The 57,671-nt window shown below is 39.0% G+C and carries 56 protein-coding genes and 3 tRNA genes (1 of these 59 cut by a window edge); 31 read left to right on the top strand and 28 right to left on the bottom strand.

Going from position 1 to position 57,671, the window contains the following annotated elements; all coding sequences use genetic code 11:
- Window positions 1-104 carry the 3' portion of a phosphoenolpyruvate synthase gene (ppsA, locus tag ACU696_RS14420; RefSeq protein WP_109911260.1) on the top strand. The gene continues 2,275 nt to the left of window position 1, outside the view, so 104 of the gene's 2,379 nt are visible here — the last part of the coding sequence; its start codon lies beyond the left edge, outside the window; its stop codon occupies window positions 102-104.
- A 710-nt stretch (window positions 105-814) separates the two neighbouring features.
- On the opposite strand, the gene ydiK is transcribed toward ppsA, so the two are convergent.
- Complete coding sequence (gene ydiK, locus ACU696_RS14415) at window positions 815-1,930, bottom strand: AI-2E family transporter YdiK (RefSeq protein WP_109911261.1); 1,116 nt, start codon at window positions 1,928-1,930, stop codon at window positions 815-817.
- Between the two features lie 256 nt (window positions 1,931-2,186).
- On the opposite strand from ydiK, the gene ydiJ reads away from it, so the two are divergent.
- From ydiJ to ACU696_RS14370, 9 genes are all read left to right on the top strand, one after another.
- On the top strand, window positions 2,187-5,240 hold the full coding sequence (ydiJ, locus tag ACU696_RS14410) for a D-2-hydroxyglutarate dehydrogenase YdiJ (protein WP_196723492.1): 3,054 nt from the start codon (window positions 2,187-2,189) through the stop codon (window positions 5,238-5,240).
- Complete coding sequence (locus ACU696_RS14405; RefSeq protein WP_109911263.1) at window positions 5,240-5,656, top strand: hotdog fold thioesterase; 417 nt, start codon at window positions 5,240-5,242, stop codon at window positions 5,654-5,656. The genes ydiJ and ACU696_RS14405 overlap by 1 nt, the downstream gene beginning before the upstream one ends.
- 409 nt (window positions 5,657-6,065) lie before the next feature.
- A complete protein-coding gene (gene sufA / locus ACU696_RS14400) occupies window positions 6,066-6,434 on the top strand; it encodes a Fe-S cluster assembly scaffold SufA (protein WP_004910405.1) in 369 nt (122 codons plus the stop codon).
- Window positions 6,435-6,450: 16 nt separating this feature from the next.
- Window positions 6,451-7,950, top strand: coding sequence for a Fe-S cluster assembly protein SufB (sufB, locus tag ACU696_RS14395; protein ID WP_109911264.1), 1,500 nt, complete (start codon window positions 6,451-6,453; stop codon window positions 7,948-7,950).
- A 45-nt stretch (window positions 7,951-7,995) separates the two neighbouring features.
- A complete protein-coding gene (sufC, locus tag ACU696_RS14390; RefSeq protein WP_109911265.1) occupies window positions 7,996-8,742 on the top strand; it encodes a Fe-S cluster assembly ATPase SufC in 747 nt (248 codons plus the stop codon).
- Window positions 8,717-10,024, top strand: coding sequence for a Fe-S cluster assembly protein SufD (gene sufD / locus ACU696_RS14385; protein ID WP_123382028.1), 1,308 nt, complete (start codon window positions 8,717-8,719; stop codon window positions 10,022-10,024). Before sufC ends, sufD begins: the two co-directional genes overlap by 26 nt.
- A 5-nt stretch (window positions 10,025-10,029) precedes the next feature.
- Entirely contained in the window at window positions 10,030-11,268 is a 1,239-nt protein-coding gene (gene sufS, locus ACU696_RS14380) for a cysteine desulfurase SufS (RefSeq protein WP_209101399.1), read from the top strand.
- Window positions 11,269-11,301: 33 nt separating this feature from the next.
- On the top strand, window positions 11,302-11,718 hold the full coding sequence (gene sufE / locus ACU696_RS14375; RefSeq protein WP_004910417.1) for a cysteine desulfuration protein SufE: 417 nt from the start codon (window positions 11,302-11,304) through the stop codon (window positions 11,716-11,718).
- Window positions 11,719-11,943: 225 nt separating this feature from the next.
- Window positions 11,944-13,008, top strand: a complete 1,065-nt coding sequence (locus ACU696_RS14370; protein ID WP_004910418.1) for a L,D-transpeptidase family protein — start codon at window positions 11,944-11,946, stop codon at window positions 13,006-13,008.
- Between the two features lie 97 nt (window positions 13,009-13,105).
- On the opposite strand, the gene ACU696_RS14365 is transcribed toward ACU696_RS14370, so the two are convergent.
- The 6 genes from ACU696_RS14365 to ACU696_RS14340 form a co-directional block, all read right to left on the bottom strand.
- Window positions 13,106-13,342 (bottom strand): major outer membrane lipoprotein, encoded by a 237-nt coding sequence (locus ACU696_RS14365; protein WP_004263789.1) that lies wholly within the window; start codon window positions 13,340-13,342, stop codon window positions 13,106-13,108.
- 416 nt (window positions 13,343-13,758) lie between these two features.
- Complete coding sequence (pykF, locus tag ACU696_RS14360) at window positions 13,759-15,171, bottom strand: pyruvate kinase PykF (protein ID WP_004910422.1); 1,413 nt, start codon at window positions 15,169-15,171, stop codon at window positions 13,759-13,761.
- Between the two features lie 418 nt (window positions 15,172-15,589).
- A tRNA-Val gene (locus ACU696_RS14355) sits at window positions 15,590-15,666 on the bottom strand.
- 31 nt (window positions 15,667-15,697) lie between these two features.
- Window positions 15,698-15,774: transfer RNA gene (locus ACU696_RS14350), tRNA-Val, on the bottom strand.
- A gap of 30 nt (window positions 15,775-15,804) precedes the next feature.
- Window positions 15,805-15,881, bottom strand: a tRNA-Val gene (locus ACU696_RS14345).
- A 158-nt stretch (window positions 15,882-16,039) separates the two neighbouring features.
- Complete coding sequence (locus ACU696_RS14340; protein ID WP_004910423.1) at window positions 16,040-17,413, bottom strand: MATE family efflux transporter; 1,374 nt, start codon at window positions 17,411-17,413, stop codon at window positions 16,040-16,042.
- 276 nt (window positions 17,414-17,689) lie between these two features.
- On the opposite strand from ACU696_RS14340, the gene ACU696_RS14335 reads away from it, so the two are divergent.
- Complete coding sequence (locus ACU696_RS14335; RefSeq protein ID WP_004910425.1) at window positions 17,690-18,355, top strand: riboflavin synthase; 666 nt, start codon at window positions 17,690-17,692, stop codon at window positions 18,353-18,355.
- Window positions 18,356-18,568: 213 nt separating this feature from the next.
- Here the strand turns inward: ACU696_RS14335 and ACU696_RS14330 are convergent, their stop codons facing one another.
- The 3 genes from ACU696_RS14330 to punC all read right to left on the bottom strand — a co-directional run bounded on the left by ACU696_RS14330 (window position 18,569) and on the right by punC (window position 21,162).
- Entirely contained in the window at window positions 18,569-18,841 is a 273-nt protein-coding gene (locus ACU696_RS14330) for a putative quinol monooxygenase (protein ID WP_004910428.1), read from the bottom strand.
- A gap of 24 nt (window positions 18,842-18,865) precedes the next feature.
- Window positions 18,866-19,624 (bottom strand): helix-turn-helix transcriptional regulator, encoded by a 759-nt coding sequence (locus ACU696_RS14325; RefSeq protein WP_226537834.1) that lies wholly within the window; start codon window positions 19,622-19,624, stop codon window positions 18,866-18,868.
- A gap of 311 nt (window positions 19,625-19,935) precedes the next feature.
- The gene (gene punC, locus ACU696_RS14320) at window positions 19,936-21,162 is read right to left on the bottom strand and encodes a purine nucleoside transporter PunC (protein WP_164528914.1); all 1,227 of its coding nucleotides are present in this window, start codon (window positions 21,160-21,162) and stop codon (window positions 19,936-19,938) included.
- Between the two features lie 122 nt (window positions 21,163-21,284).
- On the opposite strand from punC, the gene punR reads away from it, so the two are divergent.
- The gene (gene punR / locus ACU696_RS14315; protein ID WP_004910433.1) at window positions 21,285-22,190 is read left to right on the top strand and encodes a DNA-binding transcriptional activator PunR; all 906 of its coding nucleotides are present in this window, start codon (window positions 21,285-21,287) and stop codon (window positions 22,188-22,190) included.
- A 9-nt stretch (window positions 22,191-22,199) separates the two neighbouring features.
- Here punR and purR read toward each other — a convergent pair whose 3' ends face one another.
- Window positions 22,200-23,225 (bottom strand): HTH-type transcriptional repressor PurR, encoded by a 1,026-nt coding sequence (gene purR / locus ACU696_RS14310; RefSeq protein WP_004910435.1) that lies wholly within the window; start codon window positions 23,223-23,225, stop codon window positions 22,200-22,202.
- Window positions 23,226-23,665: 440 nt separating this feature from the next.
- On the bottom strand, window positions 23,666-24,244 hold the full coding sequence (gene sodB, locus ACU696_RS14305) for a superoxide dismutase [Fe] (RefSeq protein WP_110731882.1): 579 nt from the start codon (window positions 24,242-24,244) through the stop codon (window positions 23,666-23,668).
- 479 nt (window positions 24,245-24,723) lie between these two features.
- Between sodB and ACU696_RS14300 the strand changes: the two genes are divergently transcribed.
- Window positions 24,724-25,071, top strand: a complete 348-nt coding sequence (locus ACU696_RS14300; protein WP_004910439.1) for a Grx4 family monothiol glutaredoxin — start codon at window positions 24,724-24,726, stop codon at window positions 25,069-25,071.
- A 99-nt stretch (window positions 25,072-25,170) separates the two neighbouring features.
- On the opposite strand, the gene rnt is transcribed toward ACU696_RS14300, so the two are convergent.
- Complete coding sequence (gene rnt / locus ACU696_RS14295) at window positions 25,171-25,815, bottom strand: ribonuclease T (protein ID WP_004910441.1); 645 nt, start codon at window positions 25,813-25,815, stop codon at window positions 25,171-25,173.
- Window positions 25,816-25,942: 127 nt separating this feature from the next.
- On the bottom strand, window positions 25,943-26,350 hold the full coding sequence (gloA, locus tag ACU696_RS14290; RefSeq protein ID WP_004910442.1) for a lactoylglutathione lyase: 408 nt from the start codon (window positions 26,348-26,350) through the stop codon (window positions 25,943-25,945).
- Window positions 26,351-26,516: 166 nt separating this feature from the next.
- Between gloA and ACU696_RS14285 the strand changes: the two genes are divergently transcribed.
- Both ACU696_RS14285 and slyA read left to right on the top strand, forming a co-directional pair.
- Complete coding sequence (locus ACU696_RS14285) at window positions 26,517-26,756, top strand: DUF1289 domain-containing protein (RefSeq protein WP_004910445.1); 240 nt, start codon at window positions 26,517-26,519, stop codon at window positions 26,754-26,756.
- Between the two features lie 535 nt (window positions 26,757-27,291).
- The gene (gene slyA, locus ACU696_RS14280; RefSeq protein ID WP_209101402.1) at window positions 27,292-27,726 is read left to right on the top strand and encodes a transcriptional regulator SlyA; all 435 of its coding nucleotides are present in this window, start codon (window positions 27,292-27,294) and stop codon (window positions 27,724-27,726) included.
- Window positions 27,727-28,172: 446 nt separating this feature from the next.
- Here the strand turns inward: slyA and ACU696_RS14275 are convergent, their stop codons facing one another.
- The gene (locus tag ACU696_RS14275; protein ID WP_004910448.1) at window positions 28,173-28,640 is read right to left on the bottom strand and encodes an outer membrane lipoprotein; all 468 of its coding nucleotides are present in this window, start codon (window positions 28,638-28,640) and stop codon (window positions 28,173-28,175) included.
- A gap of 533 nt (window positions 28,641-29,173) precedes the next feature.
- Here ACU696_RS14275 and anmK point away from each other — a divergent pair.
- The 4 genes from anmK to pdxY all read left to right on the top strand — a co-directional run bounded on the left by anmK (window position 29,174) and on the right by pdxY (window position 33,502).
- The gene (gene anmK, locus ACU696_RS14270; RefSeq protein WP_109911270.1) at window positions 29,174-30,295 is read left to right on the top strand and encodes an anhydro-N-acetylmuramic acid kinase; all 1,122 of its coding nucleotides are present in this window, start codon (window positions 29,174-29,176) and stop codon (window positions 30,293-30,295) included.
- Window positions 30,296-30,315: 20 nt separating this feature from the next.
- The gene (gene pdxH / locus ACU696_RS14265) at window positions 30,316-30,969 is read left to right on the top strand and encodes a pyridoxamine 5'-phosphate oxidase (RefSeq protein WP_004910451.1); all 654 of its coding nucleotides are present in this window, start codon (window positions 30,316-30,318) and stop codon (window positions 30,967-30,969) included.
- A gap of 161 nt (window positions 30,970-31,130) precedes the next feature.
- On the top strand, window positions 31,131-32,405 hold the full coding sequence (gene tyrS / locus ACU696_RS14260; RefSeq protein ID WP_109911271.1) for a tyrosine--tRNA ligase: 1,275 nt from the start codon (window positions 31,131-31,133) through the stop codon (window positions 32,403-32,405).
- 233 nt (window positions 32,406-32,638) lie between these two features.
- Window positions 32,639-33,502, top strand: coding sequence for a pyridoxal kinase PdxY (gene pdxY, locus ACU696_RS14255; RefSeq protein ID WP_109911272.1), 864 nt, complete (start codon window positions 32,639-32,641; stop codon window positions 33,500-33,502).
- 54 nt (window positions 33,503-33,556) lie between these two features.
- On the opposite strand, the gene gstA is transcribed toward pdxY, so the two are convergent.
- Entirely contained in the window at window positions 33,557-34,162 is a 606-nt protein-coding gene (gene gstA, locus ACU696_RS14250; protein ID WP_004910457.1) for a glutathione transferase GstA, read from the bottom strand.
- 306 nt (window positions 34,163-34,468) lie between these two features.
- Between gstA and ACU696_RS14245 the strand changes: the two genes are divergently transcribed.
- On the top strand, window positions 34,469-35,335 hold the full coding sequence (locus tag ACU696_RS14245) for a DUF817 domain-containing protein (RefSeq protein ID WP_042851575.1): 867 nt from the start codon (window positions 34,469-34,471) through the stop codon (window positions 35,333-35,335).
- Window positions 35,336-35,393: 58 nt separating this feature from the next.
- Here the strand turns inward: ACU696_RS14245 and sapF are convergent, their stop codons facing one another.
- The 7 genes from sapF to pspF form a co-directional block, all read right to left on the bottom strand.
- Window positions 35,394-36,197 (bottom strand): putrescine export ABC transporter ATP-binding protein SapF, encoded by an 804-nt coding sequence (gene sapF, locus ACU696_RS14240; protein WP_004910462.1) that lies wholly within the window; start codon window positions 36,195-36,197, stop codon window positions 35,394-35,396.
- Complete coding sequence (sapD, locus tag ACU696_RS14235) at window positions 36,198-37,193, bottom strand: putrescine export ABC transporter ATP-binding protein SapD (RefSeq protein ID WP_004910464.1); 996 nt, start codon at window positions 37,191-37,193, stop codon at window positions 36,198-36,200.
- A complete protein-coding gene (gene sapC, locus ACU696_RS14230; protein ID WP_004910466.1) occupies window positions 37,193-38,083 on the bottom strand; it encodes a putrescine export ABC transporter permease SapC in 891 nt (296 codons plus the stop codon). The genes sapD and sapC overlap by 1 nt, the downstream gene beginning before the upstream one ends.
- A complete protein-coding gene (gene sapB / locus ACU696_RS14225; protein WP_004910469.1) occupies window positions 38,070-39,035 on the bottom strand; it encodes a putrescine export ABC transporter permease SapB in 966 nt (321 codons plus the stop codon). The genes sapC and sapB overlap by 14 nt, the downstream gene beginning before the upstream one ends.
- The gene (gene sapA / locus ACU696_RS14220) at window positions 39,032-40,717 is read right to left on the bottom strand and encodes an ABC transporter substrate-binding protein SapA (protein ID WP_042851809.1); all 1,686 of its coding nucleotides are present in this window, start codon (window positions 40,715-40,717) and stop codon (window positions 39,032-39,034) included. Before sapA ends, sapB begins: the two co-directional genes overlap by 4 nt.
- A 360-nt stretch (window positions 40,718-41,077) precedes the next feature.
- Complete coding sequence (locus ACU696_RS14215; protein ID WP_004910472.1) at window positions 41,078-41,683, bottom strand: hypothetical protein; 606 nt, start codon at window positions 41,681-41,683, stop codon at window positions 41,078-41,080.
- A 494-nt stretch (window positions 41,684-42,177) separates the two neighbouring features.
- Window positions 42,178-43,194 (bottom strand): phage shock protein operon transcriptional activator, encoded by a 1,017-nt coding sequence (pspF, locus tag ACU696_RS14210; RefSeq protein WP_109911273.1) that lies wholly within the window; start codon window positions 43,192-43,194, stop codon window positions 42,178-42,180.
- Between the two features lie 270 nt (window positions 43,195-43,464).
- On the opposite strand from pspF, the gene pspA reads away from it, so the two are divergent.
- The 8 genes from pspA to ACU696_RS14170 all read left to right on the top strand — a co-directional run bounded on the left by pspA (window position 43,465) and on the right by ACU696_RS14170 (window position 50,087).
- A complete protein-coding gene (gene pspA, locus ACU696_RS14205) occupies window positions 43,465-44,130 on the top strand; it encodes a phage shock protein PspA (protein WP_004263893.1) in 666 nt (221 codons plus the stop codon).
- An 80-nt stretch (window positions 44,131-44,210) separates the two neighbouring features.
- Window positions 44,211-44,441 carry an envelope stress response membrane protein PspB gene (gene pspB / locus ACU696_RS14200; RefSeq protein ID WP_004910474.1) on the top strand — a complete coding sequence of 77 codons (231 nt, stop codon included), beginning with the start codon at window positions 44,211-44,213 and terminating at the stop codon, window positions 44,439-44,441.
- On the top strand, window positions 44,441-44,797 hold the full coding sequence (gene pspC / locus ACU696_RS14195; protein WP_164528910.1) for an envelope stress response membrane protein PspC: 357 nt from the start codon (window positions 44,441-44,443) through the stop codon (window positions 44,795-44,797). Before pspB ends, pspC begins: the two co-directional genes overlap by 1 nt.
- Window positions 44,798-44,879: 82 nt before the next feature.
- On the top strand, window positions 44,880-45,059 hold the full coding sequence (locus ACU696_RS14190; RefSeq protein ID WP_109911275.1) for a hypothetical protein: 180 nt from the start codon (window positions 44,880-44,882) through the stop codon (window positions 45,057-45,059).
- Between the two features lie 82 nt (window positions 45,060-45,141).
- On the top strand, window positions 45,142-46,539 hold the full coding sequence (locus tag ACU696_RS14185) for a YcjX family GTP-binding protein (RefSeq protein WP_004910478.1): 1,398 nt from the start codon (window positions 45,142-45,144) through the stop codon (window positions 46,537-46,539).
- Window positions 46,536-47,591 (top strand): YcjF family protein, encoded by a 1,056-nt coding sequence (locus ACU696_RS14180; protein ID WP_109911277.1) that lies wholly within the window; start codon window positions 46,536-46,538, stop codon window positions 47,589-47,591. Before ACU696_RS14185 ends, ACU696_RS14180 begins: the two co-directional genes overlap by 4 nt.
- A 239-nt stretch (window positions 47,592-47,830) precedes the next feature.
- Window positions 47,831-49,390: a transcriptional regulator TyrR gene (gene tyrR, locus ACU696_RS14175; protein WP_004910482.1), complete on the top strand. Its 1,560-nt coding sequence runs from the start codon at window positions 47,831-47,833 to the stop codon at window positions 49,388-49,390.
- Window positions 49,391-49,712: 322 nt separating this feature from the next.
- Window positions 49,713-50,087 (top strand): hypothetical protein, encoded by a 375-nt coding sequence (locus ACU696_RS14170; protein ID WP_042851578.1) that lies wholly within the window; start codon window positions 49,713-49,715, stop codon window positions 50,085-50,087.
- Between the two features lie 78 nt (window positions 50,088-50,165).
- On the opposite strand, the gene tpx is transcribed toward ACU696_RS14170, so the two are convergent.
- Window positions 50,166-50,669: a thiol peroxidase gene (gene tpx, locus ACU696_RS14165; RefSeq protein WP_004910486.1), complete on the bottom strand. Its 504-nt coding sequence runs from the start codon at window positions 50,667-50,669 to the stop codon at window positions 50,166-50,168.
- Between the two features lie 703 nt (window positions 50,670-51,372).
- Between tpx and ACU696_RS14160 the strand changes: the two genes are divergently transcribed.
- Together ACU696_RS14160 and zntB are read left to right on the top strand one after the other, a co-directional pair.
- Window positions 51,373-52,995 (top strand): peptide ABC transporter substrate-binding protein, encoded by a 1,623-nt coding sequence (locus ACU696_RS14160; protein WP_004910487.1) that lies wholly within the window; start codon window positions 51,373-51,375, stop codon window positions 52,993-52,995.
- Window positions 52,996-53,346: 351 nt separating this feature from the next.
- Window positions 53,347-54,330: a zinc transporter ZntB gene (gene zntB, locus ACU696_RS14155; RefSeq protein ID WP_004910490.1), complete on the top strand. Its 984-nt coding sequence runs from the start codon at window positions 53,347-53,349 to the stop codon at window positions 54,328-54,330.
- A 259-nt stretch (window positions 54,331-54,589) separates the two neighbouring features.
- On the opposite strand, the gene ttcA is transcribed toward zntB, so the two are convergent.
- Window positions 54,590-55,504, bottom strand: coding sequence for a tRNA 2-thiocytidine(32) synthetase TtcA (gene ttcA, locus ACU696_RS14150; protein ID WP_004910491.1), 915 nt, complete (start codon window positions 55,502-55,504; stop codon window positions 54,590-54,592).
- Between the two features lie 240 nt (window positions 55,505-55,744).
- On the opposite strand from ttcA, the gene ACU696_RS14145 reads away from it, so the two are divergent.
- Entirely contained in the window at window positions 55,745-55,906 is a 162-nt protein-coding gene (locus ACU696_RS14145; RefSeq protein WP_155242205.1) for a hypothetical protein, read from the top strand.
- Window positions 55,907-56,041: 135 nt separating this feature from the next.
- Here ACU696_RS14145 and ACU696_RS14140 read toward each other — a convergent pair whose 3' ends face one another.
- The 3 genes from ACU696_RS14140 to ACU696_RS14130 all read right to left on the bottom strand — a co-directional run bounded on the left by ACU696_RS14140 (window position 56,042) and on the right by ACU696_RS14130 (window position 57,636).
- On the bottom strand, window positions 56,042-56,257 hold the full coding sequence (locus tag ACU696_RS14140) for a CatA-like O-acetyltransferase (RefSeq protein WP_350025291.1): 216 nt from the start codon (window positions 56,255-56,257) through the stop codon (window positions 56,042-56,044).
- Window positions 56,258-56,370: 113 nt separating this feature from the next.
- On the bottom strand, window positions 56,371-56,607 hold the full coding sequence (locus ACU696_RS14135) for a helix-turn-helix domain-containing protein (protein WP_117161971.1): 237 nt from the start codon (window positions 56,605-56,607) through the stop codon (window positions 56,371-56,373).
- 333 nt (window positions 56,608-56,940) lie between these two features.
- Window positions 56,941-57,636, bottom strand: a complete 696-nt coding sequence (locus ACU696_RS14130; RefSeq protein ID WP_110731887.1) for an aspartate/glutamate racemase family protein — start codon at window positions 57,634-57,636, stop codon at window positions 56,941-56,943.
- Window positions 57,637-57,671 lie beyond the last annotated feature (35 nt).

The raw sequence follows: 57,671 nt of genomic DNA, 5'->3' as shown, positions 1-57,671 counted from the left end.
ATCAAGATTTCGCTCAATGGTTGGTTGATGAAGGTATTGATAGTTTATCTTTAAACCCTGACACCGTTGTGCAAACATGGCTAACGATAGCTGAAAATCAATAACTATTTAGTTTTTTAATTATCAAGGCTGAATGTGAATAGCATTCAGCCTTTGTGTTTACTTAATCAAAGCTACCTATTATAGAAATTGATAACTTCTATAATAGGTAGTTTGATATTAAATAGTTTTGAATAAGTGGTTGTGTAATGCTTTTTAGGCATAAACAAACAATAAGCTAAATATAATTACCCTTATTATGCGTATTAAATTTAACAGGCAAGTTATGCTAAATAAGAGTAACGTAAGTTAATTAATTATATAACGCCAAAGGAGTATTATAACGGATAATAATGACAAAAATTGATGTTAATCAATAATTATAAAGTGATGTTCTGATTATGACATGAATAGTATTCATATTAAATAAAGATAAAAAAAAAGCCTATCATGGGCTGACAGGCAAAGACTACACACAGCAATTCAGTTAATAAAGCAACGCCTAAAGGGGGAAGGGCGCGGCTTCTTAGATCCATATGATTCAATAATTGAATATTAAACTATTCATATTATACAATCATTAAGAACACTCTCAATATTAATATTACTCATTGTTACTTAAAGAGAATTAATTCAATAGATTTATGTTAACATAAATTAGACTAAATACTAACGTTAGAATGTTAAATATTGTTTCTAAATATTAATGGAACTAGATTTATTAAGTTCGCAAGCATGTATAGCTTAAACATACCTGCGACTAATTGGCGGTATACTACTTTTTAATCGAAAACTCTTCCTCTAGAAACTTTTCAGTTTCTGTTAAGTCTTCATTCGGAACAGCGACTTCGTTCATCCAAGCTTTTAATAAGCTGTAAGAAACTGCTAATACAACCGGGCCGATAAACAAACCAATCATACCAAATGATAAAATTCCCCCAATAACACCAACAAGGATTAGAACCATGGGTAAGTCTGCGCCCATTTTAATTAACCATGGGCGAAGAACGCCATCCATAGTAGCGACAACGGCAGCCCAAATAGCCAAGATGATCCCCCAGGTCGTATCACCTGTCCAAAATAGCCATAACACGGAGGGGATCATGATTAATAAAGGCCCTAATTGAGCCACACAGCAAATAAACAATAGAACAGTCAAGATTGCTGCGTAACCGATACCAGAAAGAGCGAGGCCAATGCCACCGACAATGGCTTGAATGAGTGCAGTCACAACAACACCTAACGCAACGGCTCGAATAGATTGTGCGGCTAATACGACAGCTGCATCTCCACGGATCCCTGCAAGACGCACAGCAAAGTGGCGGATACCAACCATGACTGATTCGCCTTTAAGATAGAGTAAACCACTAAACAGCAGCATTAACATCAAGTGAAAAACAAATCTTCCTGCACTAATAGCTTGTGTGGCAAACCAACCTGCGGCTTGGCCAAAGTAGGGTTGAATTTTGGCAAGTAAAGCATTACCCCCACTGGCAACTAAGCTATGCCATGCATAGTAAATTTTTTCACCTACCATCGGGATAGTATTTAGCCATTCTAAATCAGGCAGCGTTAGGCTTGATGGTGATTTAGCTAAATCAATAAGTGGAGTACTATTTTCAATAATACTGCCAATTAGGATACCTAATGGGATAACGAATAATAGTAATATAAGAAGAACCATCACTAATGCAGCTAACCAGCGCTTGCGCCATAAGCGAGCTTCGAGTCTTAATAATAGTGGCCAAGTTGCAATTACCATCATTCCCGCCCATACAAAGCCAAGAATAAATGGATTAAGTACCCAAAAACAGGCTGCTATCATTAAAACGATGGATAATAGGCCGAAAATAAGTTTGGGAAGATCCAAGCGTTTTTGAGATTTTTCCATTAATGATTGATCCTTTGCAAATGAAAATTCTGCGTGTCTAGCAAATTTTTAGGTGAAAATAACGTAATTATTTTTCACGGTTAAAAAAAACAATATTGTGATATGGTTCATGATGACAATGTCATCAGCGGCTGTGCTGTCTTTACAGGCTGTGAAGATAACTCATCATAGACCTCAGACACTATTGTGCAACTTAAAATAAAGATAGTACATAACGAGTAATGCGAACACTAAACAACAAGAGTCATCGTTAATAATGATCCCGCGTATATCAGAAGCTCCTCATCTTAGTCATTTAGTTATTGAGTTCTTGCATGAGCTACAAGAACACGGTTTTACTGGGGATAACGGCACCAGCTATGCTGAGCGTTTATCCATGGCGACAGATAATAGTATTTACCAACTATTACCCCAAGCGGTTGTGTTTCCGCGTTCGAGTGCAGATGTACAAATAATCACTCGGCTTGCGGGGCAAGCGAAATTTCGTGAGCTTAGCTTTACCCCTCGGGGAGGGGGAACGGGAACTAATGGGCAATCCTTAACCGAAGGGATTGTTGTGGATATGTCCCGTTATATGAATCGAATTTTAGAAATAAACCCAGAGCAAGGTTGGGTTAAGGTTGAAGCAGGGGTCATCAAGGACCAATTAAATCAATATCTCAAGCCTTATGGCTATTTCTTTTCACCGGAGCTATCTACCAGTAACCGAGCAACGCTAGGTGGAATGATCAACACTGACGCATCAGGCCAAGGCTCATTAGTCTATGGTAAAACCTCTGATCACGTGTTAGGCGTTAAAGCCATGGTTTTAGGGGGAGAATGCTTAGATACACGTGCTATGCCTATCGAACTCGCCCAAACGATTGCGTCAGAAGATTCTACAGTGGGGCGTATTTATAAAACAGTGTTAGAGCGCTGCTTAGAGCAACGTTCTCTAATTGAAGAAAAATTTCCCAAATTAAATCGTTTCCTGACAGGGTATGATTTACGTCATGTGTTTAATGATGAGTTAACTGAATTTGACCTTACGCGCATTCTCACTGGCTCAGAAGGCTCTCTTGCTTTTATCACTGAAGCAACATTGGATATTACGCCACTTCCTAAAGTACGTCGTTTAGTGAATGTGAAATATGACTCATTTGAGTCTGCACTGCGTAATGCCCCCTTTATGGTGCAAGCCAAAGCGCTATCAGTTGAAACTGTGGATTCAAAAGTGCTTAACCTAGCGAAAGAAGACATCGTTTGGCATTCTGTTAAAGCCTTAATTACGGATGTGCCAAACAAAGAAATGTTAGGGTTAAACATCGTTGAATTTAGCGGCGATGATGAAGATGAAATCAATCAATTGACTGAAAGCTTGTGCCAACGCTTAGATGAATTAATGGCGAATAATCAAGCTGGGGTGATTGGCTATCAAACTTGCCATGATCTTGAAGATATTACGCGTATTTATAACATGCGTAAAAAAGCCGTGGGGCTGTTGGGTAACAGTAAAGGTGCGGCGAAGCCAATTCCATTTGTTGAAGATACCTGCGTTCCTCCTGAGCATCTTGCTGATTATATAGTGGAATTTCGTGCGTTATTAGACAGTCATAACTTAAATTATGGCATGTTTGGTCATGTGGATGCAGGAGTATTACATGTTCGTCCAGCGCTGGATATGTGCGATCCACAACAAGAAGTATTGATGAAACAAATTTCTGATGAAATTGTTGCATTAACTGCTAAATACGGTGGGTTGTTGTGGGGGGAACATGGGAAAGGTTTTCGTGCACAATATAGTCCTGAATTTTTTGGTGATGAGCTATACGGTGAGTTGCGCAATATCAAAGCGGCATTTGACCCCGATAACCGCTTAAATCCGGGGAAAATTTGCCCACCTGCGGGGTTGGATGCACCGATGAAGCAGGTTGATGGCATCAAACGAGGAACGTATGACCGACAGATACCAGTCCAAATGCGCCAAGAATTCCGTGGTGCAATGGAGTGTAATGGTAATGGGCTGTGTTTTAATTTTGATGTGAAGAGCCCGATGTGTCCATCCATGAAGGTGAGTGGTCAACGAATTCATTCTCCAAAAGGCCGTGCGACACTTGTTCGTGAGTGGCTAAGGCTATTAGCTGAACAAGGTGTTACACCAGAACACCTTGAAAAGGGCATTACACAAGACCAATCGTCATTGCGTGGGCTGATAGAAAAAACACGTAACACTTGGCGCGCTAAACAAGGTGATTATGACTTCTCTCATGAAGTGAAAGCCTCAATGGCAGGATGTCTTGCCTGTAAAGCCTGCTCAACGCAATGCCCAATTAAAATTGATGTCCCATCATTTAGAGCTAAGTTTTTAGCGTTGTATCATGGGCGTTATTTGCGTCCTATTCGCGATTATATTGTTGCAAATGTTGAAGCGAGTGCACCTTTATTTTCCAAAGTGCCCGGCGTATTTAATTTCTTTTTGCGTCAACCGGTGGTGCAAAAACTGAGTCAACATACTATCGGTATGGTGGATTTGCCGTTGTTCTCTCAACCAACATTAAAACAAGAACTTTCAGGTCATGCAGCGGTTTCTGTCACGCTTGAACAACTTGAAAGTATGACGGATTCACAACGTGAAAAACATGTGCTGGTGGTTCAAGACCCTTTCACTAGTTATTACGATGCCAAAGTGGTGGCAGATTTTGTCCATTTAATTGAGAAATTAGGTCTTAAGCCTGTGTTGCTACCGTTCTCGCCGAATGGAAAAGCACAACACATCAAAGGCTTTTTAGCGAAGTTTGCTAAAACGGCTCGTAAGACGGCAGATTTTTTAAATCGAGTGGCAAGATTGCAGTTGCCAATGGTCGGTGTTGACCCCGCACTAGTACTTTGTTATCGCGATGAATATCATGAAATTTTAGGCAAAGACCACTGCCAATTTACGGTGATGTTAGCGCATGAATGGTTAATGACATTGCCTGAACCACACAATGTGCAAACCACATCGACCCAGCCGTGGTATTTTTTCGGTCATTGTACTGAATCAACGGCTTTACCTAATAGTGCGAATCAATGGGCGGTGTTATTTGCACGCTTTGGGCAAACATTAAATAATGTTAGTGTTGGCTGTTGTGGCATGGCTGGGACTTATGGGCACGAAGTGGCCAATCTTGAAAATTCAAAAGGAATATATAACTTATCGTGGAAGGAGGCGATGTCTTCTTTGCCAAAAGAACGTTGTTTAAGTTCAGGTTATTCCTGTCGTAGCCAAGTTAAACGCATGGAAAATGTATCGATAAAACATCCGATTCAAGCGCTGCTGGAGATAGTTTAATGATTTGGAAACGTCAATTTAATTTGCAGCAACTCGCTGAAATGTCAAAAACCTGCATGTTAGGGCATCTCGGTATTGAAATCACGGCAATTGGCGATGATTATTTAGAGGGGATAATGCCTGTTGATCATCGCACCAAACAGCCTTTTGGGTTATTGCATGGCGGTGCTTCTGTTGTATTAGCTGAATCCTTAGGTTCAATTGCGGGTTATATGTGCTCGGAAGGAGAACAAAAGGTGGTCGGGTTGGAAATCAATGCCAATCATGTTCGTGCTGCTCGCTCAGGGGTTGTTAAGGGTATTTGTAAACCTATCTATTTAGGGCGCCGTCAGCAGGTATGGAATATTGAGGTTTTCAATGAGCAAGGCAAATTGTGTTGTACTTCTCGCCTGACAACCGCCGTATTATTTGAATAATAACCATTTTAATTGCAGGGTTTTTTGGCTAAGGAAAGGTCAGAAAACCCGATAAAACCCTTTATTTTGTATGGTTTTATGCCCATTCTTTCTATAAATTCATTTTTTATCAAGTTAATTAAGTTGTATAATAAATGCACCTTTATTAATTTGTGTCATTAAGTGTATTATTTAGTACAAATTTAAATAAAAAACACAACTCTACTTATTTATTGTTTATCAATGGGTTAAGCTTGTTTTTTTGTAATTTTGTTTGTTTTATAATCTGAAAATGAACAAAAAAAGAGCTATAATAGCTATAACCTCTTAAAACAAATGGTTGAAGTCAATTAGCTAATCATTACCATAGGGTAGGCAGAGTTAATCTCCTGATAACAGGCTGAAAAGCCATAAGAAATGTGGGGTCAATATGACTGACGGTGTAGAGACATTTTCATTTGATGAAAACAATTGGCAGGGAGTTAGCCTGACACAAAGCGCTGCAAAACAAATCAAAAAATTGATGGTGCAAAACCCAAATACAAAAGGGCTTTCACTCGGCGTAAAACAGTCTGGCTGCGCAGGTTTCGGTTATGTGTTTGAAATGATCGAAAACCCAACAGACCAACACCTGTTATTTGAACTCGATGGCGCACACCTTTATGTGCCAAAAGAAGCAATGCCATTTATTGATGGCACAGTCGTTGATTTTGTCCAAGAAGGGCTGAATCAAATTTTCAAATTTAATAACCCGAAAGCCCAACATGCCTGTGGGTGTGGTGAAAGCTTCGGCGTTTAACATGTGAAGTCAGATTATGTCACAGAGCAATGTAGAAGTTGGCGATGATGTTCAAAGCTGGCTTGATGACCAGCGTTATAAAGAAGGCTTCTTTACCGAAGTCGCAACGGATGAAATGGCGAAAGGCATTAACGAAGATGTTATTCGTGCAATTTCAGCTAAACGTAATGAGCCTGAGTGGATGCTCCAATTCCGTCTTGATGCCTTTAATCACTGGAAAGGCATGGAAGAACCTCATTGGCTTAAAGCAAATTACCCAAATCTCGATTACCAAGACTATAGCTATTACTCTGCGCCATCTTGTGGCTCATGTGATGATACCTGTGGTTCGCAATCTGGTGCTACACAAGGCACAGGTGTGGCGGAAACCAATAATTATTTAACGGCTGAAGTTGAAGAAGCCTTTAACCAATTAGGCGTTCCTGTACGTGAAGGGAAGGCCGTTGCGGTTGACGCCATTTTTGACTCGGTCTCAGTATCTACAACTTACCGTGATGACTTAGCGAAACATGGTGTTATTTTTTGTTCGTTTAGTGAGGCTATTCAAGAATACCCTGAACTGGTACAGAAATATCTCGGGTCAGTCGTTTCGAGCCATGATAACTTTTTTGCTGCATTAAATGCGGCAGTGGCTTCAGATGGTACCTTTGTGTATGTACCAAAAGGCGTACACTGCCCAATGGAGCTATCAACGTATTTTAGGATCAACGCAGCCAAAACCGGCCAGTTTGAGCGCACGATTTTAATTGCTGATGAAGGTAGCTATGTGAGCTATATCGAAGGGTGTTCTGCACCTGTTCGTGATAGTTATCAGCTCCATGCGGCGGTTGTTGAAGTTATTATTCATAAAGATGCCGAAGTTAAATATTCGACTGTCCAAAACTGGTTCTCCGGTGGAGATAGCGAAGCCGGTGGGATCCTAAACTTTGTGACTAAGCGTGCATTGTGTGAAGGTGATAATTCAAAAATGTCATGGACACAGTCAGAAACTGGCTCTGCCATCACATGGAAATACCCAAGCGTTATCCTTAAAGGAGACAACTCTGTCGGTGAATTTTACTCCGTTGCATTAACGAACGGCAATCAACAAGCGGATACAGGAACGAAAATGATCCATATCGGGAAAAATACCCGTTCAACGATCATTTCTAAGGGTATTTCTGCAGGTAAAAGCCAAAACAGTTATCGCGGTTTAGTGAAAATTCTACCGAGTGCACATAACGCTCGTAACTTTACCCAATGTGACTCTATGTTAATTGGCACCCAATGTGGTGCACATACATTCCCATATGTGGAAGTTAAGAATAATACGGCACAACTTGAACATGAAGCGACAACCTCACGTATTGGGGAAGACCAGTTATTTTACTGTTTACAACGTGGTATCAGCGAAGACGATGCAATTTCAATGATTGTAAATGGTTTCTGCAAAGATGTGTTCTCGGAGCTTCCATTAGAATTTGCCGTAGAAGCACAAAAATTACTGGCGATCAGCTTAGAGCACAGCGTTGGCTGATCCTAATCGAGTTTATTTGCGCTAAAGCGCTAAAGGCATGTAAATATGTTAAGTGTTAAAGATTTACACGTGAGTGTAGAAGGTAATGAGATTTTAAAAGGGTTATCTCTGGAGGTAAAACCAGGGGAAGTTCACGCCATTATGGGGCCAAATGGCTCTGGTAAAAGTACATTATCCGCCACACTTGCTGGCCGCGAAGAGTATGAAATTGATAGCGGTGAAGTGACGTTTAAAGGTAAAGACCTATTTGCACTAGATCCAGAAGAGCGTGCAGGGGAAGGTGTTTTCCTTGCATTCCAATACCCTGTTGAAATTCCAGGGGTCAGTAACCAATTTTTCTTACAAACGGCAGTCAATGCGGTTAGAGAATATCGTCAGCAAGAAGCATTAGATCGTTTCGATTTTCAAGATTTTATTGAAGACAAAATCAAATTATTAGAAATGCCAGAAGATTTACTTGCACGTTCTGTCAACGTAGGTTTCTCCGGTGGTGAGAAAAAACGTAATGATATCTTGCAGATGGCAGCTCTAGAGCCTCAATTGTGTATTCTCGATGAAACTGACTCTGGTTTAGATATTGACGCGTTGAAAATTGTGGCTAATGGCGTGAATTCATTACGTTCGCCTGAGCGTTCTTTTATCATCGTAACCCACTATCAGCGTATTTTAGATTATGTGAAGCCTGACTTTGTCCACGTGTTATATCAAGGGAAAATCATCAAATCAGGTGATTTCAGTTTAGCGAAAAAACTGGAGGAGCAGGGTTATGGCTGGCTTATTGACCAACAGTGAAAGAGCACAAAAACGTGCGGAAGTTGCGAAGCTTAACGAGCAAGCAATGTCACGTTTTTCTGAATTATTTGAACTACGACATGGTGCGAATTCTCAACATGCTAAAACCCATTGGGAAATAGCAAAACAAGTTGGTTTACCTGTGTTTCGCCATGAAGATTGGCACTATACTCCACTAAATACTGTACTTGAGACTCAGTATCGTTTTAGTGATGGTGATGTTGTAGCACAAGACTGCGAAGCACTGGCTCTGCCAATTGATGCATATCGCCTTGTTTTAATTGATGGGCGTTATAGCTCTGCATTGAGCTCTATTGATATGGGGCCATTCCAAGTGGCTTTGCTTGATAACCAAGACTTGCTTCCTTCGCCTGTAAATAGCGAGATTTTTTTGCATTTAACCGAAAGCTTGGCTGTACAACCGTTAGTCGTCCATCTTGCAGCAAATAAAATAGCAGAAAAGCCATTGTACCTGCTCAATATTTCAACGGGTAGCGACGATAAACAGACCACCAATATTAGCCAGTATCGGTACCATTTAACCTTGGATGCAAACAGTAAAGCCCAAGTTATTGAGCATTATGTTAGTTTGAATGAGCAAAGGCACATGACTGGTAGTCGTTTAACAGTTGAAGTCGGTGATAACGCAGACTTTAGTCACTTTAAGTTAAATGTTGAAAATGGCCAAGCTCAGCATTTTGCTCACAATGATATTGTTATTGGGCGCGATAGCCGTGTGAAAAGTACCAGTTTTTTACTTGGCGCATTATTAACACGAAACCATACAAGTGCTCGCCTTGACGGTGAAAATACTGAGTTTGAACTCAACAGTATACTGCTGCCTAAAGGCAATGAAATTGCTGATACTCGTACGTATTTAGAGCACAATAAAGGTTACTGCAATAGCCGTCAATTACATAAAGTGATTGCGATGGATAGCAGTAAAGCTGTCTTTAATGGCATGATCAAAGTCGCACCCAACGCATTAAAAACAGATGGTCAAATGACTAACAACACATTGTTGTTAGGTGAAAAAGCAGAAATTGATACTAAACCTCAGCTTGAAATTTATGCAGATGACGTAAAGTGTGGTCACGGTGCAACGGTCGGTCGTATTGATGACGAACAACTGTTTTATCTGCGCTCAAGAGGAATTGAGGGTAAGGCAGCAAAACATATGATTATTATCGCATTTGCTGCGGAACTTACGGAATCTATTGAATCGGAAGAGTTAAAACACGCTGTGATGGCAAACATCCGCCAGCGCTTAGCGGAGGTTTAATATCCATGCTATTCAATGTCGCTTCAGTAAGGCAGGATTTTCCTGCCTTATCACAGTCAGTCAATAATCATCCGCTGGTTTATTTAGATAGCGCCGCAAGTGCACAAAAGCCTTTGCAAGTTATTGAAATAGAAAGTGAGTTTACGTTACATCAGTATGCCGCGGTTCACCGCGGTATACATACTCTCAGTGCAAATGCGACGACAATGATGGAGGAGGTTCGTCAAAAAGCCGCCGCTTTCATTCACGCAGCTTCAAATGAAGAAATCGTGTTTGTTAAAGGCACAACGGAAGGTATTAACCTTGTTGCAAATAGTTTTGGTCGAAAGTATTTCCATGAAGGGGACAATATTGTCATCACTGAAATGGAGCACCATGCGAATATTGTACCTTGGTATATGTTAGCTGAGGAAATTGGCTTTGAAATTCGAATTATCCCAATTTCTGACGATGGTAGACTGCAATTAGATGTATTAAATGATGTCATTGATTCACGTACGCGATTATTGAGCTTTACACATATCTCTAATGTATTGGGAACAGTTAATCCCGTACAGGATATCATTAAACAAGCTCGAGCGATTGCGGCTTCAAAAGGTGGAGAGATCGCGATATTGGTCGATGGCGCGCAAGGTGCAATGCATCAGCAGGTTGATGTGCAAGCCTTAGACTGTGATTTCTATGTGTTTTCAGGGCATAAGTTATATGGCCCGACAGGTATTGGTATCCTTTATGGCAAAAAAGCTATTTTGGATATGATGCCACCATGGGAGGGCGGTGGGGCAATGATCCGTCAAGTCAGCCTGACCAAAGGGATCACTTTTGCTGATGCGCCATGGCGCTTTGAAGCAGGAACACCGAACGTTAGCGCAATTATTGGGTTAGGGGCGGCATTCGATTATTTAAACGCACTTAATTTACCTGATGTATTTGCTCATGAAGCTGAAGTAATGGCATATGCTTCTAAGAAATTGCAAGAAATACCATCAGTTATATTATATGGCAATGACCAACGGGAAGGCGTTTTGGCGTTTAATTTAGGCCAGCACCATGCCTATGATGTGGGTTCTTTTCTAGATAGATATGGTATTGCTATCCGTACTGGCCATCACTGTGCTTTACCATTAATGGAACATTATCACGTTCCTGCTATGTGCCGTGCTTCTGTGGGGATATACACCACGAAAGAAGAAATCGATTCTTTATACAATGCGTTACAGCGCATTAAAAAATTGTTAGGCTAAGCACATAAGAAATATATGGTAAAGGAACTGAGCATGCCCGCATTACCCGATGAAAATAAGTTATTACGTAATTTCTCCCGTTGTCAGGACTGGGAGGAACGCTATCTCTATATGATAGAGCTAGGGGGACGTTTACCTGAACTCTCAGAGGTACAAAGAAGCGATAATAATTTAATCGCAGGGTGCCAAAGCCAAGTGTGGATTGATATGCAAAAACAAGCAGACGGGACAATTACGTTTGCAGGTGATAGCGATGCTGCAATCGTTAAAGGGTTAGTTGCTATTGTGATTATCCTTTTTCAAGGCAAAACGGCGCAACAAATACTCGCACTCGATGTGAAGTCATTTTTTGAACAACTTGCATTGGAGCAACATTTAACACCTTCGCGAACTCAAGGTTTAAATGCGATGATCCGTACAATTTTATCGCGTGCGGCACAATTAGTATGATCCTACCGAGGGAGCGTTATGCTCCCTTACTTATTTTACTTCTTGGTTATTATTTTTATTCGACCAGTCCATTAAAGTGATTGTATTTGGCTATCATAAAAAGACTACTACCTTATTAATACTTAATAAAAATATTTAATTAGTATTAAAGATATGAAGGATAGTTGCTATTATGAACAATAATCATTGAATTATTGTAAGAACACTATTTTCCTTGGAGTAGGTATGAAAAGAGTTTTGACGGTGGCAAGTTTATTTGTCATGAGCGCCTTATTGGCTCCAGCTCAAGCAAAAGAATATCCATTACCTGACAGTAACACTCGTCTTATCGGGGAAAATTACACGTATATCGTCCCCAATGATGGGCGACCATTGGAGGCCATTGCAAGTGAGCACCAAATCGGTCTACTCGGTATGCTTGAAGCAAACCCAGGAACAGACCCGTACCTTCCTGAAGCGGGTAAAGAACTCATCATTCCAGCACAAATGTTGTTACCATCAACACCAAGAACGGGAATTGTGATTAACCTGGCGGAGCTGCGTTTATATTATTACCCTGCGAACAGTGAGGAAGTGATTGTTTATCCTATCGGTATCGGCCAGTTAGGTCGCGACACACCTGAAATGGTGACTTCAGTAAGTCAGTCAATTAAAGATCCTACATGGACACCAACGGCGAATATCCGTAAAAATTACGCTAAAGAAGGTATAACTCTTCCAGCCGTCGTTCCAGCAGGGCCTGAAAATCCAATGGGCTTGTATGCATTACGCCTAGCGTATGGGCGTGGTGAATATCTGATACACGGCACTAATGCGGATTTTGGTATTGGTATGCGAGTGAGCTCCGGTTGTATTCGTTTACGTCCTGATGATATCGAAGCATTATTTAAAACAGTACCAAAAGGAACTCGTGTCCAAGTTATTGATCAGCCTGTCAAATACTCCAAAGAAACTGATGGCAGTTATTACATTGAGGTGCATCAGCCATTGTCACGAACAAGCGGTGATGACCCACAAACCATGCCAATCAAGCTGTCTGACGATTTCAAGCGTTTTCTAGAAAATGAAGGGATTGATAAGGCTTTAGTGGAAAAAGAGCTAGCAAGGCGTTCTGGTATGCCTGTGCGTGTAAATAATGATCAGAGTAATGGTATCCCTGAAGATGAAACACAACACCAAGGTTTAGTACCTATTGAGCCATTCTCGATTTCACAGCCAGAACCCATCTATGACGGTAAAGTTGGGGCCTTGCTACCTGCGAAATACCGCTCTTCTGTTGTAACTCAATAACCCTGACCAAATAATAAGGGCCTATTTTCATAGGCCCTCATAAATGCTACTAGCTTCAAAGAAGGATCTTTAAGACTAGATTATCGCCAAATCGAACTTATTTTTTGTAAGTACGAACTTGGTTATCCAGACGTTGGTTAGCACGTGCTGCTTCTTCTTGAGCTGTCTGTACGTCAGAGCGCAGAGACTGAACGTCGTTGCTCAGTTGATCAACTTTACCATTCAGAGTTTGCACATCTGAAGAGAGTTTTTGCACTTCAGTGCTGTTAGAACAACCCGCTAGTAATGCTGAAGCTAATACGATAGAGCCCAGTACAATTTTAGTACGAATCATTATTTTACCCTCTAGATTGATTTATCTTGAAAATATAAAAAAGCAAGTCACCAAACAATAGAGCTAAGCTTGTTATCTTAAAGCTTGCTATATCCCTTTAAAACAACCTAATGAAAATTAGGGTATGGCACTTACTATGTCTTATGCTAGTACTAAATATGAAGTTTTGCTAGAAATACTTTATATTTAGTACTAGGAAAAAGAAGAAAAATTTAAATTAAGATCAATGAAGGTTGTTATTTGACCAATTTAAGTGGGGTTTATGATATTACACTTAAAATGCAATAAGATATTTACTAGAGAAAAGTAAATAAAGGGATAGTTACATCAAGGCAGCACTAAATGTTAAATCTAAATAAAAAGGCCGATAGCTAAAATAATCACTATCGGCCTTTTAGAAGACAATTAAAGACTAATTAAAGTACGTGAACTGAAGATGTATTGGTTGTTCCGCTTTGTACTAATGCGCCAGAGACCATTACAACCGCATCACCAGAAACAGCTAAACCACTTTCTAGAGCTGCGCGTTTACCTTCACGATAAAAGTCATCTGTAGAAGTAAAACCACCAACTATCATTGGGATCACACCTTTAACTAACAGTAACTGGCGTGCAGTTTCTTCATTGGTAGTTAACGCTAAGATTGGTGCAGTAGGGAAATACTTACGGACAGACTTAGCCGATTTACCGCCATAAGTTGCAACAACGATTAATGGGACATCTAATTTTTCAGACATTTCCACCGCACCACGACATACAGCCTCAGTGACACGTAGGCGTTGGCTTGGTTTTTGGTTATCGATGCGAGTTTGCATTACACGGTCTGTACGTTCACAGATAGTTGCCATAATGGTAACAGCTTCTACCGGGTATTTACCTTTAGCACTTTCACCAGACAACATAACCGCATCAGTGCCATCTAAAATAGCATTGGCAACGTCACCCGCTTCCGCGCGAGTAGGGCGTGGGTTTTTGATCATTGAATCAAGCATCTGGGTTGCTGTGATCACGACTTTGCGTGCTGCAACACATTTTTCAATCATCATTTTTTGTGCAAAAATAACTTCTTCAACTGGGATTTCAACGCCTAAATCACCACGAGCGACCATGATGCCGTCAGAGGCTTCTAAAATCTCATCAAAGTTATTTAAACCTTCTTGGTTTTCAATTTTAGAAATAATTTGGATGTTCTCGCCACCGTGTTTTTTCAGGTGAGCTCGAATTTCTTCAACATCTGAGCGCTTACGAATAAATGAAGCAGCAACAAAATCAACACCTTGCTGGCAACCAAAGACTAAGTCTTCTTTATCTTTTTCTGCTAATGCTGGAAGGCCAATTGAAACGCCTGGCAGGTTAACCCCTTTTTTCTCACCGAGGTCACCGTTATTTAAAACTTCACAAACAACTTCAGTTGCAGTGACATTAGTCACTTTCATACCAATTAAGCCATCATCAACTAATACGGTATTGCCAACTTTCAAATCTGAAGTTAAACCCGCATAGGTCACCGCAACTTTATCTTTATTACCTACCACAGAGGTATCGGTAGTAAATGTAAAAGTTTGGCCAGCAACGAGAGAAACGTCGTTACCACCTTCCAATTTCATGGTGCGGATTTCAGGCCCTTTAGTATCTAGCAAAATAGCAGCTTGTTTACCTGTTTTTGCACAAACAGCGCGAAGGTTTTTGATACGTTGACCGTGTTCTTCGTAGTCACCGTGAGAGAAATTGAGACGCATGACGTTCATGCCTGCATCAAGGAGTTGGGTCAGTTTTTCTTCTGATTCGGTTTTTGGACCGATAGTACAAACAATTTTGGTTTTTTTCATGGCAGTCTATCTAATGTTATAAAGGAAATCGGTATTGCCGCCGATGCTTAGTACATTTAATAAGTCGTGCGCAGGGTAAATTTTGTTGCGCAACTCATTTATAAGAATAGGCGACAGTCTGGTGTTTAATGCATTTTTACACTTAAATTTGTCACATTTTGATTCTTATTATAGTGTAGATGACAAATTCAATTAAAGCTAACGTATTGATTTATTACTGTTGAAACCTTTCAGCCAATGTGAGTATTATAGACAACAAAAAACTGTGAGACAAATCAAATTTTATTAAATTAAAAGAAGAAGGCGTTCAGATCAAAAATTCAGTTGATATTAGGCTGTTAATTTGTTGCGCAACAAAATAAGGGAATAATAATAGACAATCAAGAGAAATTTTAGTGGGGTAGGAAGATAAATTAAATGGTGCGTCCGAGTAGACTCGAACTACCGACCCCCACCATGTCAAGGTGGTGCTCTAACCAACTGAGCTACGGACGCACTGAGAGACTTGATTTGTGTTAATTTGAAATGGTGCGTCCGAGTAGACTCGAACTACCGACCCCCACCATGTCAAGGTGGTGCTCTAACCAACTGAGCTACGGACGCGCTGAAAATTAACATTGTGTTCACTAGAAATGGTGCGTCCGAGTAGACTCGAACTACCGACCCCCACCATGTCAAGGTGGTGCTCTAACCAACTGAGCTACGGACGCATCTAAAAGTTATCTAGGTGACAACGGGGATGAATATTAACGTTATGAAGTTCATCTGGCAAGGGGAAAATGTATTTTCGTGATAGTTTGCTCGTATTTAAAACTATCTGGTGCGAAATACATCTTCTCCCATAATAAAAAGCTTAAAAAACCGTCGATTAGCGCGCTGAACGAAGTAAAACAACATCCTCTGTCTGCTTATGGATCCACATAATTCGTGTCGCCATTCCTATTGCAGCCGCACTCAAACCAATAATAAAGCCAATCCAGAAGCCTTTAGGCCCCATCGCCGGTGCAATGATATCAGTTAACGCTAAGATATAGCCGGAAGGTAAGCCAAGTAACCAATATGCAGTGAAGGTAATAAAGAAAATAGAACGCGTATCTTTATAGCCACGTAAAATGCCCGCACCAATAACTTGCACAGAGTCTGACAACTGATAAATAGCGGCGTATAGCATTAAACTACTAGCTAAAACAACCACCTCGGGGTTTTTGTTATACATCATTGCAATCGGCTCACGGAAGACGGCTGTGAGAACCGCGGTAAAACAAGCGACCATTAAGCCAACAGCAATGCCAGTATAAGATGAAACTTTAGCCGCTTCAGTTGATTTCTGTCCCAAGTTGTAACCTACGCGAATGGTTGCAGCTATTCCTAATGATAATGGGAACATAAACATCACAGAGCTGAAATTCAACGCAACTTGGTGACCAGCTACTGCGACAACACCTAATGGAGCGACTAGCAGTGCAACGACAGCAAATAAAGTGACTTCAAAGAAAAGTGCCAGACCAATTGGTGTACCTAACACAATAATTCGCTTCAAGATTAATGGATTTGGCGATGTGAAAGAGAGTGTAGGGCGAATATCACGCTGCGCAGTAGCACGTTTCACATACCATCTCATCATCAGACACATAGCCCAATACACTGATGCGGTGGCGACACCGCAACCAACACCACCTAAAGCGGGGGCACCAAAGTGACCATAGATAAAGATATAGTTAATGGGAATATTAATCATTAAGCCGAGAAAACCAATCACCATCCCCGGCTTGGTTTTTGAAAGCCCTTCACATTGGCTACGATATACTTGATAAAATAAGTAGCCTGGCGCACCCCACATAATAGCATGTAAAAAACGGACAGATTTATCCGCCAATTCTTTATCAATATGGGGCATATTACTAATAATTAGCTGACTATTATAAAGAAGGCACATAATACCTAAGGCTAAAAGTAGCGCTAACCACAGGCCCTGCTGAATTTGGTCACCAATTAAGTTACGACGACCTGACCCATTCATTTGTGCAACGATTGGGGTTAATGCCATTAAAATCCCTTGGCCAAAAAGAATAGCTGGCAGCCAGATGGAAAAACCAACTGCAACTGCGGACATCTCAATTTCACTAACGCTTCCAGCCATAACTGTATCCACAAACCCCATCGCAGTTTGTGAAAATTGAGCTAAAACGATAGGAATACCAAGTGCCAACAAGCTACGCGCTTCTGTAAAATATTTCTGCACGCATACACCTTTGTAATAAAAGCAAGTAAGAGGAAAAAAATTAGAAAAATAAGTGAGTTACTTAAAACTCATTGATTATTAAAAACCGCTCATTCTATCCCGTTTCTAAATAGATTCCAATAATGATATGGTAACAAACTATAAAAGAGCATTTTCAAGCCTAATATATTACTGAATATAAGGTTTATTATCGTGTTGTTTACCACTCAAATAGGATAGATCTCTAAAAATTCTGATGTAAACTGAGTCTATTAATCCACTACACTGAGAATCATTATGTTTACAGGCATTGTTCAAGCGACTGCTCCTATTATTGAAATTACAGAAAGAGCCAACTTTAGAACTCATGTAATGAAGTTTACCCCAGAATTGCTGAAAGGTTTAGAAACAGGGGCCTCCGTTGCGCATAATGGTTGTTGTTTGACGGTAACAAAAATTGATGGCGAAAGAGTCAGTTTTGATCTAATTAAAGAAACCCTGAGATTAACTAATTTGGGGGAATTGCAAGAAGGTGATGTTGTTAATATCGAACGTGCCGCAAAATACGGTGACGAAATAGGTGGGCATGTTGTTTCTGGTCATATTATGACAACCGCTGAAATTAGTAAAATCTTCACATCTGAAGATAACCATCAAATTTGGTTGTCAATTCATGATAAACCATTAATGAAATACATTTTACATAAAGGATTTGTAGCGATTGATGGTATTAGTTTAACTGTCGGTGACGTGATCAATAATCGTTTTTGTGTGCATCTCATTCCTGAAACATTAGAGAGAACAACATTAGGTAAAAAACGTTTGGGTGATAAAATAAATATTGAGATAGATCCACAAACTCAGGCGATTGTTGATACTGTTGAGCGTGTTTTAAATCAAAAAGAACAAGAAAGATTATTACAACAAGCAGAAGAATTGGCTGACGCAGCAAAAACAGAGTAAATAGGCATGCAAAGTAATAACCGTGTTTCGTGCTTGAAAGATAAATAGCGGCATAAACAGTCAGGTAGGCTATAGCAATAATGGTTTATGCTATAGCCTGAATGAAACACGTTCAATCTTTGTTTCTTGAATGTAGGTTATGAAGTTCTATTAAATAAAGATGATTAAAATTCTCAAAAATGACAACTAGCTCTAGCTTTCATTATTAATAGATCATCTTTCACTAAAATTGACAGAAAAGCTGGCGTTATCACGTTCAATTGCTTCAACTAATCGCCTGAAATGAGGGCTATTTTTATGCATCTCTAATGCCTGAGTGTCTTCCCATTCCTCGAAAACAATGTAACCATTCTCTTTAGCCATAAGATCATATTGAATGCATCCTTTCTCTCGGCGGCTTAGTTTTGCTAAGTCACGAACGATTTCTTTCGTTAAATACCCATCCGTCCTTTCTGTTGTAATTTGGGCATACACAACAATACTCATTCCGTTCTCCTTATGTATTAAGAACTATCTTAATGGGTACTTAGTTTTTGTATTGTAAAAAAGCGAATAACTCGATTTTAAAAATGCCGACGGCGTCATAGTAAAGTATCTTTTAAAATCACGGTAAAAGTGGGATTGATCATAATAGCCTGTTTCAAACCAGCGGTAGGTGTCTTGTTCTACTACCATACTTTTTAAAACATGTTCTAAGCGACAATTGATCTGGTACCTTTTTGGCGTAATACCATATTCTTTTAGAAACTCTTTTTGAATGACACGGACATGTAAGCCGGTCTCTTCGGCAATTTCAGTGATTTTTTTAGTTGGGTTACGATATAGCAACTCTAAGATTTCATCTATGAAATGAGGTTTTTTCTTGGCTTTTGTCTTATTAAAACACTCTAACAGCTCTTTAAATGAAGAATTAGCTAAAGCTTCAAACCAGCGGTCTTCCCATATGCCACTCAATGCGATGGGTTTATCCGTATAATTTAGTGTGCTTTGAGGTAGTAAAAAACGTAAGGCATCATGACGAATACGTAATACCATGACTTTAGAATGATTGGGGCTAGCAGTAAACGTATTAACCCTAGGAATAATAAGTTGGTATGAGTCTGCGACTGAGTCGCTCTCTGTTGTCATGCAAAAAGCATCTGATGAAACCCAGATTTCAGCACCAGTTCCAGGGAAAATTTTAATTGCCTCTGTAAACTCTTTGATTATCAAAATAGAACTAACAAAGGATTTTAATTCATCTGGTGGATAATACTGTTTTAACATCATTTTTGAGCACTCATTATTTAATGTCGCAATGATAACGTTTTTTAACAAGAAAATTAACCAAGAAATATCTATATCTTAGTAGATGACAAAATAAAAGCCTTATTTTTTAGTGAAATCCGCTTTGAATAAAGAAAATTGATGAGAGAATATTAGGGGTTGTAAGTTAAGAATAATGGGTTATATAGCAACATACTTAATAAATATTACCGTATCCTCACAAGTGCTATACACTGAAGGAACATTTTCTTGAATTCACTAAAATAAAAACCATGCCGAGTCTTATCGGCATGGTTGATTCAGTAAACTACACTTTATGAATTCGCATGGTAATCGACTTGCTTAAGAGTTTGATTGTTTTTGCTGGCACAACGTTGCATAAAATAGCCAATGGCCATTGGAATAATTGTGACTGCCATGACCCCGGTTGTTGCCAACAATGGATCGAAGGTCAAGGCAGAAACAAGTAGGCTTGCTAAAAAACATAGCCCTAATTGTAAGGCATTTTGTAACGCAGCTGCTTTACCACTCGCACTAGGAAATGTATTTAGTGCTTTAGATACTGCAATTGGGTAAGAGGCTCCATTCATTGCTGCCATAAAGCAGAATGGAATCAAGATCATGGTTAATGATGGTGTGGTATAGATAGCCATGATAAATAAAATGGACATGCTTAGCGCGTAACCAAGAAGTAACAATGGAAATATTGTTTCTGCTCGGATTTTTGCTAATAAAATACGGCAGCCATATCCACCAATAATGAAGGCTAGAGTTTGTGGAATATAACTCAAACCAATATCAGCAGGATTGAAGCCCATATTGCGTAAAATAAAGGGAGAACCTGTTAGCCAAGCGAAGAAACCTGCACTACAGGATGCATAAACTAGTACGTTGCCGCTGAAAACAGGGGAACTGAGCAAATTTGAGAAAGAAATCTTAGCTTGTGGTTGGTTGTCATCAGTTATTGTTTTAACTGAAACATTTTTCAAAAAGAGCGTTGGTAATAAAAGTAATATACCCACCGCCATTAGGATCAGGAAAATTGCTTCCCATGTTTGGTGCTCAAGAACCCATGCACCTAATAATGGCGCTAAAGCAGGGGATAGCGCGACTAGCGGCATAATAGAAGCAAAAACTTTTTGGGTATTTGCTTCATCATAGCGGTCGATAACTAGTGCTTGCCACAAAACAGCCGCGGAGCAGACTCCAACCGCCTGTAAAAAACGTAGTGTTAATAGCTGTGTTGCGGTTTCCACCCAATAAATAGCTAAGCTACTTAAAATGAAAATAGTTAAGCCCACAATGAGAACAGGCTTACGGCCAAGTTTGTCTGATAATGGCCCCCATAATAGCTGAGCGAAGGCAAAACCAGCTAAAAAGATACTGAGAGAAGCACTGATCGCGCCTTCGGATGTATGCAGGGTGTCTTGCATAGCACCAAATGCAGGTAAATACATATCAATGGCTAAAAACCCCAGCATGCTAAGTCCTGCAAGGTACACCATAAATCCAGGGGCGTTTTTTTTCACAGTATTCGACATAATTATTACTTATCTGATATTTAAAAAAATGTTAATGATGACGCCATTGTATAGGCTATTTTTTTAGGTTGTGAAACGGTAATATTTGGATCTTGTTATCAAAATTTTTGAAAGGAGAAGTTATGTGGTCTGCGCATGCACTCGAAGTGATTGATGCAGTTGCTCGAACTGGAAGCTTTAGTGGTGCTGCTGAAGAATTGCACCGTGTACCTTCTGCAATCAGCTATACCGTTAAGCAAGTTGAAGAATGGCTTGCGGTTCCTCTGTTTGAGCGTCGACATCGTGATGTTGTGCTAACGGAAGCTGGGGCGATATTTATTAAGGAGAGCCGTTCTGTTATCAAAAAAATGACAGATACTCGTCACCAGTGTCAGCAAGTTGCGAATGGTTGGCGTGGTCAATTTAGTATTGCCGTTGATTGTATTGTCAAACCACAGCGGACAGAACAGCTAATTCTTGATTTTTATCGTCATTTTCCTGATATCGAACTCTTTATTCATCCAGAGGTGTTTAATGGGGTGTGGGATGCACTTGCTGATGGGCGTGTAGATGTTGCGATTGGTGCGACTCGAGCATCTCCAATTGGTGAAAGGTATAGTTTCCGTGATATGGGTTTTATGTCGTGGATGTGTGTTGCAAGCCCAGAGCACCCATTAGCCAGAATAGGTGAAAAACTGACCGATGATCAAATGAGAGAGTACCCTAGTTTGTGCCTTGAAGATACTTCACGTAACCTACCCAAACGTGATACTTGGGCTCTTGATAACCAGCGTCGGCTTGTTGTGCCTTACTGGGAAAATGGCTTAGCTTGTTTAGTTAATGGGTTATGTGTTGGGATGGTACCTGAGCATCGAGCGGCTCCGCTTTGTGAAAACGGCCAATTAGTTGAACTATCATTAGCGCAGCCTTTTCCACCCAGTCCTTGCTGTTTAACTTGGGTGGAAAATAATACATCACCAGCGCTCAGCTGGTTGTTAGATTACCTTGGCGATAACGAAACGCTTAACGCAGAGTGGCTTTCAACCTAGTTATTCGTACTATCGGCGGTAATCGATAAATGGACCATCTGCAACAGAACGACGTTCTACAAGGCGAGGGTGGACTTCGATTGTTTGAGCATCTTCGCGCTTATTGACGATACGATCGAGCAGCATTGTGAAGGCCATTTGCCCTAAACGCTCTTTGGGTTGGTGGATTGTGGTCAATGCCGGTGTAAAATAGCGCGCATTTCGCACATTATCATAGCCAATGATTGAAATATCTTGTGGAACACGTAATCCCATTTCATCAGCGGCACAAATTGCTCCCATTGCCATGATATCACCACCACAAAATACAGCGGTAGGGCGCTGTTTATGGCTTAAAATTTGCGTCATTGCTTTATAGCCAGACTCAGGTTCGAAATCCCCCTGAACTATCCATTCTTCTTTTAGTGTAATTTTGGCCTCTTCCATTGCTTTTTTGAAGCCAGTTAAACGTCCAATACCTGTATTTCTTTCAAGTGAACCAGGGATCACTCCAATATCGCGATGCCCACGGTCAATTAAATAGCGACCTGCTAGGTATCCACCATGGAACGAGTTATCAATAATGCTATCTGTAAAATCGCCACGAGAAGTTCCCCAGTCCATGACTACCATTGGGATATTGCGGTAATCTTCTAGCATACCAATTAAGGTATCAGGGTACTCGGAACACATCACAAGTAAGCCATCAACGCGCTTTTGTGCTAGCATCTGTAAATACGCTTTTTGTTTTCCCAAATTGTTATGAGAATTACAAAGAATCAGCGTATAGCCTTTTTCATAACAGCTATTTTCAACAGATTCGATCACCTCAGCGAAGTAAGGCGCTTCACTGGAAGTTGCTAACAACCCAATCGACTTTGTGTGGTTAACTTTTAAACTACGGGCAACCGCACTTGGCGAATAATTGAGCTCTTTAATTGCAGCCCAAACCGCAGCCTTAGTGTCATCAGCTACAAAGCGCGTTTTATTAATAACATGGGATACGGTTGTGGTAGATACGCCAGCGCGCTTCGCCACATCTTTAATCGTTGCCATGGGGGAAAAAAACTCCTGACCAATAACCGGTCTCTATAAGAATTCTTGTTAAAAAATTACCTGCATATTGATGCATTGATCCTTTGCTGGCAATAATTTAGCGATTTGTTGTCGATTTTGTCTGATCTAGCGCAAAAACGAAAGAAATAATTGATGTTATAACATGTGATATAGACACTAGTTTTACTTTTTTGGATATGTATACTTAATAACCTTTATTATTTCATGGTTATTTATTAATTCAATTACATTAGAATGAGAGGAACTCATGGATACAGATGTTAAATATGGATTGCTTGCTGCGCTGGGCTCATTAGCATTAATTATCTTTCTTGCTGCGCATATTTTCTGATTTTATTTCAGCCTTGAGTAGGGTGAATTTAAAAGGGCGAGTATATCTCGCCCTTGCTGTATCTAAACTTAGCAACAAGCAGAAATTGTTATGCTAAATTTTCTTCCACAAATTTCCAGTTAACCAGTGCCCAGAAGTTTTCTAAATATTTAGGGCGAGCGTTACGGTAATCGATATAGTAAGCGTGCTCCCAAATATCAACAGTTAACACGGGCTTATCATCACCAGAAATAGGTGTTGCAGCGTTAGATGTATTCACTATAGCAAGGCTACCATCTGCTTTTTTCACCAGCCATGTCCAACCTGCACCAAAATTTTTGGTTGCTGCATCAGTAAATTGAGCTTTAAATTCAGCGAAAGAACCGAATGATTTATTGATTGCATCAGCTACTTTACCTGTTGGTTCACCACCTGCATTTGGCGCTAAGCAATTCCAATAGAAAGTGTGATTCCAAACTTGTGCTGCGTTGTTAAAAACTCCGGCTTCAGAAGTTTTGATAATTTCTTCTAAAGATTTTCCTTCAAAGTCAGTGCCTTTGATTAGGTTATTTAAGTTAACAACGTACGTGTTATGGTGCTTACCATAGTGATATTCTAAGGTTTCAGCTGAGATATAAGGTTCTAAAGCATCTTTTGCATACGGTAAAGCGGGTAGTTCAAATGACATTGCGTACTCCTTGATTGCTTTTATATCAAAAAACTTAGGGTGTTTGCTCTTAAAATGAGCGAAATAGTCGGTTACTGCTTATCATTAGAGTTTCGCCTATCGGCGATATGATATTTAATATATTAATGATAACACGTTAAACCTTACAAAGGTAAAGGTAATAACGTTACACAGATGTTAACAAATAAATAGGGGAGTTACACATAGAAATCATATGGATATTGCGAATGGATGACCTGAATATATCAAATATGCATTTTTAACTAGAAATAGCTGCTTGTTTGACTTAGGTAAAGAGAAGATAGAAAAGATGCCTTTTTGCTTTTTGGAATGCTATAGTAATGCCCCTATAAAACTGGCATATTGTATGAAACAATTCAGTTTCTTATTATATCAGTCAATGTATTCTGTTAAGTTGCGGTAGACTCTCAGTTACCGGCTGACTGCAAACCTGCATCTTTGTTTTAAGGAAGTTAAAAATGACAACTATTGAAAGAATTGAGCGCCAAATTAAAGAAAACCCAATTTTATTATATATGAAAGGCTCTCCTAAACTTCCGAGCTGTGGTTTTTCTGCTCAAGCAGTACAAGCTCTGTCTTCTTGTGGTGAGCGTTTTGCTTATGTTGATATCTTACAAAACCCAGATATTCGCGCTGAATTGCCAAAATACGCAAACTGGCCGACTTTTCCACAATTATGGGTGGATGGTGAGCTGGTCGGTGGCTGTGATATCATCATGGAAATGTTCCAGCGTGGTGAGCTCCAGTCTCTAATCAAAGAAACTGCGGATAAATATCGTCCAGCAGATGAAGCTAGCGCAGACTAAATTAAGCCACAAATAAAAGACGTAAAAACCGTATTTGACGAAGGCATTTTTGCTTTACATCAAATACGGTTTTTTCTGTCATGGTGATTTACTAAAAGATTATTGACTGTCTTCAATAATTGGCCAACCACCCAATTTTTTCCACTTATTAACGATTTCACAAAATAGCAAAGCCGTGCGATTCGTATCATACAGTGCGCCATGAGCTTGTTTACCATCGAATGGGATACCCGCAGAAACACAAGCTTTTGCCAGAATTGTTTGACCAAATACAAGGCCACTCAGTGCTGCAGTATCGAAGGTCGCAAATGGATGGAAAGGATTACGTTTTAAACCTGCTCGCTCGGCCGCATTCATGACAAAGCTGTGATCAAAATTAGCATTATGAGCGACAATAATTGCGCGATTACAATCTGTGTTTTTCATTCCTTTGCGAATGACTTTAAATATCGCATGAAGGGCGTCATATTCGCTAACAGCACCGCGTAGAGGGTTTGTTGGATCAATTCCGGTGAAGGCAAGAGCGGACGGTTCAAGATTCGCCCCTTCAAAAGGTTCTACATGAAAATGCAATGTTTCATCCATGGAGAGCCAGCCGTCTTTATCCATTTTTAAGGTGATGGCAGCAATTTCTAACAGGCCGTCAGTTTTTGCATTAAACCCACCAGTTTCAACATCAATAACGACAGGATAGTATCCCCTAAAGCGGTTCACTAGGGCGTTTGGATTGTTTTTTTCAGACATTAGGACTTTCGATTTTAGTTTTCTAGTTGGATGACATTATGTCAAAACCAGTAAAAATTTGCAGGTAAACGGTGATAGAAGTTTAGGTGCTAAGTTAGGTACCTAAACTTCTAAATCATATCGCGAATTAATGGCCTAAGCCTTTACTTGCGCTTTTATTTTCGATCAGTTCAATTTTATAACCATCAGGATCTTCCACAAATGCAATCACAGTGGTTCCGCCCTTAACAGGGCCCGCTTCACGTGTGACGTTTCCACCTGCGTTACGGATATCATCGCACGTTTTTGCAACATCATCGACGCCTAGAGCGATATGACCATATGCATTACCCATATCGTATTGGTCAACACCCCAGTTATAGGTCAACTCTATGACGGCGCCTTCACTTTCATCGCTGTAACCAACAAACGCGAGAGAGTATTTATACTCTGTGTTTTCACTCGTTCTTAATAAGCGCATGCCTAACACTTTTGTGTAAAAATCAATAGAACGCTGCATATCAGTAACACGTAACATAGTATGGAGTAAGCGCATTTTAAACCTCTTAGAATCAGCCTGAATCGATTTACCTATTAATATAACGTGCTTAAATTAATAAATACAATGATTACAGTTTGTTTTTTGAACAAATAATGGTAATACTCATTTTTAGGAGTATATCACAGATTTAATGTGATTTTTTCTTTTGAAGGGGAAACTTATGGCCGAACAACTTGAATTTTTTGAGATCCCCAGCCCTTGCCGTGGTATTTGTCAAAGTAATGAGCAAGGTTATTGTCGAGGTTGTTACCGCACTCGTGATGAACGCTTTAATTGGCTAAAATTCTCGGATACTGAAAAACGAAATGTACTTCGTTTATGTCGCCAACGCTATTTAAGAATATTAAATAAAAAACCAGATCAAGAAAAAATCATCGATAAGCAACAACGACTCTTTTAATCCCCAGCTTCTTAAATTTCATTAGGAATAAAACAAATGTTTTATTCCTAATGTGAATTAATTCAACTGGAATTAATGATAAGCTATTTATTTCTTGGTTTATATTTCAATGAAATTTTATTTATTAAAAATTAGTATAGGTTAAATCAAAATGACTGTAATTAACATGATTTTAAGATTAACTATATTCATTTGTTTTTTAAAGGTTTATTTGTCGTTGTTTTTTTTATTGTTATTCATGACTACTATAAGAGGTAAAATAGATAGATCAAAAAGGAGAGTGCGGCTATTCTTATTAATAAGATAATTGATAGGTTATCTTATTAAGCCTGGATTGAGATAATGGATGAGTTTGCGAAGTATTAATGGGAGTTATACCACATAATAAACCAGTCATTATAACTAGAAATAGGTATTTAATAGCTAATGTATAAATAAAAAGTTGTAAATATAAAAGGAAATTAATATATAATTCAAAAAATAATATGAAGACGGTATGTTTTTTAGACATTATAATTATATAAAGGAGGGTAAATTGGAATCACAAATTGGGACAGAGTTATCACGTGTTGTTCGCATGTGGAGAGCATTAATCGACTATTGTTTGAAGCCTCTTAAACTCACACAGACACATTGGGTTACATTACATAATATAAGTCAACTACCACCTGAACAATCACAAATACAGTTAGCGAAAGCGATTGGTATTGAGCAGCCTTCATTAGTAAGAACTCTAGATCAGTTGGAGGAAAAAAAACTTATTTCTAGGCATACTTGCACAAATGATAGGAGAGCTAAAAGAATAAAATTAACTGAAGAATCTGAACCTTTTATTAAAACTGTAGATCAAGTCATAAATAATACGCGTCTAGAAATATTGAATAACATTAGCCAAGATGAGCTTTATCAGTTGTCACAATTACTTCTGAAGCTTGAAAAGAATATTTTAAGACTGCAAAATGATTCTTGATGTGAAAATAATATGACTAGCTAATAAATGATATGCTAATTATTAAATTGGTAATAAAAATAATTGGATCATGCAATTTTTATAGGGTAATAATAGGATGAGCAATCACACTCGGTTATTGTTCTTGTTGAATGATTGCTGTGAAATATAATTAAAGTTGTAAATTGTATGTCTTGACGTTGCTTTTGTTTTTTTATTAGCTAATTCATTGGTGTGTATTAATTAATAACAAACAATTGATTAGAGGGGATAGGCTAAAATAAGTTTATTGGTTTGAAAGCAAGGCATTTATGTGTAAACAAGAATTTACATTACTTAAAAGCCATGCATGATAAATATAAAATATGATTATCAAACATAAAGTTATTATATTATTCAGCAATATTTTTATAAGAAATGCTCACCGGCAATAGCCGGTGAGCATACCTAATTTAGTAACCGTAAGATTATCGAGGAGATACAGTAACGGTATTTCCGCTATTCGCAATCATAACGCGTTGACCATTACGGAAGGTGTTTGGGTCTTGTTTTTGAACTACAACAATGTTTTTGCCGCTATCGAGGCGGATTTCTAATTGAACACCTTGGCTTCTATTTAATGCGCCTTGAGCTTCTTGGCCAGCTAAGCCACCAGCGATAGCACCCGCAGCAGTTGCTAATGTGTTACCTGTCCCACCACCGATAGTGTTACCTAATAACCCACCAAGTACTGCACCACCAATGGCGCCAATTACGTTGCCGTCTTCACCAGCTTGAATAGTCACAGGGCGAGCATTCAGAACAGTACCATAAGTCACAGTCTGTACCTGTTTCGCATCCTTGGCTGAAATAGTATCACCAGAAAGCGTACTGGTATTGACACAGCCTGATAAAGCTGCAACTGCTACAACACCTACAAAAACTTTCTTAAGCATAAGAACTCCTATGAGATTTGCTGTCTGTGGCACTAACATAGCATCGTATATTTGTTTTCACCATAAACACAACAAGTATCAAAATAATGGTATTAAAAAGCGATGGTTAGATTACCGATATTGATTTAAATAAAGTGTAAACACTAGGTAAAATATCTCAAATTCGCGATTATTTCATTCAATAAGGCACTCTTTGTTAAATATTCAATAGGGTAGTCAGCTTATGAGCATCTTTTCGCACCCGTTGCCAAACAGAAATAAGGTGTTAAAACTTTAGCTGAGGTACAGAACCGTAATGCCGAGCTGATAAATATATTATGTACCATTATATTGGAAATGAAAATTTCAGGTATTACAAAACGTCTTTTTTATTTGGGTTGTCTAGCAATTTTGAGTTTTAAAGCATTTATTTATTATTCCTGCGAAGCGCGCCGAGAAATTGCATCGAATTGTTGACAAAATTTGTCATCAAAGCACAATCTTTTGTAGTCGAGCGTTGTAAAGTCAATGTGCACTCTGAAGGAACAAGAATAATGATGAAATCAGGTCGTTACATAGGGGTTATGTCAGGAACTAGCCTAGATGGTGTTGATGTCGTTCTTGCTGCAATTAGTGACAAATTTGTCGCAGAGCAATCCAGTTTGAGTGTTGCATTTCCTATTGGATTAAAAAAAAGAATTTTAGATATATGCCAAGGACAAGTAACAACGCTATCAGAGGTTGGTAAAATTGATAGAGAGCTAGGCTCTTTATATGCAGATGCAATAAACCAGCTTCTTACTCAAACAGGGCTAACATCCGAAGATATCATTGCCATTGGTTGCCATGGTCAAACTGTTTGGCATGAGCCTGATGGCGAGCAACCTTTTACTATGCAGTTAGGTGATAATAACCGTATTGCGGCTTTAACGGGGATCACAACGGTAGGTGATTTCCGGCGAAGAGATATGGCTTATGGGGGGCAGGGGGCACCTTTAGTTCCTGCATTTCATTTAGCTGTTTTAGGGCATTCTACAGAAAAACGAATTGTACTAAATATTGGTGGAATAGCTAATGTGACAGCTTTGTTACCTGGTGCTTATGTCAAAGGCTATGACACTGGACCTGGCAATATGTTAATGGATACCTGGAGTTGGCGTATTAAGCAAAAGGCATTCGATAAAGATGGTGAATGGGCCAGTCGTGGTCAAGTTGACCATGCATTACTAAAAGCGATGCTAAGTGACCCATACTTTAGGCGTTCATCACCGAAAAGTACGGGGCGAGAGTATTTCAACACACAATGGTTAGAACAGCATTTGGCTCATTTTCCTTCAATTTCAGTCGATGATGTGCAAGCAACGTTATGCGAATTGACAGCAGCCTCTATTGCAGAGCAAGTGTTACTATGTGGCGGTTGTGAGCGTTTGATAGTCTGCGGTGGCGGAGCAAAAAATATCTTTTTAATGCAGCGGATGGCAGCCTTACTGCCTGGGATTGAAGTGGCGCCAAGTGATAAATTTGGTCTGAGTGGGGATGATATGGAAGCTTTGGCATTTGCATGGTTAGCTGCTCGAACCATTTCTGGGCTTTCAGGGAATTTGGCTTCTGTAACTGGTGCAAGCCAAGAAACTGTGCTTGGGGCGATATACCCTAAAAATAGCAATAAAAAATAATTGTGGTTAAGGATGCAAAAATGAACGAACTAGGTGAGATTGATCTCGCAGCAGTACGTCGAGAATACACAAAAGGTGGGTTAAGACGCCATGATTTAACACCAAACCCATTGACCCTTTTCGAACTATGGATGAAGCAGGCATGTGAAGCTCGTTTGAGTGACCCAACAGCCATGTGTGTTGCTACGGTGGATGAAACCGGGCAACCCTACCAGCGTATCGTACTATTAAAACATTTTGATGATAAAGGCCTTGTATTTTATACCAATTTAGGTAGCCGAAAAGCGCAGCATTTAGAAAAAAACAATAAAATTAGCCTGCATTTTCCATGGTATCCATTAGAGCGCCAAGTTAATTTCATAGGCGTTGCCGAACGTTTAAACCCTATTGAAGTAATTAAATATTTTCATAGTCGGCCAAAAGATAGCCAAATTGCAGCATGGGCATCAGCGCAATCTTCTAAAATCTCAGCACGTGGTATTTTAGAAGGGAAATTCTTAGAGCTAAAACAAAAGTTTAAGAATGGTGACGTCCCACTACCCAGTTTTTGGGGGGGATATCGAGTGGTATTTGATAGTGTTGAATTTTGGCAAGGTGGTGCTCACCGTTTGCATGACCGTTTTTTATACCAGCGAGAAGAGAGTGGCTGGAAAATTGACAGATTAGCCCCTTAGGATCATGTTTTTTAGCTGGCACTTAATTGATATGCGCTTTATGCTATAGCTTCATTTAAGAAAACTGACAAATTACACTGGTGAGTTTTTGACAAACCTCTCAAACTTACTGGTCATTTAAACCAATATAGATAGACAAAATACAACTGATGGAGTCATTGATGTCTAGCAATAACCTGATTAAACAATTGCAAGAGCGGGGCCTCGTTGCCCAGGTAACGGATGAGGATGCGTTAGCAGAGAGACTGGCGCAGGGCCCTATCTCTCTCTATTGTGGCTTCGATCCTACCGCTGATAGCTTGCATTTGGGACATCTGGTTCCTTTGCTGTGTTTAAAACGATTCCAACTAGCCGGGCACAAGCCTGTGGCGTTGGTCGGTGGCGCAACGGGCCTTATTGGAGATCCGAGCTTTAAAGCTACTGAACGTAAATTAAACACCACAGAAACCGTTCAAGAGTGGGTAGAGAAAATTCGTAACCAAGTTTCACCATTTCTAAGTTTTGATTGCGGTGATAACAGTGCACGCCTTGCTAACAACTATGATTGGTTTGGCAAAATGGATGTACTGACTTTCTTGCGTGATATTGGTAAGCACTTTTCTGTTAACCAAATGATTAACCGTGAGTCTGTTAAGCAACGCTTAAATCGTGATGACGTTGGTATCTCTTTTACTGAGTTTGCTTATAACCTTTTACAAGGTTATGACTTTGCAAATTTGAACAAAGAGATGGGTGTGGAACTGCAAATTGGTGGTTCTGACCAATGGGGTAACATCACTTCTGGTATCGATTTAACTCGCCGTCTACACCAAAACCAAGTATTTGGCATGACGGTACCTTTGATTACCAAAGCAGACGGTACTAAATTCGGTAAAACTGAGGGTGGTGCAGTTTGGTTAGACTCCAAGAAAACTAGTCAATATAAATTCTACCAGTTCTGGATCAACACTGCAGATGCCGATGTTTATCGCTTCTTAAAATTCTTCACATTTATGGAAATAGATGAAATTAATGCACTGGAAGAAGAAGATAAAAACAGCGGAAAAGCGCCTCGGGCTCAATATGTATTGGCAGAATTAGTCACTAAACTGGTACATGGTGAAGAAGGGCTTGCTGCTGCAAAACGTATTACTGAAAGCTTATTCTCTGGTGCAGTATCTGATTTAACTGAAGCTGATTTTGAACAATTAGCTCAAGATGGTATTCCTTGTATTACCTTAGAAGCAGGTGCTGATTTACAGCAAGCTTTAGTAGATTCAGAGTTAACGCCTTCTCGTGGGCAAGCAAGAACGGCAATTAGTTCTAACGCGGTATCTATTAATGGCCAGAAACAAACTGAGCCAATGTATGTCTTCTCTGATGCAGACCGCCTGTTTGGGCGTTATACATTGATCCGTCGCGGTAAGAAAAACGACTGTTTAATTAATTGGAAATAGCTCTGACTAACCTTTGTAATATCAGCCCGGAATCTTCCGGGCTATACTCGTCATAATTCAAACTGTATTGGTGTTGACTTCGCTAGGCTCTCTGAATTGCATACTGATGTATGTCCTCGGCTTATTTTCTTATGTCACCTATATATGACTTGGATTATTTGGAGTGTATTCATATTTGCAATGGGTAATCACTGATTTCTCTTCATTCGACATAACAATTTTTTGGGTTCTCAATGAAAAGCGTATTATCAATTCAATCCCATGTTGTTTTCGGCCATGCAGGAAACAGTGCTGCTGCATTTCCTATGTGCCGAATGGGCGTAGATGTGTGGCCACTCAATACCGTACAATTTTCGAATCATACACAGTACTCACAATGGACTGGAAGTGTCTTTCCAGCGCAGCACTTAACCGATATCGTTGATGGTTTAGCTAAAATCCATAAATTAGAAATTTGTGATGCTGTATTAAGTGGCTATATTGGGTCTGCAGAGCAAGGGAATGATATTCTTGCTATCGTGCAAAGAGTAAAAGCAGCAAACCCCCGAGCCCTGTATTTTTGTGATCCAGTCATGGGGCATCCTGAGAAGGGTTGCATTGTTGCTCCTGGGGTTGCTGAATTCCTTTGTGAGCGCGCACTGGCTGCTAGTGATGTCATCGCACCAAATTTACTAGAACTAGAAACCTTAACGGGTAGAACCATTAAAAATGTCGACGAGGCCGCGCAAGCTGCCCGTGAATTGTGCCACAAAGGCCCTAAAATAGTGCTTGTTAAGCATTTAAGTCGTGCGGGATATCGTGCTGATCGTTTTGAGATGATTTTGGTTACTGCGGAACATAGCTGGCATGTTAGTCGTCCATTAGTTGATTTTGGTGAAAAACAACCTGTTGGTGTTGGTGATTTGACCAGTGGTTTAATGTTGGTTAACTTATTGAAAGGTGAGCCTTTAGATAAGGGATTAGAGCACGTCGCAGCTGCGGTATATGAAGTGATGATAAAAACCAAAGAAATGGAAGAATACGAATTACAACTCGTTGCTGCTCAAGACAAAATGGTTAACCCAAAACATAATTTCTGTGCAACACAATTAGATTAAATTGATTTGTATTATCAAAGATAGCGCTCTACTGAAAGAGCGCTATTTTACAGATTAGATTAGGCCTTCCGCTTTTAATGCGTCTTGAACATTAGGGCGTTTAGCTATTTTAGCACTGTAATCTTGCAGGTGGTTTAAGCTAGTCAAATCAAGCCCAACGTGTTTTGCCCAATTACTAACCGTAAATAAATAGGCATCAGCGACACTAAAAGTATCTCCAGCAAAGAAAGCTTGTTTAGCGAGCACGCTATCAACATACTCAAACTTATTAAACAATACCTTACGGACAGTATCTTTATACTCTTCTGGTGTCCCTGGAGTGAATAAAGGTGAGAACGTTTTATGTAGCTCTGTTGAAATAAAATTCAAGGCTTCTAGTTGGTGATAACGCTTCATCGAACCTGGAAGTGCGATCAGGTTACGATCCGGTTTTTGATCCGCAATATATTGAACAATAACAGCACCTTCAGTGAGTTGTTCGCCATTATCTAGCACTAAGGTTGGTACCTGTCCTTTTGGGTTTATTGCTAAAAAGTCTTCACCTTTCTCAGTCTTTTTTTCTTTTATATTCACTCGCTCAATACTGAAATCTAAACCAGTTTCACGCAGAATGATGTGGGGAGAAAGTGAGCAAGCACCGGGAGCGTAATATAATTTCATCATAAAACTCCTAAATTGTTGGATTGGCATTCATATAGCAAATAAACACATATCATTTAAGTATATCATTACTTTTTGTTAACGAATTGCCATCAGGTGCGAGTTAAAAAATAAAACCTAAAATCGGATGGAAAGTATCGTTAATATTAATAGGTAGTGTAAACCCAGCGCTTAAAACTATAAAAAATAAAAATGCATAAATCTAAGATAGTTACCTTATGTAGGGGATAACTATTTTGTTAAACTCCTCGCCTTGTCTTATGAAAGAAAACATACAAAATAATAAAAAATTAGGTGAGTAAATAAATGACCAGTTTGTGTCAAAAATTGAATGTGTTAGGGAAATTAGACCAAATTTTAATGGCACATCAACCGAATAATAGCCATGGCATTAAACGTTTTCTATTAGAGTTTTGGTTTTTCGGTTTAATTAATGCTCGTTCTTGTTTATTCGCTGGTTTTTTCTTTCTGGCGCTATTTTTGGTACCAGCTAAAGGGCTAATTGGCATCCCTCGCTATGACTTGTTATTGATTTTTGCAGTTGCCTTTCAAGCCTTGTTAGTGTGGTCAAAACTGGAAACCTGGGATGAGTTAAAGGCTATTTGTGTTTTCCATTTAGTTGGTTTTATGATGGAGTTGTTTAAAACGTCAGCAACGATTGGATCATGGCAATATCCAGATGAAGCTTACACTAAGCTTTGGGGAGTTCCTTTATTTACTGGCTTTATGTATGCCGCTGTAGGGAGCTATATCATTCAATCTTGGCGATTTTTTAAAGTAAGAATTGAACACTATCCACCCTATTGGATGGCAACATTAGTTGCATTAGCTATTTATATTAATTTTTTTAGCCATCATTATATTGATGATTATCGCTGGTATTTAGCTGCATTTATTATGGGGTTGTATGCCCGTAGTGTGGTTTTTTATACTCCGCTAGATAAAGAACGAAAAATGCCATTATTGCTCGCATTTATGCTAATTGGCTTTTTTATTTGGTTGGCTGAGAATTTTGGGACATTTTTTGGTGTTTGGCAATATCCAAACCAGATTGGAGCTTGGTCAATGGTACATGCAGGCAAATGGGGGGCATGGTCACTATTGGTGATTGTCACATTTACGATAGTCGTTCACCTTAAACATATTAAGGCTAATGTCACGATATCACGCTAAATAACGAGTTTAGTTCATTGTCTGTGAGTAAAATTCATCACAGACAATGGAAAAGCCATTATAAGTCTTGTCGCCAGGCATCTATTGACAGAGGCTCACCAAAGTGGCTTTCAATTAGTCGTCGGGTAACGTCATGAAGAGGGGCGGCTAAAACTTCTGCTGTATTACCACGTTCGACAACTTCACCTTTATCCATCACAAGCATTTTATCGCTGACGTGTTTCATCATCCCTAAGTGCTGGGTAACATAGATAAATGCAATATCTTGTTTTGCTTGCAAATCTAACATTAAGTTGATGATCTGTGACCGCATGGACATGTCTAACGAAGCTAGTGCTTCATCAGCAATGATAATTTCGGGTTGTAGAATAAGCGCTCTTGCCAGTGCAATACGTTGTTTTTGCCCCGATGCTAACATATGTGGGTAATATTCAGCGTGGTCAGCAAGTAACCCGACTTGGCGAAGCGTTTGAATAATGCGCCTTTCACGTTCTATGCCAGTTAAGTCAGTGTTTAATTTTAAAGGGAGTTCAAGCGTTTGACCAATACGCTGCCTTGGATTTAGGGACGTACTTGGATCTTGAAAAATCATACGAATACGCTGGCAACGGTAGCTATAATCACCAAAATTAAGTGGTTGTCCGTGTATAAAAATATCGCCGCTGGTGGGTTCTACAACGCCGGATAACATTCGCGCAAGAGTTGATTTTCCTGAGCCATTGGCACCAATAATGGCTAATGTTTGGCCTGCCTGTAAGTTAAAGCTAACAGGCTTAACAGCTTGCAATTCGTGCCGATGAAATAGGCCCTCACGAAAACGGAAAGTTTTGGTGAGATTACGGACTTCAAGTAAGGTTTCCATTTAAGATTGTTCCTCGGTGTTTAGCGGATAATGGCAAGCAACGAGGTGGCCTTTAATATTGCGCAGTTGAGGCGCATTGATGCAAGTACGTTGTGCATAAGGGCAACGGGGGCCAAGACGGCAACCAATCGGCAAATGTTCAAGAGAAGGAATTGCACCGGGTAACGTATTTAACCGCCCTTTATGGGGAAGAGGGCTTTCAAAATCTGGGATTGAACGGATTAACGCTTGGGTATAAGGGTGGCGTGGTCGCTGTAGGATATCTTCTGGTGTTGCGCTCTCAACCGTTTGCCCACAATAGAGTACGTTGATGCGGTCAACAAGTTTTGACATCATTTCCATATCATGGCTAATGAGCAAAATTCCCATATTATTGTTTTGGTTTAATTTATCCAGTAAACGGAAAATTTGTGCTTGAGTGGTAGACTCCATCGCATTGGTGGGTTCGTCGGCGATTAATAACCGTGGTTGGTTAGCTATCGCAATCGCTATCATGACTTTTTGACATTCACCATCGGTGAGTTCATAAGGGTAACTGCGCATGATATCTTTATGATCTTTTATCCCCACACGGTGTAACAGTTCTATTGCACGGCGTTTACGCCAATTAAAACGTTGCCACCAGCGGCCTTTATATGTCCATCCAGGAATCGATTGGATAAGCTGTTTGCCTATATCAGCGGCTGGATCGAGACAAGATTGTGGTTCTTGAAATATCATGGAGATATTATGACCAATTAACTTACGACGTTTACGTGGGCTGAGTTTTAGTAAGTCAATGTCTTGAAAGCGAAAACGGTCGGCTTTCACACGAATGTTGTCTTTCGTTACGCCACAGATAGCTTTTGCAATAAGGCTTTTACCGGAACCTGATTCGCCGACTAAACCTCGAATTTCCCCTTCAGATAATGTCATTGATACGCGATCAACAGCTTTGACTGGGCCATTGGCAGTCATAAATTCGATAGTTAAATTGCGGATGTCTAGTAGTGGCATTATTCAACTCCCGCATTGATGGCACGGTGTAGCCCATCACCTAAAAGGTTAACAAAAAGCACGCTTATCATGATAGCAACACCGGGTAAGATAACCGTCCAGGGAGCAACGTAGATAAGCTCTAAAGTATCTCCTAGCATGGCACCCCATTCAGAAGATGGAAGTTGTGCACCTAAATCAAGAAAACCTAAAGCGGCAATATCTAAAATGGCAATTGAAAGTGCCCGAGTTAGTTCAGTGACGAGAATAGGAGTAATGTTTGGCAGTACGGTATACCATAAAATAAAAATGTTTGAAGCGCCATCTAGGCGTGCGGCAACGATGTATTCTTTATCTAACTCATCATGTACAGCAACATAGATGGTTCTTACCATTCGCGGAATTAATGCAAGGCAAATAGCGAGCATCGCATTTTCTAAACTAGCTCCCATAAAAGCGACGACAATAATAGCGAGTAATAAGGATGGAATTGATAGCAAGGTATCGAGTATATGGTTAAAAACTGCAGATTTTAACCCGCGAGTCATTCCCGCTAGGCAGCCGAGAACTAATCCAATTAGTGTTGCAATCAGTGTGACTAAAATAGCTGCACCAAACGTTGATTTAGTGCCAATTAATAGCCGACTCAGAATATCGCGGCCAAGGTCGTCAGTCCCAAAGAAGAAGGCAACATCACCATAATGTGACCAAGACGGTGGTGTTAATTGGTAACCTAAAAATTGTTGGTCTAGTGCATAAGGTGCTAGATAAGAGCCAACAAAGCATAAAATTAATAAAACTAACACACCAAAAAATCCCACCATAGAAACCACATCTGATGAGAAGATATTCCATACCACTCGTGTTGGGGATGGCATTTTTTGTTCACGATAAAAATTATCTGAGGACATACCAATCCTTATGTTTTAATGGGTCCATCATGGCGCCTAAAATATCAGACAACACATTTACAGTAATCACTAGTGCGCCAATTAGCATCACGCCAGCGGATATTGCGGAGTAATCTTCTTGGCGGATAGCAGTAACTAACCAACGGCCAAGCCCTGGCCAGTTAAAAACGAGTTCAGTTACCATGGTCAGTGTCAGCATAGTAGAAAACTGTAGCCCAAGCTTAGGAATAATGGGGGGGATAGCATTATGAAAAATATGGCGGCGGATGATTTTAATTCGTGACAACCCTCTAATAGCGGCTGCTTTGATATAATTTTCACTGGCGACTTCTTCGGTGCTATTACGTACCAACCGAATAACCTCGGTTGTTGGTGCGAGTGCCAAAGTCAGAACCGGTAACACCATGTGTTCAAGTACATTGATGATCATATCTTTACGATAGGGTGAATCCGAAAGCCATGCATCTACCAAGGCAAAGCCAGTTACTGTTTTTAAATTGTATAATAGGTCAATTCGACCCGATACAGGTAGCCACCCTAAATGTAATGAGAAAAAGAGGGTTAAAACGAGTGCGAGTACAAATACAGGGACAGAAAATCCTAATAAAGCAAAAACACTGATAGCAATATCAGCTGGTTTATTACGCCAAAAAGCAGCGATAATCCCAAGTGGAATACCTGTCGTTAAAGCAAAAATAAACGCTAAAATGCATAACTCCATGGTGGCAGGGAATGTGTCTTTTAATTGTTCGGTGATGGGTTCCCCGTTAATACTTGAAACGCCAAAATCAAAATGAAGTAAGCCTTCAAAATAAAAAATATAGGCATCGATAAGTGATGCGCCACTCAGTGGTGCATTAGGCGTAAAATAGCTTAAGCTAAAGCTGACTAGTGATAGAAAGAATACCGTGACTAATAAAAGCAAAAAACGACGCAGTGAATAAATTATCATGGTTGCTGCCTCTGTTTTTTCGGAGAAACTTTTTCAGCCTGTTCCATTTCCCGATACACACCGGCAAATGAGGTATTACCAAACGCACTGATCATTAGCCCTTTTATATCATAGCGATAGGCCTGTAAACGTAAAGAGTAGGCAAGGGGTAAGACAGGTAAATCTTCCCCTAAAATTTGCTGTGCCTGATGGTAATAATCTATACGTGCGGCTAATTGCTGTGTCAATAGTGCCTTATGTAAGATTTCATCAAAAGCGGGGTTACACCAATGGCTTAAATTGGTTTGGGAACCAATCGCCGCACAGCTTAGTAGCGGGCGGAAAAAACTGTCAGGGTCATTACTGTCAGTTGTCCAACCTGCTAATGTCATATCATGGGTTCTATCCATTAATTGGTTTTCTTGGAAGCGGCCTTCAACAGAACGGATATTCATAACAATACCAACCTGTGCCAAGTCTGCTTGGATAAGCTCAGCCATTTTTAGTGGGCTAGGGTTATATGATTGCGAAGCGATCGGCACCCATAAATCCAGTTTTAGATTTTCTAACCCCATCTCTTTGAGCATTTTTTTGGAACGTTCGGGGTTATAGTCAGTGATCTTTGCTTGATTATCATAAGCCCATGAGGCTCTAGGTAAAATAGATGCAGCTGTTTCTGCTGTACCGTAATAAATTGATTGCATTAGACGTTCATTATTAATTGCATAAGCAATTGCTTGACGTACTTTTAGTTTATCTAATGGTGGTTTACTGGTATTAAATGCGAGATAGGCAATATTCATCCCAGAACGCATAGAAATCCGCAAACGTGGGTCATCTCGTAATACTTTTAATTGGCTTGCTGCAGGGTAGGCTAAAACATCACATTCCCCGGTGAGTAATTTCGAAATGCGACCAGTTCCTCCGGCCCCCATATCAACAACCACTTCTTCCATACGCGGTAAACCCTTCCAGTAATTGTCATTTCTGAGAAGTCTAACGAATTGCCCGGCTTGGTAGTCATCTAAATGAAATGGCCCCGTACCCACAGGTCGCCAATCAATTAGCTCTTGGCGATTGATACTTGAAAGGTAATCAGCGTACTCGGATGAAAGGACAGGAGCATAGTGTGTTGCTAGGTGCCATAAAAAAGACGCATCAGGTGAATTTAAGCGGAACTCCACCGTATGGTTATTAATTTTACGTATACTTTGGACACTATTGGCAAATTGTAAACTATCGAAATAAGGGTAACGTCCCCCATTGATATAATGATAAGGATGGTTTACCTCAAACATGCGAGAAAAGCTAAACACGACATCATCAGCATTCATATTGCGCGTTGGTGTATACCAAGCTGTGTTTTGAAACTTTACATCTTTACGCAGGTATAAGCGGTAGGTTGCGCCGTTATCGAGAACTTCCCAGCTAGCAGCCAGTTCTGGAACCAAACGATAGGTAAATGGATCAACATCTAATAGCCGATCATAAATTTGAGCACCGAGAGGGTCGACAATTAACCCGCTACTGACTAGTTGTGGATTAAATGTCGTTACGATCCCATTTACACAGTAAATAAAACCTTTTTGGCGTATATCTGCAGGAACCTCGTTAGCCACAATATCGGTAAAGCGCTCTTGGTTATTAAGCGCTTGTGCAGACACAGAAATGAGAAATAAAAACCAAAGAGTTAATAGGCGCATACCACTGACATCGTTAACTAGAATTGACCTATTGTAGCCTAAAAATGGGGGGACAGGGTATAAGCAAAATTTAGCCCAAAAAAGCATGAAAATTAAGCTAAAAAGGAAGTTATTAATATAATGCTTAACTTAAATTATTAAATTAATCATTGAAGTATGTCTTAATGAGAAAATATCTCATTAAAAAGCTTTACAAATGACACTGATAACGATTATCATTCGTTTTGTCACTTAAGCCAAGTGCTTATGTAGACAAGGCATGACATTGCTCACATTGCTTCCAGTGTTTTATTTAATAGCCAGCTTGGGTGCTGGCTTTTTTTTTGTATCAACAAACTCGTTTAGCTTCATTTCTCGTTATTACTCTAAACCCACATAGTGGAGGTCTTCATCGGTCACTTTACCTTGGAGTGTACATAAGAAACGAACCACTCCTCTTTGTTCATCCTTTTCAATAATCAGCATTTTTTCAGCTGCATTTGGGGCCAAGTTATAGTCTTGCGTTGCGTATTCGTTAAACACCCATTGGCCTTGCAAATTGTGGCGGATCATGGGTGAGTAGATATAAGTATTTCCCACCTTTAGAATAGCAATTCTTGATGAAGTATAACGGATAACCTCTTCAAAGCTTTGAGTGGTTTCAAATCCCCAAAAATAGTATTGGCCACGTAAGCCTAAATAGGTGAAGTCATCATATTTATCGAAATTACTATGACTAACAAAAAAACGATTAAAAGTCACAATTCCAGTAGGTGAAAAATTGAGATTAACAGAAACTTGTTCACCATCATCTAATTTCATGTTTTTCAATGCATTAGATGCATCATTTAAAGCGGGATACTCTTTCATTTTCTCGAAAAAAGTCGCATCACAGTAAGAGAATGTTCTCATTAATGATTCTGCGCTGACTGTAGGAGATAAGCCGAGAAGAAAAAAGGTCATAGCAAGTATATTTATATTCTTCATGATAGGCTCCTCATATAATAAATATCATATTAATAGAGATATCATATAAATATATTTCGCACAGTAGTTAAATATGACAAGGTGTAAAAATAATTTAATTGGTTGACATTAACATGATTAAAATAAACATAGTTATGATTATATAATTAACTAAATGTGCTAAAATAAATCATTATTTATGCATGCTAATTAGTATAAGTTACTAGATATAATTATTTTTATTTAAATTCTGTATGTTTTTGGAAAAGGTGATATTGTCTTACTTGTTGTTTTTGCTTATAAATTTATTTTTCTTGAATATTTTTGTTTTGATTTTCCCTATTGAAAATATGTTTTTTTTAGTGAGATGAATAAATGATTTTTGAAACCAAAATATAAAATTGGAAATGTTTAGTAATAAGTAATAACCCAAATTCTTTAATCCTGAATTTTTGATGTTTAAGTATAATACAGTAGTTCAAACAATAAATTCAAATTATTTGAACTACGTATTATTAATTCTCAATGTTTATTTGATGTTTTTTTATTAAGCCTCGTAGTTGATCATAACTTAATGATAACCGTTGTGCAGCTTTACGTTGATTAAAATGACTATCTGTTAGTGCTTGTTTTAATAGCGCTTTTTCGGATTGTTGTTGCCATTGACGTAAATCACATGGTAATGAAGGCAAAATTGTATTCTGTTGTTGGGTATGTGGCATGGGGAGTGAACTTGGTGATTCATGTAGCTCAGCAAGTTTTTCGCCAAATGGGTCAAAAATAATATTATCAACGGGATCAGCACAGTTTCCATGGCGGTATATTGAGCGCTCAATAACATTTTTTAATTCGCGTACATTACCTGGCCATGGGTAGTGTTGCAGAGCTTGTTGGGCATGTAATGTAAAACCTGTAAAGTGTGAACGTTTTAATTCACCACACATTAAAATGGCAAAATGTTCTGCTAATAATAAGATATCAGGCTGCCGTTCACGCAGTGGGGGGAGGCGAATAACATCAAAAGCCAGCCTATCTAAGAGGTCAGCTCGAAAACGGCCCTGTTTGGCAAGTTCAGGTAAATTGGCATTTGTAGCACAGATTAAACGAACATCGACGTGTAATGCTTGGCTTCCACCGACTCGTTCAAGTTCACCATATTCAATGACTCGCAGCAATTTTTCTTGAACGGACATCGGTGCGGTAGCGAGCTCGTCAAGAAAAAGAGAGCCTTTGTCTGCTCGTTCAAAACGCCCTTGATGGCGTTTTTGGGCACCTGTAAAAGAACCGGCTTCATGTCCAAATAATTCAGAATCCAGTAAATTCTCATTGAGTCCACTGCAATTGAGAGAGATAAAAGCTTCTTGCCAGCGTGGGGAGAGGTAATGAAGTCTATCTGCAATAAGTTCTTTACCCGTACCGCGTTCGCCGATAACCAAAACAGGTTTATTGAGCTGAGCAAGTTCAGAAGCTTGTTCGAGTACATCGAGAAAATTACTTGAAACGCCAAGAATAGGTTCGTTGGTTTCTTTCATGGTTTTTTTTACCAATAGTTGGTTGGAAATACCGATGCTTTAACTATAAACTACAATGAATTTTAGAGAAAGTTTATAATTATTTTATTTAAAATCATTGTGATATGAATTTTTGTTTAAAGTTGGCACGTGAGTTGCAATATGTGAATTGTAATAGCTAAATACAACATGCTATTTGTTGTTTGACTAACGGAGCGTCAGGTATGGGTTGGAAGCCAAATCAGGTCGAGGCGCTACAGAATGATTAAATCCATCAAGGGGATATAAATAATGGGTATTTTTTCACGTTTTGCCGATATCATTAATGCAAACATCGCTTCTTTGTTAGACAAAGCAGAAGATCCGCAAAAAATGATCCGTCTGATGATTCAAGAAATGGAAGACATGCTAGTTGAAATCCGTTCTACATCAGCACGCACTTTAGCTGAAAAGAAAGGCTTAGAGCGCCGTATTGAAATGGGCGAAAAACAAGTTGCTGATTGGCAAGAAAAAGCAGAATTAGCACTGGTGAAAGATAAAGAAGATTTAGCGCGTGCAGCACTGATTGAAAAGCAAAAAGTGAGTGCAATGGTTGATACCTTAAAACACGAGCTGATTATTGTTGATGAAACCTTGACCCGTTTAAAAGGTGAAATCACTGAATTAGAAAACAAACTGCAAGAAACGCGTGCGAAACAGCAATCAATGGTTGTTCGTATGGAAGCAGCACAATCTAGTCGTAATGTTCGTCGCCAACTGGATAGCGGCAAACTGGATGAAGCAATGGCTCGTTTTGAACAGTTTGAGCGCCGTATAGACCATATGGAAGGTGAAGCTCAAAGTTATGGTATTGGTAAACAAAAATCACTGGATCAACAGTTTGCAGAGTTAAAAGCAGACGATGAAATAAGCGCGCAATTAGCGGCGCTTAAAGCTAAAATCAATAAAGATCAGTAACAGTTATTTTGATGCACTGGTACGTTAGCAATATCGTATCAGTGCCATAGATAGGTTAACCATATGTATAAGGATATGTGATGGGCTACGTTTTTCTGTCTCTCGTATTAATTATTTTTCTCATTTTTATTCTGCCTATTTGGCTGTGGCTACATTACAGCAAAAAAAATAATGGGCAGGGGAGTCAGCTAACTGAAAATGAAGTACAACGTTTGATGCAATTAGCAGAGCAAGCATCACAGATGCAGCAACGCATTAAAACGCTTGAAGATATTTTGGATGCAGAACACCCAAATTGGAGGCAAAAATAATGACTCAATTTCGCAACCGCAAACTTTATCGTTTAACGGATAGACGTGTGTTCGGTGGTGTGTGTTCGGGTATTGCTGAGTACTTAGAACTTCCGGTTGCTTTGGTCAGAGCATTAGCCGTATTAGCCTTATTTGTAAGCTTTGGTATTACTTTGATTTTGTACATCGTGATGTGCTTTGTTGTCGAAGCGGCACCAAGTGGCTACTGTTCACAGAAAGATATTGGCCCAGAAGTGAGTAGTCTTATTAACCAAATTGATACACAATTAAAATCCGGTGAAATGAAGTTACGCCAGATTGAAAGATACGTTACTTCAGATACTTATACAGTGAACAGTAAATTTCGAAATCTATAGCAAATCGTATCGCCATCACATGATAAGGGATTAGGTTTCAAAACCAAATCCCTTTTGTTTTTTATCAATAAGTGAGTGACATATGGCAAATAACGTTCGTTATCGAATCAAAAAATTTGTAAAGAAACTTATTCTACAAAAAAGTATTCGAATCGCTGCGGTATTACTTATGACATATGGCCCAGCCGGAGTCGTAGGTAAAATCATTAAATTATTGACGAGTAAATGGTTGCTCAATGTACTAATTAAACGGTTAACCTAATACAATTTGTTTTATGCTAAATTATAGTACGCAATATGACGTAAAATGGGTTTAAATTGAAAGGATAAGTCTTGGGAGGAGCATGAAACGACTGCACAGTGAATTAACGGATTTGATGAATAGAAGTGTTGATCGTCATGTTAGGCTCGCAGTAACAGGGCTTAGCCGTAGTGGAAAAACCGCATTTATTACTTCACTGGTGAATCAACTATTGAATGTGAATGCCGGGGCACGGCTGCCTTTATTTTCTGCTGCGCGAGATAAGCGGTTACTAGGTGTTAAACGGATACCTCACCGTGATTTGTCAGTACCACGTTTTGCGTATGATGAAGGTATTGCTTCTCTTTATGGGGAGCCCCCGCAATGGCCAACACCAACAAGGGGAGTCAGTGAAATACGCCTTAAATTACATTACCGCTCAGAAGACTCTTTTTTGCGTCATTTTGTTGATAACTCATCATTATATTTAGAGATTGTCGATTACCCCGGTGAATGGTTGTTGGATTTACCCATGCTAGATTTAAATTATTTAGCGTGGTCTGAACAAATGAATACCTTAATCAAGGGGGAACGCGCACATTTAGCCCAACCTTGGCTGGCATTGTGTGAAAAATGTGACCCTTTAGCGCCAGTTGATGAAAATTTGCTTGCTGAAATTGCCGCTGCCTACACTCAGTATTTAGTGGAATGCAAGGCCCAAGGGCAGCACTTTATTCAACCGGGACGTTTCGTTTTACCCGCTGAATTAGCAGGAGCGCCGGCTCTGCAATTTTTCCCATGGCCGAATGTGGCCAAATATGGCGACAAAAAGCTCGCACAGGCAGGTAAAAACACCAATATTGGCGCACTACAGCAACGTTATCAATATTATTGTGAGCATGTTGTAAAGGGCTTTTATCGTGATTATTTCCAACGTTTTGACCGACAAATTGTGTTAGTTGATTGCTTACAACCGCTAAATAGTGGTGTTGATGCTTTTAATGATATGAGAATGGCATTAACGCAATTAATGCGTAGTTTTCATTATGGAAAGCGCACACTACTGAGGCGTTTATTTTCACCTTGTATTGATAAATTACTCTTTGCCGCAAGTAAGTCAGATCACGTAACACCAGACCAACATGCAAATTTAGTGGCTTTGTTGCAACAGCTAGTGCAAGAGGCATGGCAGCATGCTGCGTTTGAGGGGATCAGCATGGATTGTGTGGGTCTAGCATCAATACAAGCTACCGAAAGTGGTCTGGTAGACTATAAAGGTGAAAAATTACCTGCGTTAAAAGGGAATCGGCTAAGTGATGGTCAACCGTTAATGTTTTACCCAGGGGAAGTGCCAAAACGCTTGCCGAATGAACAATTCTGGCAAACTCAAGGTTTTCAATTTGAAGATTTCAGACCAAGGCCAACGCCAATGGATCAACCATTGCCACACATTCGTATGGACAGTGCGCTTGAATTTTTGTTGGGAGATAAACTGAAATGAATGAACCCTTAAAACAGCGTTTAGATTTTGCTGAACATAGTGAAAATAAGACGAAAGAATCGCTAAAAAAAGCCCAAGTTTTTGATGAACGTGAACTTGAAAAATTTACACCAGTGTCTTTGGAAACAGAGCAGGACAACCAAGAAGGTGAGGTTGAAAGCCTGATTAACGAAGCGTTAAAACCAAAACGGAGTTTTTGGCGTAAATTAGTTGGCGCGGCTGCGGGAATTTTTGGGGTCAGTGTCGTTGCTCAGCTCGGCGTTTGGATCCACCAATCATGGGTAACACAAGATTGGACTGCGTTAGGTGTCGCTGCCGCGGGCGGTTTAATCGTTGTGGCGGGTGTTGGGTCTGTTGTTGGCGAATGGCGGCGGTTGTATCGCCTGAGAGAACGTGCGGAGGAACGGGACTTTGCTCGCGAATTATTGCACAGTCATGGTATGGGGCAAGGAAAGGCTTTTTGTGAAAAACTGGCTAAACAATCTGCGTTATCGATGCAACATCCTGCAATTGCTAATTGGCAAGCCACTCTTCATGACTCTCATAATGATAGGGAAGTTGTTGAATTGTATAGTCGAATGGTTCAGCCTATCCTTGATGAACAAGCTCGTAAAGAAATTAGTCGTTGTTCCGCAGAATCGGCCATCATGATTGCGGTGAGCCCGCTAGCACTGGTGGATATGGCATTTATTGCTTGGCGAAATATTCGTCTAATTAATCGGATCGCGGCAATCTATGGTATTGAACTCGGTTACTATAGCCGAATTCGGCTATTTCGCATGGTGCTCATTAATATTGCCTTTGCGGGAGCGTCTGAATTAATTCGTGAAGTGGGGATGGATTGGCTATCTCAAGACATTACCGCACGGTTATCAACACGAGCAGCACAAGGTATTGGAGCAGGCTTGTTAACTGCGCGTTTAGGTATTAAGGCGATGGAATTATGTCGACCACTACCTTGGATAGAAAACAAGCCACGTTTAGCCGATTTTCGCCATCAGTTAATTGGCCAGTTAAAAAATGTCATTCCCAGCAAAAAAGAAAAAGCGTAAAACAATCGCATTGGCAGGGTGAGTTGACAGTTTTTGCTCACTCTGCAGCATCATTTATTGATTAATGTGTTTATTCTTATTTCAAGCCTTAAAAAATAAAGGAAAACCGTGATTTTATTTGTTGATGATTATAAAGCTTACAAGCTGTCAACAATTTGTGACACAAACACTGTATTCCCTTAATGTTTAAGGCTAAAATACCTTTATTCTCTCGGCTTTTTTGATGAAGGTTCTTACCTATGCGCCTCGAAGTGACCTGCCAAGACCGTATCGGTTTAACGCGTGAATTACTTGACCTTTTAGTTCTACAAAATATTGATTTAAAAGGTATTGAAATCTCTCCTCAACGTAGGATTTACCTCAACTTTACACCTGTAGATTTTCAGGTATTCAGCACATTGATGGCAGAAATACGCCGTATTAATGGTGTTATTGATGTTCGCCGAATTTATTTTATGCCTTCAGAAAGAGAACATAAAGCCGTTTGGGCGCTCTTAAACTCATTTCCAGAACCTGTTTTATCCATAGACAACAAGCTAAATATTGAGTTGATTAACCCAATGACATTGCAGTTATTTGGTTATGATGAGGCTAAAATTCGAGAAAAAACCTTTTCACAGCTAGTTGGTAGTCAAGGGCTAGTACGTTGGTTTGAACGGGAGTCTCCAGAGGCGTACACCGAGAAAGTTGTCATTAAAGGCCAAGACTATTTGATGCAAGTAACACCTATTATTTTGGCTGATGAAAATGGTAAATCCCATTGTACAGGAGCAGTATTACTGTTGAAATCGGCTGCAATTTTAGATAAGCAACGCCAACAAGTTATTGAGGTAGATGGTAGCGGTTTTGAACAAATTATTGCTGTTAGCCCTGTCATGGCAAATGTGGTTGAACGAGCCAAACGTATTGCTATGCTGGATGAGCCATTATTACTTGTCGGTGAAACGGGGACTGGGAAAGATATCTTAGCGAAAGCTTGTCATTTGCATAGTGCGAGAGGAAAAGAACCGTTTTTAGGCTTAAATTGTGCTTCGATGCCGGATGATGTCGTAGAAAGTGAATTATTTGGTTATGCAGCGGGAGCTTATCCAAATGCAGTTGAAGGCAAAAAGGGTTTTTTTGAACAAGCCAATGGCGGAACGGTGTTGCTTGATGAAATTGCTGAAATGTCGCCACAAATGCAAATTAAGTTATTACGTTTTTTAAATGATGGAACATTTAGGCGTGTTGGGGAAGAAAAAGAAGTTAAGGTGAACGTTCGTGTGATTTGTGCAACACAGAAAAATTTACCTGAATTGGTTGCCGAAAAAAAATTCAGAGAGGATCTTTACTATCGTTTGAATGTACTGACATTAACTATTCCTCCATTGCGTGAACGTAAAGAAGATATTCAACCGCTGACCAAAACATTTGTCGCCAGCTTTTCCAAAGAGCTTCATATTGCTGAACCTAAATTGGCACCTTCGTTGATAGAATATTTAAGTAGTTATTATTGGCCGGGTAATGTAAGGCAACTGAGAAATGCTCTTTATCAAGGGTTAACGCAACTTAATGGCAATATATTAGATGCAGATAATATCCAATTACCTGATGTAGTTAATACCCCCGCACTCGCTTTAGATTCACTCAATGGCTCGCTAGATGAAATCACTAAACGTTATGAAGCATCGGTATTAGCACGTTTGTATCGCGATTATCCGAGTACCCGTAAATTAGCTAAACGTTTGGATATTTCTCATACGGCAATTGCCAATAAATTGAGAGAATATGGCCTTAATACGAAAAAAGAGCAAAATTAAATTAAATGTATAAAAGAATAACTTACGTATTCGCAATAATAGGGCTGGTTTTAAGTGGCTCTGGCAAAGCAACAACAATACCGGAAGACGGTTTGAATAAGTATTGCCAATATGTAGTGCGAACAATGGATGAAGTCTATGAAAATGGGGCATTGACTCAATCTTATTTTAAAGACGTATCTTTTTTATCTTGTGTTTGATATGGCAAAACCCTGCTAATACTATTGCTAATTGGTGAATTTTCCTGCTATATAACAAAGACAGCTGCTGTTTTAGGGTATCGTAATCTCATCTGATGGGTTTCAGCCTACAAGGAGTTGCCATGGATCAATTCACTATTAATTTCGTTGTAAATCGTAAGCTACGCGAATACATGAGCCAGAGTCATTATAAAAATGATATGTTTGAGTCTGCCGCCTCAGCCGCCGAACTTTATCTGATGAATAAAGCTGCAGTAAAATATTTAGCGAAGAAAAATCGTTTTACGTGGGAGGCGCTGGTAAAAAATGGCCATAAGCCTCGAGACCTCATTATTGATATTTTGACATCTTGCTGCCCTGTTACCCAGGACCAAGCCTTAAAAGTATTGAGTACGCTCTCTCATACTTTGATTTCTATAATGAGTGACAACAAGTTATTTGCGAATGTTGTTAATGCAAAGAACCACCAACCATTGTATTGGGCTCACGTAGATTAGAGTGGTGTTTATATTATTCAATAAAGCGGGAAATTCCCGCTTTATTGTTAACTACAGTGAACTAAATATGACAAAAGCTTATTTCAAACTATTTAATGCGCTGTCGTAATCAGGTTCTTCAGTTATTTCAGGAACTAATTGGCTATAAATAACGTTATTGTTTTCATCTAGGACAACAACGGAACGAGCGTTCAGGCCTTTTAATGGGCCACTAGCAATATCAACACCATAGTCATTCGCAAACGAGCCGCTACGGAAAGAAGATAGCGTAACAACATTATCTAAACCTTCTGCACCACAAAAACGCGCTTGTGCGAAAGGTAGATCAGCAGAAATGCATAATACAACAGTGTTATCCAAATCGTTTGCGAGCTTATTAAACTTGCGAACTGACGCTGCGCATACGCCAGTGTCGACACTTGGGAAGATATTTAAAACTTTTCGTTTACCTTCATAGGTTTCCAGCGTTGCTTCGCTGAGATCTTTGGTGACAAGGGTAAAAGGTTTAGCTTTTGAGCCCGCTTGTAAAAAGACACCGTTAACTGTGATGTCATTACCTTTTAACTTAACTGTCTGCGACATGAATTTTTCTCCCATTCATAAAGTGAGTCACTGATAACTTAATCTATCTTCTAATAAAAAATCTTTGCGATTAAAGGTTTTTTAATGTGCAGTTACGCAGTGCTGAGTTTTACATTGTACTAATGACCAAATTTTATACGGAAACTTTATCTCTTACCTTGAGTCCTATATGGGGCAAAACAAGATAATTTTACCTACTTTTTATTACAGTATGGTGCATCATCATTATATAACTACTAAGCTTTATCAATGCTTGCGTTTTTTGTTATGCACTTTTTAAACTGACCTATGAAGTGTAACAAAAGGAAATCGGTCTGTATTGGTTTCTTGAGTCATTATTTAATTACCTGAAAAATGATAGAGATAGGGTTATGGTTCTATAATATGAGTATTAATTTATGTATATTTGAGTTAGGAAATCAATTAATTACACGAGAAATGTGGATATTTAAATATGAAAGCATATGATAAATTAAGATAAACTACAGAGTAATTATGACTTGATATTACCCATGTTAGATATAGTTTTTTACATCATAAGTTTATGTTTTTATTGGCATAGTAGGTTTTTCCAACATTCAAATTACCGAAATGAAACTTAATCAGTAAATGCAGTAACGTTGTTAATAATAGCATCTTCATTTGAAATCATTTAACTAGGCTTTTAGTTACCTTTATTTATATTAACAAGATAGAAAATATAATGCATAAACATTCATTTACATCTTTAGCGATTTTGATTTCTTCAGTTTTTGTTACTACACCAGCTATTAGTGCCGTGATACCTACAGGTACAGTTTTAGCTGAAAACCAAGAAGTTACACGGCATTTAAAAGACGAACCCGCATCTTTGGATCCAGTAAAATCAGTGGGGTTAACAGAAGCACAAGTCATGCGTGACTTATTTGAAGGGCTGGTTAACCAAGATGATCATGGAAAGCCGATCCCTGGAGTAGCTCAACGCTGGGATACGGCTGATAATCGTATTTGGACATTTACACTGAGATCTGACGCACATTGGTCAAACGGTGACCCTGTCACGGCTCAAGATTTTGTTTATAGCTGGCAGCGACTTGTTTCACCTGGAACAACATCACCATTTGCTTGGTTTGCAGCACTAGCAGGCATTAACAATGCGCAAGATATTATTGATGGTAAATTGCCAGTTGAGCAACTAGGTGTTGAAGCGGTTGATACGCACACACTAAAGATTACTCTAAATAAGCCGGTACCTTATTTTCCTTCGTTAACGGCTAACTTTAGTTTATTTCCTGTTCACCAAAAAACCGTTGAAAAGTTTGGTAATGACTGGATAAAAGCCGGAAATTTAGTTGGAAATGGCGCTTTTGTTTTATCAGACAGAGTGGTTAATGAAAAAATTGTTTTGGTACCAAATAAAAATTATTGGGATCATCAAAATACAGTCATCACTAAAGTCACTTTTGTCCCGATTAACCAAGAGTCTCATGCAACTAATCGTTATTTAGCGGGTGATCTAGATATTACCGAATCATTTCCAAAACAACGCTATCAAAAATTGTTAAAAGATATTCCTAATGAAGTCTTTACACCAGACCAATTAGGGACATATTACTATGCTTTTAATACTCAACGTGCACCAACGGATGACGTTCGTGTTAGAAAAGCATTATCCATGGCGATTGACCGCCAATTAATTGCGAATAAGGTATTAGGTACAGGGGAGAAGCCCGCAAATTATTTTACTCCTGATGTCACTGATGGCTTTAAGCCTGAAAAAGGGCTTTATAATAGCTATTCACAAAAAGAGTTAGACCAGCAAGCAAAAGTGTTATTACAACAAGCTGGTTTTGGTCCAAATCACCCATTAGAATTAACGTTATTATACAATAGTTCAGAAAACCATCAAAAAATTGCTATAGCAATTGCTTCTATGTGGAAGAAAAAGCTAGGTGCTGAGGTCAAACTAGTTAATCAAGAATGGAAAACCTATATAGATAGCCGTAATACAGGAAATTTTGATGTTATACGCGCATCATGGATAGGGGATTTTAATGAGCCTTCAACCTTCTTGTCTCTGCTCACTTCTCAGCATAGTGGTAATATACCAAAATTCAACAACCCTATATATGATGAGGTTATCGCATCGGCGAGTATTGAAACAAATGCGCAATTACGCAACCGTTATTATAATAATGCAGAAGCTATCATTGCAAAAGAAGCGCCAATCGCACCTATTTATCAATATACCAATGCACGCCTAATTAAGCCTTGGCTAAAAGGTTACCCGATTAACAACCCTGAAGATGTCGCATATAGCCATAGCTTTTATATTATTAAACATTAAAAAAGATCTCAGCCTGCACATGTTGTGGGCTGTTTTTCTGACAAAAAGAAAAAAGCTCCTTCCTCTGGAGAATGGGAAGGAGGACCAAAAAAAGGAATAAACACTACCTTTTTATAATAAAAAACTCATCGTAAATTTTATTGCTCATTTGTGTCAATTATGTGGTTTTATTTAGCAAAAATGGCGATATTTTGTGATTTATGAGGAATTGTCTGTTTTTATAAGATGTTAATCTCATTCTTTTTTCTTTGTTGTTTTATTCATGTATTGTGGAAGTGATTCTTGAAATAATTGCAAAGAATTATTTATTCGACTACAAATACCGTATTGATTATAAAAGGGAGATATTGCATGGGGCTGATTTATGGTTCTTTATTCCAAAATTCAAATCCTGTACATGCATTTCAGTTAAATGGAGACGGTGGATTACTTCCCATTGATGTGAATGCGAGTGCGAGCCAGCAGTCTCCGTTCTGGCTTCATTATGATTATAAAGATCCTCAAAGTTTTAATTGGATTCAGCAATCAGACCTCTTTAATGACCAAGTTAAGTCTGCGCTATCAGGGCATTCAGGGCGTTGGCGTTTGATACGTGTTGGTGATGGCATTTTATTAACATTGCAAACTTTAAATACCAATACTGGCCAGCGTCCTGAGCAATTAGTTGCATTTCGAGTATTTATTAATAACCGGGTAATTATTTCTAGCCGTCACCGAAAAGTAAACTCTTTAGACTCTGTTATTGATGACTTAAAACAGGGAGTAGGTGCGCAAAGCACAGGTGATTGGCTAGTAGAGGTTGCTGATTCTATTACAGATGAAATAAGTGATTTTACAGATTCTTTGCATGAGCGTTTAATTGATATGGAAGACTCCATATTAAATGGCCAAATTCCTGATAGAGGAGAATTTGCATTACTCCGTAAGCAAATTATTGTAATCCGCCGTTATATGGCTCCACAACGAGATATGTTTTCTCGCTTAACAACGGAAAAATTACTTTGGTTAGATGAAACTAATCGTCGTCGAATTCAAGAGATTTCTGACCGGTTAGGGCGTTGCATTGAAGATCTCGATGGATTTATAGCACGTACAGCGATTATTTCTGATGAGATAACGAATATGATGACTGAAATGATGAACCGGCGTATTTATACGATGTCATTAATGGCCATGATATTCTTACCAACAACGTTTTTAACGGGTTTGTTTGGTGTGAATTTAGGAGGGATCCCCGGTAATGAATTCCGCTTTGCCTTTAGTGTCTTTTGCGTTTTATTAGCCGTTTTAATCGCAACCGTCTTATGGTGGCTAAGAAAAAGCCGATGGCTCTAATATTGATGACTTATTTCCTATAACCGGACCTAGTTTGAGATAAATCAATAAAACTACTGAGGTTTTAGTGCAGTATTAGTCCTGCAGGTGAATGCAACGTTGAGCGATGAACGTTGTGCTCCATAATTGTAGTTTTTCTCATATTGAGTTCTTATACAGAATAATTGACCACTGTAATGCCGATGTAATTTACATCGGCTTTTTTTTGCATTAAATCCGAGCAAAAAATAACCTCCAAACAAGGAGGTTATAATAAATATTATTTAACTTCAATAATATCAAGGCGTTCAGCTGCAAAGTCGGGCTTATCATCTTCCTCTATAAAAGGTTGGAGAGGCAGCTCTTCTTTGTCAAACGCAAGGTCACCGCCATTGATAACTTCATCTCCATGAGAAATATTCTTGAAATCAAATAATTCGGTATCACATAAATGAGACGGCACAATGTTTTGAGTGGCGCGGAACATTGTTTCGATACGGCCAGGATAACGCTTATCCCAATCACGTAGCATCTCTTTAATAACTTGACGTTGCAGGTTTGGTTGAGAGCCACATAGATTACAAGGGATAATTGGAAATTCTTTAGCCTGTGCAAAGCGCTCAATATCTTTTTCTCGGCAGTAAGCGAGTGGTCGGATAACAATGTGTTTTCCGTCATCGCTCATTAATTTAGGAGGCATGCCTTTTAACTTACCGCCATAAAACATATTTAGGAACATGGTCTGTAAAATATCATCACGGTGGTGACCAAGTGCAATTTTAGTTGCACCTAATTCAGTTGCTGTACGATACAGAATTCCACGTCGTAAACGAGAGCACAATGAGCAAGTTGTTTTCCCTTCAGGAATTTTTTCCTTTACGATCCCATAGGTATTTTCTTCAACAATTTTGTACTCCACACCAAGGTTATCAAGGTATGCAGGTAAAATATGCTCAGGGAAGCCAGGTTGTTTTTGGTCCAAATTAACCGCAACTAATGAAAATTGGATAGGGGCACTTTTTTGCAAACTTTGCAGGATGGAAAGCAGTGTGTAACTATCTTTACCTCCAGACAAGCAAACCATTATCCGGTCACCGTCTTCTATCATGTTAAAGTCAGCGATTGCTTGGCCAACATCACGGCGAATTCTTTTTTGCAACTTATTTAAGTTGTACTGTTCTTTATTGGTTGTCATTCTATATTGTTCTGCTACTGGGGTTTATGTTGCTGATGGTTAATTGTACTTTCAGCTGTTAAATTATTATTGTTCTGTGCTTAAAGCCTAATCAGCGAGATCTATAAAAAGAGGCTCATAATAGCAGAAGCTGGGGGGGGAGTGATACCAGTTCGTTAAAAGAGGTGAAAATCTGTTGGGGTATGGCGTCTTCTTTATAGCCTTTATCTCATTGTATAAGCACTACTTAGAACGTAGTGTATGACAAAATATGGAGGAACTATGCCTGCAACTGACCCTATTGAATTGGTTTCGTCTTTACTCACCAGCACTATTAAAATGGTAATTACGCCAACGGAATATTTTTTTCAAAGTGGTACTATTGGGGATGCCATTTATATGAGCTTATTATTTTTGAATTAAAAATACTGAGAGTGCCATTATAACGAGATTAACCCACGACAAATGAAGGAAGGGCTAGTTTCCTTCATAACGGTGAGTAATTTATGGTACTAATGAGCTAGCTTATCACATAATTTTTGTAATTCAGTTAAAAATTTACCAACATAGAAGCCATCGCAAACAAGCATGATGTACCTGTACTGCTAGAGGCAACCATGTTTTATTGTTGTCATTATAGTATTTTCCCATAGTAAATATAGGGGTAAAGACATTAGTAATATCTGCAATATTTAGATTAAAACTGTCAAATGAAACCCAAGGTAAAGATGACACATACAATACATTCTCAATTTGCTGTGATTGAGGATGCAAACTGAGATTATCTTTATACAACGTTAATTGCTGGTGATAACTCTTGTCTAAGTACTATATTTAACCCTTTCAATATAAAGCAAAATTTTTGTGATAGTACAATATATTCAGGCTCATGGTTGTGCGTTGACGTAGATATCAAATAATGTTTTGACATCTATATTGAGTATTTTAGATAGCATTACAAGGTGGTCAATAAATATTGAAAGAGTTCCATCTTCATATTTTATGTATGATTTTTCAGAAATAGATATTAGTTCAGCCATTTTTCTTGTCGTAATTTGACGTTCTATACGTTTTTGTTTAATAAATCCGCCTAATACAACATTACCAACATTATTTTTATACATAATAACCTGTCAAAAATTTAATCTTAATTTTTTATTATCTTAGATGAGAATTAATATTCAATGGGTAATAATCTGTAAATTTAATAAAAAACAAATCTAAGGTGGTTAAGTTAAACTAACTCTTATAAGAATAGAGTTAGTGCAATAAACGATAAAAAATAGCATTATTGTATTTTATAATCAAAAGGTGAGAATTGGCTAATATTAAATTCTATTTAATAGTGCAAAATGTGATTTTTAACTAGATGATATGTCAATTTTGCTACCATTATTTAACAGAAACTATCTTAACAATAATTATTGAAGACAGCGTCTGTTATTAGATAATAATGATTAAGCAGATAGCGCAACTTCAATTGTTTTTTGTGCATGAATGGCGGTGGTATCAAATATGTTTACTGTAGTATCATGTTGATTAACAAGTAATGTTATTTCAGTGCATCCTAAAATGATACCTTCAGCACCTTTTTCTACCAGAGATGTCATTATACGTTGATATTCCTGTTTAGATTCTTTGTTTATTTTTCCTAAGCATAGTTCATTATAAATAATATCATGAATTATTTTTCTATCTTGAGCGCTAGGTACTAGAACATCCAAATTAAACTTATCAATCAACCTTTGTTTATAGAAGGGCTGCTCCATCGTAAACGCAGTTCCTAAGAGTCCAATTGTTTTTATACCTGACTGTGTTATCCGTTCACCTGTTGCATCAGCTATATGTAATAATGGAAGACCGGTTTGAGATTCAATTAGTGGTGCTACTTTATGCATAGTATTGGTGCAAAGAACCAGAAAATCAGCGCCTGCAAGCTTTAAACGCTCTCCTGCATCTGCTAAACATTGTGCTGCCAAATCCCATTGCCCATTGGACTGATACTGTTCTATCTCAGCGAAATCGACGCTATATAAAACAATTTTAGCAGAATGTAGGCCACCTAACTGCTGTTTCACTCCTTCATTAAGTTGTTGGTAGTATAGTAATGTAGATTCCCAGCTCATACCACCAATGAGGCCTATTGTTTTCATTTTTCAACTTCCTATTATCATGCAGTGTTATTATT

The sequence above is a fragment of the Providencia sp. PROV_01 genome, assembly GCF_053098325.1.
The sequence above is the reverse complement of the archived record's forward strand: the minus strand, read 5'-3'. Positions and strand labels throughout refer to the sequence as shown.

Bases quoted from the DNA above. Each gene is read 5' to 3' on its own strand.
- ydiK (WP_109911261.1), bottom strand. From the start codon at position 1,930: ATGGAAAAATCTCAAAAACGCTTGGATCTTCCCAAACTTATTTTCGGC.
- ydiJ (WP_196723492.1), top strand. From the start codon at position 2,187: ATGATCCCGCGTATATCAGAAGCTCCTCATCTTAGTCATTTAGTTATT.
- ACU696_RS14405 (WP_109911263.1), top strand. From the start codon at position 5,240: ATGATTTGGAAACGTCAATTTAATTTGCAGCAACTCGCTGAAATGTCA.
- sufA (WP_004910405.1), top strand. From the start codon at position 6,066: ATGACTGACGGTGTAGAGACATTTTCATTTGATGAAAACAATTGGCAG.
- sufB (WP_109911264.1), top strand. From the start codon at position 6,451: ATGTCACAGAGCAATGTAGAAGTTGGCGATGATGTTCAAAGCTGGCTT.
- sufC (WP_109911265.1), top strand. From the start codon at position 7,996: ATGTTAAGTGTTAAAGATTTACACGTGAGTGTAGAAGGTAATGAGATT.
- sufD (WP_123382028.1), top strand. From the start codon at position 8,717: ATGGCTGGCTTATTGACCAACAGTGAAAGAGCACAAAAACGTGCGGAA.
- sufS (WP_209101399.1), top strand. From the start codon at position 10,030: ATGCTATTCAATGTCGCTTCAGTAAGGCAGGATTTTCCTGCCTTATCA.
- sufE (WP_004910417.1), top strand. From the start codon at position 11,302: ATGCCCGCATTACCCGATGAAAATAAGTTATTACGTAATTTCTCCCGT.
- ACU696_RS14370 (WP_004910418.1), top strand. From the start codon at position 11,944: ATGAAAAGAGTTTTGACGGTGGCAAGTTTATTTGTCATGAGCGCCTTA.
- ACU696_RS14365 (WP_004263789.1), bottom strand. From the start codon at position 13,342: ATGATTCGTACTAAAATTGTACTGGGCTCTATCGTATTAGCTTCAGCA.
- pykF (WP_004910422.1), bottom strand. From the start codon at position 15,171: ATGAAAAAAACCAAAATTGTTTGTACTATCGGTCCAAAAACCGAATCA.
- ACU696_RS14335 (WP_004910425.1), top strand. From the start codon at position 17,690: ATGTTTACAGGCATTGTTCAAGCGACTGCTCCTATTATTGAAATTACA.
- ACU696_RS14330 (WP_004910428.1), bottom strand. From the start codon at position 18,841: ATGAGTATTGTTGTGTATGCCCAAATTACAACAGAAAGGACGGATGGG.
- ACU696_RS14325 (WP_226537834.1), bottom strand. From the start codon at position 19,624: ATGATGTTAAAACAGTATTATCCACCAGATGAATTAAAATCCTTTGTT.
- punC (WP_164528914.1), bottom strand. From the start codon at position 21,162: ATGTCGAATACTGTGAAAAAAAACGCCCCTGGATTTATGGTGTACCTT.
- punR (WP_004910433.1), top strand. From the start codon at position 21,285: ATGTGGTCTGCGCATGCACTCGAAGTGATTGATGCAGTTGCTCGAACT.
- purR (WP_004910435.1), bottom strand. From the start codon at position 23,225: ATGGCAACGATTAAAGATGTGGCGAAGCGCGCTGGCGTATCTACCACA.
- sodB (WP_110731882.1), bottom strand. From the start codon at position 24,244: ATGTCATTTGAACTACCCGCTTTACCGTATGCAAAAGATGCTTTAGAA.
- ACU696_RS14300 (WP_004910439.1), top strand. From the start codon at position 24,724: ATGACAACTATTGAAAGAATTGAGCGCCAAATTAAAGAAAACCCAATT.
- rnt (WP_004910441.1), bottom strand. From the start codon at position 25,815: ATGTCTGAAAAAAACAATCCAAACGCCCTAGTGAACCGCTTTAGGGGA.
- gloA (WP_004910442.1), bottom strand. From the start codon at position 26,350: ATGCGCTTACTCCATACTATGTTACGTGTTACTGATATGCAGCGTTCT.
- ACU696_RS14285 (WP_004910445.1), top strand. From the start codon at position 26,517: ATGGCCGAACAACTTGAATTTTTTGAGATCCCCAGCCCTTGCCGTGGT.
- ACU696_RS14275 (WP_004910448.1), bottom strand. From the start codon at position 28,640: ATGCTTAAGAAAGTTTTTGTAGGTGTTGTAGCAGTTGCAGCTTTATCA.
- anmK (WP_109911270.1), top strand. From the start codon at position 29,174: ATGATGAAATCAGGTCGTTACATAGGGGTTATGTCAGGAACTAGCCTA.
- pdxH (WP_004910451.1), top strand. From the start codon at position 30,316: ATGAACGAACTAGGTGAGATTGATCTCGCAGCAGTACGTCGAGAATAC.
- tyrS (WP_109911271.1), top strand. From the start codon at position 31,131: ATGTCTAGCAATAACCTGATTAAACAATTGCAAGAGCGGGGCCTCGTT.
- pdxY (WP_109911272.1), top strand. From the start codon at position 32,639: ATGAAAAGCGTATTATCAATTCAATCCCATGTTGTTTTCGGCCATGCA.
- gstA (WP_004910457.1), bottom strand. From the start codon at position 34,162: ATGAAATTATATTACGCTCCCGGTGCTTGCTCACTTTCTCCCCACATC.
- ACU696_RS14245 (WP_042851575.1), top strand. From the start codon at position 34,469: ATGACCAGTTTGTGTCAAAAATTGAATGTGTTAGGGAAATTAGACCAA.
- sapF (WP_004910462.1), bottom strand. From the start codon at position 36,197: ATGGAAACCTTACTTGAAGTCCGTAATCTCACCAAAACTTTCCGTTTT.
- sapD (WP_004910464.1), bottom strand. From the start codon at position 37,193: ATGCCACTACTAGACATCCGCAATTTAACTATCGAATTTATGACTGCC.
- sapC (WP_004910466.1), bottom strand. From the start codon at position 38,083: ATGTCCTCAGATAATTTTTATCGTGAACAAAAAATGCCATCCCCAACA.
- sapB (WP_004910469.1), bottom strand. From the start codon at position 39,035: ATGATAATTTATTCACTGCGTCGTTTTTTGCTTTTATTAGTCACGGTA.
- sapA (WP_042851809.1), bottom strand. From the start codon at position 40,717: ATGCGCCTATTAACTCTTTGGTTTTTATTTCTCATTTCTGTGTCTGCA.
- ACU696_RS14215 (WP_004910472.1), bottom strand. From the start codon at position 41,683: ATGAAGAATATAAATATACTTGCTATGACCTTTTTTCTTCTCGGCTTA.
- pspF (WP_109911273.1), bottom strand. From the start codon at position 43,194: ATGAAAGAAACCAACGAACCTATTCTTGGCGTTTCAAGTAATTTTCTC.
- pspA (WP_004263893.1), top strand. From the start codon at position 43,465: ATGGGTATTTTTTCACGTTTTGCCGATATCATTAATGCAAACATCGCT.
- pspB (WP_004910474.1), top strand. From the start codon at position 44,211: ATGGGCTACGTTTTTCTGTCTCTCGTATTAATTATTTTTCTCATTTTT.
- pspC (WP_164528910.1), top strand. From the start codon at position 44,441: ATGACTCAATTTCGCAACCGCAAACTTTATCGTTTAACGGATAGACGT.
- ACU696_RS14190 (WP_109911275.1), top strand. From the start codon at position 44,880: ATGGCAAATAACGTTCGTTATCGAATCAAAAAATTTGTAAAGAAACTT.
- ACU696_RS14185 (WP_004910478.1), top strand. From the start codon at position 45,142: ATGAAACGACTGCACAGTGAATTAACGGATTTGATGAATAGAAGTGTT.
- ACU696_RS14180 (WP_109911277.1), top strand. From the start codon at position 46,536: ATGAATGAACCCTTAAAACAGCGTTTAGATTTTGCTGAACATAGTGAA.
- tyrR (WP_004910482.1), top strand. From the start codon at position 47,831: ATGCGCCTCGAAGTGACCTGCCAAGACCGTATCGGTTTAACGCGTGAA.
- ACU696_RS14170 (WP_042851578.1), top strand. From the start codon at position 49,713: ATGGATCAATTCACTATTAATTTCGTTGTAAATCGTAAGCTACGCGAA.
- tpx (WP_004910486.1), bottom strand. From the start codon at position 50,669: ATGTCGCAGACAGTTAAGTTAAAAGGTAATGACATCACAGTTAACGGT.
- ACU696_RS14160 (WP_004910487.1), top strand. From the start codon at position 51,373: ATGCATAAACATTCATTTACATCTTTAGCGATTTTGATTTCTTCAGTT.
- zntB (WP_004910490.1), top strand. From the start codon at position 53,347: ATGGGGCTGATTTATGGTTCTTTATTCCAAAATTCAAATCCTGTACAT.
- ttcA (WP_004910491.1), bottom strand. From the start codon at position 55,504: ATGACAACCAATAAAGAACAGTACAACTTAAATAAGTTGCAAAAAAGA.
- ACU696_RS14145 (WP_155242205.1), top strand. From the start codon at position 55,745: ATGACAAAATATGGAGGAACTATGCCTGCAACTGACCCTATTGAATTG.
- ACU696_RS14135 (WP_117161971.1), bottom strand. From the start codon at position 56,607: ATGTATAAAAATAATGTTGGTAATGTTGTATTAGGCGGATTTATTAAA.
- ACU696_RS14130 (WP_110731887.1), bottom strand. From the start codon at position 57,636: ATGAAAACAATAGGCCTCATTGGTGGTATGAGCTGGGAATCTACATTA.